At 60.9% G+C, this 56,370-nt stretch carries 55 protein-coding genes (1 of these 55 cut by a window edge); 29 read left to right on the top strand and 26 right to left on the bottom strand.

Annotated features, from left to right (window positions below; genetic code table 11):
- Positions 1 to 115: 115 nt before the first annotated feature.
- The 6 genes from ACYP2Q_RS15880 to kdpF all read right to left on the bottom strand — a co-directional run bounded on the left by ACYP2Q_RS15880 (position 116) and on the right by kdpF (position 8,109).
- A complete protein-coding gene (locus tag ACYP2Q_RS15880) occupies positions 116 to 814 on the bottom strand; it encodes a response regulator (protein WP_459731311.1) in 699 nt (232 codons plus the stop codon).
- Between the two features lie 48 nt (positions 815 to 862).
- Positions 863 to 3,514 carry a DUF4118 domain-containing protein gene (locus ACYP2Q_RS15875; protein WP_459731310.1) on the bottom strand — a complete coding sequence of 884 codons (2,652 nt, stop codon included), beginning with the start codon at positions 3,512 to 3,514 and terminating at the stop codon, positions 863 to 865.
- 46 nt (positions 3,515 to 3,560) lie between these two features.
- A complete protein-coding gene (gene kdpC, locus ACYP2Q_RS15870; protein WP_459731309.1) occupies positions 3,561 to 4,106 on the bottom strand; it encodes a potassium-transporting ATPase subunit KdpC in 546 nt (181 codons plus the stop codon).
- A 142-nt stretch (positions 4,107 to 4,248) separates the two neighbouring features.
- Positions 4,249 to 6,306, bottom strand: a complete 2,058-nt coding sequence (kdpB, locus tag ACYP2Q_RS15865; protein ID WP_459731308.1) for a potassium-transporting ATPase subunit KdpB — start codon at positions 6,304 to 6,306, stop codon at positions 4,249 to 4,251.
- A gap of 10 nt (positions 6,307 to 6,316) precedes the next feature.
- A complete protein-coding gene (kdpA, locus tag ACYP2Q_RS15860; protein ID WP_459731307.1) occupies positions 6,317 to 8,011 on the bottom strand; it encodes a potassium-transporting ATPase subunit KdpA in 1,695 nt (564 codons plus the stop codon).
- Between the two features lie 8 nt (positions 8,012 to 8,019).
- Positions 8,020 to 8,109 carry a K(+)-transporting ATPase subunit F gene (kdpF, locus tag ACYP2Q_RS15855; protein WP_007899818.1) on the bottom strand — a complete coding sequence of 30 codons (90 nt, stop codon included), beginning with the start codon at positions 8,107 to 8,109 and terminating at the stop codon, positions 8,020 to 8,022.
- 377 nt (positions 8,110 to 8,486) lie between these two features.
- On the opposite strand from kdpF, the gene ACYP2Q_RS15850 reads away from it, so the two are divergent.
- Positions 8,487 to 8,654 carry a DUF2897 family protein gene (locus ACYP2Q_RS15850; RefSeq protein ID WP_080943056.1) on the top strand — a complete coding sequence of 56 codons (168 nt, stop codon included), beginning with the start codon at positions 8,487 to 8,489 and terminating at the stop codon, positions 8,652 to 8,654.
- Positions 8,655 to 8,714: 60 nt separating this feature from the next.
- Here the strand turns inward: ACYP2Q_RS15850 and ACYP2Q_RS15845 are convergent, their stop codons facing one another.
- From ACYP2Q_RS15845 to ACYP2Q_RS15835, 3 genes are all read right to left on the bottom strand, one after another.
- Positions 8,715 to 9,719 (bottom strand): GNAT family N-acetyltransferase, encoded by a 1,005-nt coding sequence (locus tag ACYP2Q_RS15845; protein WP_459731305.1) that lies wholly within the window; start codon positions 9,717 to 9,719, stop codon positions 8,715 to 8,717.
- A gap of 97 nt (positions 9,720 to 9,816) precedes the next feature.
- Positions 9,817 to 10,611: a substrate-binding periplasmic protein gene (locus tag ACYP2Q_RS15840; RefSeq protein WP_459731304.1), complete on the bottom strand. Its 795-nt coding sequence runs from the start codon at positions 10,609 to 10,611 to the stop codon at positions 9,817 to 9,819.
- Positions 10,612 to 10,705: 94 nt separating this feature from the next.
- A complete protein-coding gene (locus ACYP2Q_RS15835; protein ID WP_459731303.1) occupies positions 10,706 to 11,329 on the bottom strand; it encodes a TetR/AcrR family transcriptional regulator in 624 nt (207 codons plus the stop codon).
- Between the two features lie 178 nt (positions 11,330 to 11,507).
- On the opposite strand from ACYP2Q_RS15835, the gene ACYP2Q_RS15830 reads away from it, so the two are divergent.
- The 8 genes from ACYP2Q_RS15830 to ppnP all read left to right on the top strand — a co-directional run bounded on the left by ACYP2Q_RS15830 (position 11,508) and on the right by ppnP (position 20,769).
- The gene (locus ACYP2Q_RS15830) at positions 11,508 to 13,310 is read left to right on the top strand and encodes an acyclic terpene utilization AtuA family protein (protein ID WP_459731302.1); all 1,803 of its coding nucleotides are present in this window, start codon (positions 11,508 to 11,510) and stop codon (positions 13,308 to 13,310) included.
- 12 nt (positions 13,311 to 13,322) lie between these two features.
- Positions 13,323 to 14,192 carry an SDR family oxidoreductase gene (locus ACYP2Q_RS15825; RefSeq protein ID WP_459731301.1) on the top strand — a complete coding sequence of 290 codons (870 nt, stop codon included), beginning with the start codon at positions 13,323 to 13,325 and terminating at the stop codon, positions 14,190 to 14,192.
- 3 nt (positions 14,193 to 14,195) lie between these two features.
- Positions 14,196 to 15,812: a geranyl-CoA carboxylase subunit beta gene (gene atuC / locus ACYP2Q_RS15820; RefSeq protein ID WP_459731300.1), complete on the top strand. Its 1,617-nt coding sequence runs from the start codon at positions 14,196 to 14,198 to the stop codon at positions 15,810 to 15,812.
- A gap of 17 nt (positions 15,813 to 15,829) precedes the next feature.
- Positions 15,830 to 16,987, top strand: coding sequence for a citronellyl-CoA dehydrogenase (gene atuD / locus ACYP2Q_RS15815; protein WP_459731299.1), 1,158 nt, complete (start codon positions 15,830 to 15,832; stop codon positions 16,985 to 16,987).
- Positions 16,984 to 17,781 carry an enoyl-CoA hydratase/isomerase family protein gene (locus tag ACYP2Q_RS15810; protein WP_459731298.1) on the top strand — a complete coding sequence of 266 codons (798 nt, stop codon included), beginning with the start codon at positions 16,984 to 16,986 and terminating at the stop codon, positions 17,779 to 17,781. Before atuD ends, ACYP2Q_RS15810 begins: the two co-directional genes overlap by 4 nt.
- A gap of 58 nt (positions 17,782 to 17,839) precedes the next feature.
- Complete coding sequence (locus ACYP2Q_RS15805; RefSeq protein ID WP_459731297.1) at positions 17,840 to 19,801, top strand: acetyl/propionyl/methylcrotonyl-CoA carboxylase subunit alpha; 1,962 nt, start codon at positions 17,840 to 17,842, stop codon at positions 19,799 to 19,801.
- A gap of 71 nt (positions 19,802 to 19,872) precedes the next feature.
- Positions 19,873 to 20,415: a 3'-5' exonuclease gene (locus ACYP2Q_RS15800; protein WP_459731296.1), complete on the top strand. Its 543-nt coding sequence runs from the start codon at positions 19,873 to 19,875 to the stop codon at positions 20,413 to 20,415.
- A 69-nt stretch (positions 20,416 to 20,484) separates the two neighbouring features.
- Entirely contained in the window at positions 20,485 to 20,769 is a 285-nt protein-coding gene (gene ppnP / locus ACYP2Q_RS15795; RefSeq protein ID WP_045058110.1) for a pyrimidine/purine nucleoside phosphorylase, read from the top strand.
- A 66-nt stretch (positions 20,770 to 20,835) separates the two neighbouring features.
- On the opposite strand, the gene ACYP2Q_RS15790 is transcribed toward ppnP, so the two are convergent.
- Positions 20,836 to 21,642: an MOSC domain-containing protein gene (locus ACYP2Q_RS15790; protein WP_459731295.1), complete on the bottom strand. Its 807-nt coding sequence runs from the start codon at positions 21,640 to 21,642 to the stop codon at positions 20,836 to 20,838.
- Positions 21,643 to 21,825: 183 nt separating this feature from the next.
- Positions 21,826 to 22,761, bottom strand: a complete 936-nt coding sequence (locus ACYP2Q_RS15785) for a chemotaxis protein CheV (RefSeq protein ID WP_459731294.1) — start codon at positions 22,759 to 22,761, stop codon at positions 21,826 to 21,828.
- A 451-nt stretch (positions 22,762 to 23,212) separates the two neighbouring features.
- On the opposite strand from ACYP2Q_RS15785, the gene ACYP2Q_RS15780 reads away from it, so the two are divergent.
- The 3 genes from ACYP2Q_RS15780 (at position 23,213) to ACYP2Q_RS15770 (ending at position 25,631) form a co-directional block, all read left to right on the top strand.
- Entirely contained in the window at positions 23,213 to 23,683 is a 471-nt protein-coding gene (locus ACYP2Q_RS15780) for a hypothetical protein (protein ID WP_459731293.1), read from the top strand.
- A gap of 398 nt (positions 23,684 to 24,081) precedes the next feature.
- Positions 24,082 to 24,975, top strand: coding sequence for a sensor histidine kinase (locus tag ACYP2Q_RS15775; RefSeq protein WP_459731435.1), 894 nt, complete (start codon positions 24,082 to 24,084; stop codon positions 24,973 to 24,975).
- Complete coding sequence (locus ACYP2Q_RS15770) at positions 24,972 to 25,631, top strand: response regulator (protein WP_459731292.1); 660 nt, start codon at positions 24,972 to 24,974, stop codon at positions 25,629 to 25,631. The genes ACYP2Q_RS15775 and ACYP2Q_RS15770 overlap by 4 nt, the downstream gene beginning before the upstream one ends.
- Here ACYP2Q_RS15770 and yegS read toward each other — a convergent pair.
- Positions 25,615 to 26,532: a lipid kinase YegS gene (yegS, locus tag ACYP2Q_RS15765; protein WP_459731291.1), complete on the bottom strand. Its 918-nt coding sequence runs from the start codon at positions 26,530 to 26,532 to the stop codon at positions 25,615 to 25,617. The genes ACYP2Q_RS15770 and yegS overlap by 17 nt on opposite strands.
- A 213-nt stretch (positions 26,533 to 26,745) precedes the next feature.
- Between yegS and ACYP2Q_RS15760 the strand changes: the two genes are divergently transcribed.
- The gene (locus ACYP2Q_RS15760) at positions 26,746 to 27,057 is read left to right on the top strand and encodes a hypothetical protein (protein WP_459731290.1); all 312 of its coding nucleotides are present in this window, start codon (positions 26,746 to 26,748) and stop codon (positions 27,055 to 27,057) included.
- A gap of 61 nt (positions 27,058 to 27,118) precedes the next feature.
- Here ACYP2Q_RS15760 and ACYP2Q_RS15755 read toward each other — a convergent pair whose 3' ends face one another.
- Positions 27,119 to 28,306 (bottom strand): molybdopterin molybdotransferase MoeA, encoded by a 1,188-nt coding sequence (locus tag ACYP2Q_RS15755; protein ID WP_459731434.1) that lies wholly within the window; start codon positions 28,304 to 28,306, stop codon positions 27,119 to 27,121.
- 22 nt (positions 28,307 to 28,328) lie between these two features.
- Positions 28,329 to 28,868 (bottom strand): molybdenum cofactor biosynthesis protein B, encoded by a 540-nt coding sequence (gene moaB / locus ACYP2Q_RS15750; protein WP_008055114.1) that lies wholly within the window; start codon positions 28,866 to 28,868, stop codon positions 28,329 to 28,331.
- Between the two features lie 81 nt (positions 28,869 to 28,949).
- On the opposite strand from moaB, the gene mobA reads away from it, so the two are divergent.
- Positions 28,950 to 29,552 carry a molybdenum cofactor guanylyltransferase MobA gene (gene mobA / locus ACYP2Q_RS15745; protein ID WP_459731289.1) on the top strand — a complete coding sequence of 201 codons (603 nt, stop codon included), beginning with the start codon at positions 28,950 to 28,952 and terminating at the stop codon, positions 29,550 to 29,552.
- 75 nt (positions 29,553 to 29,627) lie between these two features.
- Positions 29,628 to 29,849: a YgdI/YgdR family lipoprotein gene (locus tag ACYP2Q_RS15740; protein WP_046816110.1), complete on the top strand. Its 222-nt coding sequence runs from the start codon at positions 29,628 to 29,630 to the stop codon at positions 29,847 to 29,849.
- Between the two features lie 74 nt (positions 29,850 to 29,923).
- Here ACYP2Q_RS15740 and ACYP2Q_RS15735 read toward each other — a convergent pair whose 3' ends face one another.
- The 5 genes from ACYP2Q_RS15735 to ACYP2Q_RS15715 form a co-directional block, all read right to left on the bottom strand.
- Positions 29,924 to 30,202 carry a hypothetical protein gene (locus tag ACYP2Q_RS15735; protein WP_459731287.1) on the bottom strand — a complete coding sequence of 93 codons (279 nt, stop codon included), beginning with the start codon at positions 30,200 to 30,202 and terminating at the stop codon, positions 29,924 to 29,926.
- Positions 30,203 to 30,302: 100 nt separating this feature from the next.
- Positions 30,303 to 31,193: a pseudouridine synthase gene (locus ACYP2Q_RS15730; RefSeq protein WP_459731286.1), complete on the bottom strand. Its 891-nt coding sequence runs from the start codon at positions 31,191 to 31,193 to the stop codon at positions 30,303 to 30,305.
- Positions 31,194 to 31,264: 71 nt separating this feature from the next.
- On the bottom strand, positions 31,265 to 31,582 hold the full coding sequence (locus ACYP2Q_RS15725) for a transcriptional regulator (protein WP_459731285.1): 318 nt from the start codon (positions 31,580 to 31,582) through the stop codon (positions 31,265 to 31,267).
- Positions 31,583 to 31,750: 168 nt separating this feature from the next.
- Complete coding sequence (locus ACYP2Q_RS15720) at positions 31,751 to 31,987, bottom strand: glutaredoxin family protein (protein WP_459731284.1); 237 nt, start codon at positions 31,985 to 31,987, stop codon at positions 31,751 to 31,753.
- 72 nt (positions 31,988 to 32,059) lie between these two features.
- Complete coding sequence (locus tag ACYP2Q_RS15715; protein ID WP_459731283.1) at positions 32,060 to 33,268, bottom strand: ammonium transporter; 1,209 nt, start codon at positions 33,266 to 33,268, stop codon at positions 32,060 to 32,062.
- Between the two features lie 326 nt (positions 33,269 to 33,594).
- On the opposite strand from ACYP2Q_RS15715, the gene ACYP2Q_RS15710 reads away from it, so the two are divergent.
- The 9 genes from ACYP2Q_RS15710 to ACYP2Q_RS15670 all read left to right on the top strand — a co-directional run bounded on the left by ACYP2Q_RS15710 (position 33,595) and on the right by ACYP2Q_RS15670 (position 45,425).
- The gene (locus ACYP2Q_RS15710) at positions 33,595 to 33,909 is read left to right on the top strand and encodes an ElaB/YgaM/YqjD family protein (RefSeq protein ID WP_459731282.1); all 315 of its coding nucleotides are present in this window, start codon (positions 33,595 to 33,597) and stop codon (positions 33,907 to 33,909) included.
- Between the two features lie 2 nt (positions 33,910 to 33,911).
- Positions 33,912 to 34,301 (top strand): phage holin family protein, encoded by a 390-nt coding sequence (locus ACYP2Q_RS15705; protein WP_459731280.1) that lies wholly within the window; start codon positions 33,912 to 33,914, stop codon positions 34,299 to 34,301.
- On the top strand, positions 34,298 to 34,642 hold the full coding sequence (locus tag ACYP2Q_RS15700) for a hypothetical protein (RefSeq protein ID WP_459731279.1): 345 nt from the start codon (positions 34,298 to 34,300) through the stop codon (positions 34,640 to 34,642). The genes ACYP2Q_RS15705 and ACYP2Q_RS15700 overlap by 4 nt, the downstream gene beginning before the upstream one ends.
- Positions 34,643 to 34,771: 129 nt before the next feature.
- A complete protein-coding gene (locus tag ACYP2Q_RS15695; protein ID WP_459731277.1) occupies positions 34,772 to 35,935 on the top strand; it encodes an EAL domain-containing protein in 1,164 nt (387 codons plus the stop codon).
- A 68-nt stretch (positions 35,936 to 36,003) separates the two neighbouring features.
- The gene (locus ACYP2Q_RS15690) at positions 36,004 to 37,332 is read left to right on the top strand and encodes a deoxyguanosinetriphosphate triphosphohydrolase (protein WP_274073093.1); all 1,329 of its coding nucleotides are present in this window, start codon (positions 36,004 to 36,006) and stop codon (positions 37,330 to 37,332) included.
- 178 nt (positions 37,333 to 37,510) lie between these two features.
- A complete protein-coding gene (locus ACYP2Q_RS15685; RefSeq protein ID WP_459731276.1) occupies positions 37,511 to 37,921 on the top strand; it encodes a response regulator in 411 nt (136 codons plus the stop codon).
- Positions 37,922 to 38,139: 218 nt separating this feature from the next.
- The gene (locus ACYP2Q_RS15680; protein WP_459731274.1) at positions 38,140 to 38,766 is read left to right on the top strand and encodes a response regulator; all 627 of its coding nucleotides are present in this window, start codon (positions 38,140 to 38,142) and stop codon (positions 38,764 to 38,766) included.
- An 8-nt stretch (positions 38,767 to 38,774) separates the two neighbouring features.
- Positions 38,775 to 42,431, top strand: a complete 3,657-nt coding sequence (locus tag ACYP2Q_RS15675; protein WP_459731273.1) for a transporter substrate-binding domain-containing protein — start codon at positions 38,775 to 38,777, stop codon at positions 42,429 to 42,431.
- Between the two features lie 48 nt (positions 42,432 to 42,479).
- Positions 42,480 to 45,425, top strand: a complete 2,946-nt coding sequence (locus ACYP2Q_RS15670; protein WP_459731272.1) for an HD domain-containing phosphohydrolase — start codon at positions 42,480 to 42,482, stop codon at positions 45,423 to 45,425.
- On the opposite strand, the gene ACYP2Q_RS15665 is transcribed toward ACYP2Q_RS15670, so the two are convergent.
- Both ACYP2Q_RS15665 and ACYP2Q_RS15660 read right to left on the bottom strand, forming a co-directional pair.
- Positions 45,426 to 45,908 carry a GAF domain-containing protein gene (locus tag ACYP2Q_RS15665; RefSeq protein WP_459731271.1) on the bottom strand — a complete coding sequence of 161 codons (483 nt, stop codon included), beginning with the start codon at positions 45,906 to 45,908 and terminating at the stop codon, positions 45,426 to 45,428.
- A complete protein-coding gene (locus tag ACYP2Q_RS15660) occupies positions 45,905 to 46,795 on the bottom strand; it encodes an ATP-binding protein (RefSeq protein WP_459731270.1) in 891 nt (296 codons plus the stop codon). Before ACYP2Q_RS15660 ends, ACYP2Q_RS15665 begins: the two co-directional genes overlap by 4 nt.
- 117 nt (positions 46,796 to 46,912) lie before the next feature.
- Between ACYP2Q_RS15660 and ACYP2Q_RS15655 the strand changes: the two genes are divergently transcribed.
- Positions 46,913 to 49,276, top strand: a complete 2,364-nt coding sequence (locus ACYP2Q_RS15655; RefSeq protein ID WP_459731269.1) for a hybrid sensor histidine kinase/response regulator — start codon at positions 46,913 to 46,915, stop codon at positions 49,274 to 49,276.
- Here ACYP2Q_RS15655 and ACYP2Q_RS15650 read toward each other — a convergent pair.
- The 3 genes from ACYP2Q_RS15650 to msrB all read right to left on the bottom strand — a co-directional run bounded on the left by ACYP2Q_RS15650 (position 49,260) and on the right by msrB (position 50,774).
- Positions 49,260 to 49,721, bottom strand: a complete 462-nt coding sequence (locus ACYP2Q_RS15650) for a MarR family winged helix-turn-helix transcriptional regulator (protein WP_459731268.1) — start codon at positions 49,719 to 49,721, stop codon at positions 49,260 to 49,262. The genes ACYP2Q_RS15655 and ACYP2Q_RS15650 overlap by 17 nt on opposite strands.
- A complete protein-coding gene (locus tag ACYP2Q_RS15645) occupies positions 49,718 to 50,203 on the bottom strand; it encodes a glutathione peroxidase (protein ID WP_459731266.1) in 486 nt (161 codons plus the stop codon). The genes ACYP2Q_RS15650 and ACYP2Q_RS15645 overlap by 4 nt, the downstream gene beginning before the upstream one ends.
- Positions 50,204 to 50,378: 175 nt before the next feature.
- Positions 50,379 to 50,774: a peptide-methionine (R)-S-oxide reductase MsrB gene (msrB, locus tag ACYP2Q_RS15640; RefSeq protein ID WP_323607032.1), complete on the bottom strand. Its 396-nt coding sequence runs from the start codon at positions 50,772 to 50,774 to the stop codon at positions 50,379 to 50,381.
- A 226-nt stretch (positions 50,775 to 51,000) separates the two neighbouring features.
- Here msrB and ACYP2Q_RS15635 point away from each other — a divergent pair, with 226 nt between their 5' ends.
- Together ACYP2Q_RS15635 and htpX are read left to right on the top strand one after the other, a co-directional pair.
- Complete coding sequence (locus ACYP2Q_RS15635; protein ID WP_459731265.1) at positions 51,001 to 52,212, top strand: pyridoxal phosphate-dependent aminotransferase; 1,212 nt, start codon at positions 51,001 to 51,003, stop codon at positions 52,210 to 52,212.
- 315 nt (positions 52,213 to 52,527) lie between these two features.
- Entirely contained in the window at positions 52,528 to 53,418 is an 891-nt protein-coding gene (gene htpX, locus ACYP2Q_RS15630) for a protease HtpX (protein ID WP_008059113.1), read from the top strand.
- Between the two features lie 158 nt (positions 53,419 to 53,576).
- On the opposite strand, the gene ACYP2Q_RS15625 is transcribed toward htpX, so the two are convergent.
- A complete protein-coding gene (locus ACYP2Q_RS15625; RefSeq protein WP_459731264.1) occupies positions 53,577 to 54,233 on the bottom strand; it encodes a thiopurine S-methyltransferase in 657 nt (218 codons plus the stop codon).
- Positions 54,234 to 54,336: 103 nt separating this feature from the next.
- Here ACYP2Q_RS15625 and ACYP2Q_RS15620 point away from each other — a divergent pair, with 103 nt between their 5' ends.
- A complete protein-coding gene (locus ACYP2Q_RS15620; protein ID WP_459731263.1) occupies positions 54,337 to 55,104 on the top strand; it encodes a DODA-type extradiol aromatic ring-opening family dioxygenase in 768 nt (255 codons plus the stop codon).
- Positions 55,105 to 55,121: 17 nt separating this feature from the next.
- On the opposite strand, the gene phnR is transcribed toward ACYP2Q_RS15620, so the two are convergent.
- Positions 55,122 to 55,835, bottom strand: a complete 714-nt coding sequence (gene phnR / locus ACYP2Q_RS15615; protein ID WP_459731262.1) for a phosphonate utilization transcriptional regulator PhnR — start codon at positions 55,833 to 55,835, stop codon at positions 55,122 to 55,124.
- A gap of 351 nt (positions 55,836 to 56,186) precedes the next feature.
- Between phnR and ACYP2Q_RS15610 the strand changes: the two genes are divergently transcribed.
- Positions 56,187 to 56,370 carry the 5' portion of an ABC transporter substrate-binding protein gene (locus tag ACYP2Q_RS15610; protein ID WP_459731261.1) on the top strand. 881 nt of this gene lie beyond the right edge of the window, so the window shows 184 of its 1,065 coding nt (coding positions 1–184); its start codon is at positions 56,187 to 56,189; the stop codon falls past the right edge of the window.

Genomic DNA, 56,370 nt, shown 5'->3' with positions numbered 1-56,370 from the left:
GGTTCTCGATTGAATGTGCGGGCCCCTTCGCTGGCAAGCCAGCTCCTACAGAGGTTTCAGCGCTACCTGTAGGAGCTGGCTTGCCAGCGAAGAGGCCGGTCCAGACAATACATATCTAAAGACTGCCCTCACTCATCAACCGATACCCCACCCCCGCCTCGGTCACGATGAACCTGGGCTGCATCGGATCATCCGCCAGTTTCTGGCGCAAATGCCCGACCACGATCCGCAGGTAATGCGTGTCTTCGGTATGGGTCGGCCCCCAGATGTCCTTGAGCAGTTGCTGCTGGGTGATGACCCGTCCGGGATGTCGCGCCAGTTGCGCCAGCACCGCGTACTCCTTGCGGGTCAGCGCGACTTCGCTGCCATCGAGCAAGACCCGGCGATAGGCCAGGTCCACCTTCAGCGGGCCGAAGGTCAGGGCCGCTGGCTGGGCTTCGCCCACCGGGGCCTGGCGCAACAGCGCGCGAATCCGCGCCAGGAATTCCTGGATGCCGAATGGCTTGGTCACGTAGTCATTGGCACCGCCGTCCAGTGCCTCGACTTTCTGCCCTTCACCGGCACGCACCGAGAGCACCAGCACCGGCACCGTCGACCACTCGCGAAACTCGCGCAGCACCTGTTGGCCGTCCATGTCCGGCAGGCCGAGGTCGAGCACCAGCAAGTCCGGTTTATTCAACGCCGCCTGCGCCAGACCTTCGGTACCGGTGGCGGCCTCCAGCACTTTGTAGCCTTGGGAAGCGAGGCTGATGCGCAGGAATTTGCGGATCTGCGGTTCGTCGTCGATGACCAAAATGGTCGCGGTCTGGCTCATGGATTCACATCAACACAAAGAAGTGACAAGAGAGTAACGCAAGCGCGATCAGGCTTCACTTTCGTAGCCTGGTTGCGCCTGCAACGGCAAGTACAGGGTGATGCAGGTGCCGCGCCCCTCGATGCCATCGGCGACGCTGATCCGCCCGCCATGGGCGCCGACCATGCCCTGACAGATCGCCAGGCCCAGCCCGGTGCCCTGCCCGCCTCGGTCGCCACGGGCGGCGGTGTAGAACATGTCGAAAATCTTCTCCCGCTCGTCCTGCGCAATCCCCGGTCCTTCGTCACTCACCGAGAAACACAGCTCGGTGTCGTCCGCCCAGGCACGCAATTGCAGGCGGCCATGGACGGGCGAAAACCGCGCGGCGTTTTCCAGCACGTTGATCAGCGCCTGTTCGATCAGCGCCGCATGCACGAACAGCAGCGGCAGCTCCCCCGGCACTTCAGTGCTGACCTGCAACGGCGCCAGCACAGCGCGCAGGCGATTGAGCGCACTGCCGACGATGTCCGCCGGTGACACCCAGTCCCGCGCCAGCTTCAACGCGCCGTGCCCGAGGCGGGTCATGTCCAGCAGGTTCTGAATGTAGCGATCCAGGCGTTCGGCTTCATCGCGGGTGCCTTCCAGCAGCTCACGGCGATCCTCCAGTGGAATGGCCTCGCCGAGGGCCAGCAGGCTATCGATGCTGCCGCGCATGGAGGTCAGAGGCGTGCGCAGATCGTGGGACACCGACGCCAGCAAGGCACTGCGCAGCTGCTCGGTTTCGCCGTGCAACCGTGCGGCTTCCAGGTCGTCGGCTAATTGTGCACGAGCCAGTGCCTGGGCCAGGGGCTGGCTTAATGCGGTCAACAGACGCCGACGCTGGCCGCTCAAGGTCTGGCCCTCTTTCGCGCATACACCGAGCAGCGCCAGCGGACCGTCCTCCACCGACAAGGGCCACCACCACCAACGGCCGAACGGCAACGTCCCGGTGCCAGCGCCTGCCGGTTGATCGTGTTGCCAGGCCCAGTCGGCGGCGGCACGTTCGGCTTCGGTGAATTCCAGCGGGCCACCGGTTTCGACTTTCCAGCCGCTCTGGCCGTCGCGGTTGAGCAGGCACACTTGCACATCGCTCCAGCCGTTGAGGTGCTGGGCCGCCGCGCTGACCACGGCCTGACGGTCGGTGGCCGCGGTGAGTTTGCGCGACAGGTCGAGCAGTTCGCTGGTCTCTTCCTGGGTGTCACGCAGGGCCTGCAATTGCCGGCGCTGGCGTGCCGCGAGGTTGCCGGTGAGGGCCGCCATCAGCAGGAAGAACAGCAAGGTCAGGACGTCTTCTTCGCGCTGGATACTGAAGGAAAAATTCGGCGGGATGAACAAAAAATCGTAGGTCAGGAACGACAACGCCGCACAGGCCAGTGCCGGGCCCAGACTGCTGCGCACCGCCACCAGCAACACGGCGGCGAGGAACACCAGCGAGATGTTCGGCAACGGCAGCACGCTCGCCACCGCCCAGGCCAGGGCGCTGGCCAACAGCGTCGCCACCACGGCCAGGGCGTAGTCGAACCAGACCAGCGACTGCATCGAACGCTGGCGTGGCTGATGCTGTTCATGCTCGGTGTCGAGCACGTTGATTTCCAGGCCGCGGGCATTGCGCAGCAGGCGCGCCGCCAAGCCACCACCGAACAGGCGACGGCGCAGGCGCGGCCGCGACTGGCCGACCAGCACCAGGCTGGCGCGGCGTTCGGCGGCGTGCTGGATCAGGGTTTTCGCCACCTCCCCGGCTCGCAGCAGCACCACTTCACCGCCGAGGCGTTCGGCCAGTTGCTGGGCGCTTTGCAGGCGCAGCCGCGACTGCTCGTCACGCAGGCTGCCGTTATCCACATGCACCAGACTCCACGGCAGATGCCGACGCTGGGCGACCCGGCTGGCGTGACGCACCAGGCGCTCGGCCTGGGCATCGCCATCGACGCCGACCAACAAGCGACCACGCACCGTTGGCGCCGCTTGCCCCATCTGGCGATAACCCTGGGTCAGGTCGTTATCGACCTGGGCGGCGGCCGTTTGCATCGCCAGTTCGCGCAAGGCGGTGAGGTTGGTCTGGGAGAAAAACGCATCGATCGCCGCCCGAGCCTGCTCCGGCACGTAGACCTTGCCGTCGCGCAGACGCTCGAGCAACTCCCGTGGCGGCAAGTCGATCAGCAGCAGTTCGTAGGCTTCCTGCAACACCCAGTCCGGCAGGGTTTCGCGCACTTGCACGCCGGTGATGCCGCGCACCTGATCATTGAGGCTTTCCAGGTGCTGGACATTGACCGTGGTGTACACGTCGATGCCGGCGGCGAGCAGTTCCTGAATGTCCTGCCAGCGTTTTTCGTGACGGCTGCCAGGGGCGTTGGTGTGGGCCAGTTCGTCCACCAGCACCAGCCTCGGTTTGGCTGCGAGCAGACCGTCGAGGTCCATTTCCTCGAGCTCCACGCCACGGTATGACGAGCGCACCAATGGCAGTTGCGGCAAGCCGCTGAGCAACGCTTCGGTCTCGGCGCGGCCATGGGTTTCGACCACGCCAACGACGACTTTCACGCCTTGGCGCAGTTGGGTGTGGGCGGCTTGCAGCATGGCGTAGGTCTTGCCAACACCCGGCGCGGCGCCGAGAAAGACCTTGAGCCGGCCACGGCCATCGCGGGGCAGGTCTGCTAACAGCGCGTCGGCGCGGCCGGAGTCGCTCATTTGTCTTTGCCTTGTTCGACTTAAGATTTGGGTGCGAGCTTTTGATCTACAGCTTTTCCAGCGCCAGGTTCAACTCAAGCACATTCACCACGGGCGGGCCTACCAACGGCTGCTCGATATGCGCATCCAGCAGGTTCTGCAGGGTCGCAACCGGCAGATTGCGCGCCGCTGCAACACGCGCCAGTTGATAGGCAATCGCCGCCGGTGGCAAGTGCGGATCGAGGCCGCTGCCGGAGGTGGTGACCAGTGCCAATGGCACCGGCCCCTGCCCTGGCACCTGGAGTTTGTTGGCATCATCGATCACCCGGGTGGCCAGGGCCGGATTGCTCGGCGACAGGTTGCTGGCGCTGCTCGACACGGTGGCAAAGGCACCGGCCGATGGCCGTGGGTGGAACCAGGCGTCGCCGACGAAATCCTGGGCAATCAGTGATGAGCCGCGAACCTTGCCGTCAGCATCGCGTACCAGGCTGCCATTGGCTTGATCCGGGAAGGCGACCTGGGCTACACCGGTGACTACCAGGGGATAGGCGACACCGGTGATCAGGGTCATCAGGACCAGCAGGCTCAGGGCCGGGCGTATCATTGTGGACATTTCAAAATCCTCGAATTCACAGAAAAACCTGTAGGAGCGAGCTTGCTCGCGAAGAACCAGAGAGCACTGCGTTCATCCAGACAGAACGCGTTATCGTTAACGCTCATCGCTAGCAAGCTAGCTCCTACAGAGGGATGTTTGTTCAAACCAGATGCAACGCCGTCAACAGCATGTCGATCGCCTTGATCCCCACGAACGGCACGACAATCCCGCCCAGCCCATAGATCAGCAGGTTGCGTCGCAGCAACGCCGCCGCACTCGCCGCCTGCACTCGCACACCGCGCAATGCCAGCGGAATCAGCACCACGATGATCAGGGCGTTGAACACGATCGCCGAGAGAATCGCGCTTTGCGGGCTGTGCAGCTGCATGACGTTCAACACGCCCAGTTGCGGGTAGATCGCCGCAAACAGGGCCGGCAGGATGGCGAAATACTTGGCCACGTCGTTGGCGATGGAAAAGGTCGTCAGCGCGCCGCGGGTCACCAGCAGTTCCTTGCCGATCTGCACCACGTCCAGCAGCTTGGTTGGGTCGCTGTCGAGGTCGACCATGTTCGCCGCCTCGCGCGCCGCCTGGGTCCCGTCGTTCATCGCCATGCCCACGTCCGCCTGGGCCAGGGCCGGGGCGTCGTTGGCACCGTCGCCGCACATGGCCACCAGGCGTCCGTCGTTTTGCTCGTGGCGGATGCGCGCCAGCTTTTTCTCCGGCGTGGCTTCGGCCAACACGTCGTCAACGCCCGCTTCAGCGGCAATCGCCGCAGCGGTCAGCGGGTTGTCCCCGGTGACCATGACCGTGCGGATCCCCAGTTTGCGCAGCTCGGCGAAACGCTCGCGGATGCCCGGCTTGACCACGTCCTTGAGATGGATCGCGCCGAGCAATTTACCGTCGGCACAGACCAGCAACGGCGTGCCGCCGCTCTGGGCGATCTTGTCGATTTCACGGGACAGCGCCGCAGCCAGCTCAGCGCGTTTGAGGCCAACGAACGCCAGCAACGAATCCACCGCACCCTTGCGATACACGCGGCCCTGATAGTCGACACCGGACAAGCGGGTTTCGGCACTGAACGGCACGGCTGTCAGCAGTTCGGCGGACGGCTCGGGCTGTGGATGAATGCCGCGCAAGTACTCGACGATGGACTTGCCTTCGGCGGTGTCGTCGGCCAGGGAAGCGAACAACGCACCCTCGGCCAGTTCCTTGCTGCTCACACCCGGCGCGGCATACACCGCCGAGCAACGACGGTTACCGAAGGTGATGGTGCCGGTCTTGTCGAGCAGCAGGACGTGCACGTCCCCCGCCGCCTCCACGGCGCGACCGGACTTGGCGATCACGTTCAGGCGCACCAGGCGATCCATGCCGGCGATACCGATGGCCGACAGCAGGCCGCCGATGGTGGTCGGGATCAGCGTGACCAACAAGGCCACCAGGAACACCAGCGGCAGGCTGCCGTTAGCGAAGTGGGCGAACGGTTGCAGGGTCACGACCACCAGCAGGAAGATCAACGTCAAGCCGATCAGCAGGATGTCGAGTGCCACTTCGTTCGGGGTTTTCTGGCGCTTGGCGCCTTCGACCAGGGCGATCATGCGGTCCAGGGTCGACTCGCCGGGATTGGCGGTGATCTTCACCAACAGCCAGTCAGACACCAATCGTGTGTTGCCGGTAACGGCCGAGCGGTCACCACCGGATTCACGAATCACCGGCGCCGATTCACCGGTGATCGCCGCTTCGTTGACCGCCGCGATGCCTTCGATCACTTCGCCGTCACCGGGGATCATCTCCCCCGCTTCAACGCGAACCACATCGCCCTTGCGCAGGTTGGCGGCCGGCACTACCTCAAAGGTGCCGTTGCTGGTCTTGCGTCGGGCGCTCAAGCCTTCGCTACCGGCCTTGAGGCTGTCGGCGCGGGCCTTGCCGCGACCTTCGGCCAGGGCCTCGGCGAAGTTGGCGAACAGCACGGTAAACCACAGCCACAGGGCAATTTGCGCGGCGACGAAGGTCGGCACCGCCGTGTCGGGAATGAAGCACAACACGGTGGTCAGGATCGCCGTCAGTTCGACCACCAGCATTACCGGCGCGCGCTGCAATTGCCGTGGATCGAGCTTGACGAAGGCTTGCACCAGCGCCGGGCGCCAGAGGGCCGAGATCGCGGTTTTTGGTTGTTCCGGCGCCTTGATGACGGCGGTTTTGCTTACAGGCATATTCATGATGAATTCCTTAGAAGCCCATGCTCAGATGTTCAGCAATCGGACCCAACGCCAGCGTCGGCAGGAAGGTCAAACCACCCACCAGCAAAATGGTCACGGTCAGCAGGGTCACGAACAACGGGCCGTGGGTAGGGAAGCTGTTCTGGCCAATCGGTGCGGTCTTCTTCATCGCCAGGCTGCCGGCCAAAGCCAGCACCGGCAGGATGTAGCCGAAGCGACCGATCAACATGCCCAGCCCCAGCATCAGGTTGTGGAACGCCGTGTTGGCGCCGAAGCCACCGAACGCCGAACCGTTGTTGGCACTCGCCGAGGTGTAGGCGTAGAGCAATTGGCTGAAACCATGGGCACCGGGGTTGCTCACAGCGGCCACGGGGCCTGGCAGGCTGGCGGCAATCGAACCGAGGACCAGCACGCCGATCGGCATGACCAGCAGGGTCACCACCAACAGCTGCACCTCGCGGGCCTGCAGTTTCTTGCCGAGGTATTCCGGGGTCCGGCCGATCATCAGGCCGGCGAGGAACACCGCGATCAGTACGTTGAGCAACATGCCGTAGAGTCCGGCACCGACGCCGCCGAAGATCACTTCGCCGACCATCATGTTGACCAGCGCGACCATGCCGCTGAGCGGATTGAGGCTGTCATGCATGCCATTGACCGAACCGTTCGAGGCCGCCGTGGTGGTCACCGACCACAGCACTGTCGCCGTGGTACCGAAACGCGCCTCCTTGCCTTCCAGCGGTGCGGTCTGTTCGACGACGACGTTGGCCAGGCTCGGGTTGGGCTGGTACTCGGCCCACAGCGAGGTCGCGCCGCCGATGAGGAACAGGGCGAGAATGCAGGCAATGATCGCGCGGCTCTGCCGCAGGTCCTTGACGTAATGGCCGAAGGTGAACACCAGCGCCACGGGAATCAGGATGATCGACGCCACTTCGAACAGGTTGCTCCAGGCCGTCGGATTCTCGAACGGATGCGCCGAGTTGACGCCGAAGAAGCCACCCCCGTTGGTACCCAGTTGCTTGATCGCAATCTGGCTGGCAGCCGGCCCCAGCGGGATCACCTGGTCGACGCCCTGCATCGTCAGCGCATTCACGTACTGTGCGAAGGTTTGCGGCACGCCCTGCCAGACCAGGTACAGCGCCAGCAGCAGGCACAACGGCAGCAGGCCGTAGAGGGTGGCGCGCGTCATGTCGACCCAGAAATTGCCCAGCGATGCCGTGGATTTGCGACCGATACCACGACACAGGGCAACGAGCACCGCCAGGCCGGTGGCGGCGCTGACGAAGTTCTGCACGGTGAGGCCGACCATCTGGCTCAGGTAGCTCAGCGATGCTTCGCCGCTGTAGGCCTGCCAGTTGGTGTTGGTCATGAAGCTGACGGCGGTGTTGAACGCCAGCGTCCACTCCTGGCCTGGGAGGTTTTGCGGGTTCAGTGGCAGGTGGTCCTGGAACAGCAGGATCGCGAACAGCAACAGGAAACCGGCGAGGTTGAAGGCGAGCAAGGCCAGGGTGTACTTCTGCCAGCTCTGCTCGGCCTGCGGATCGACGCCGGCCAGGCGATAACAACCGCGTTCGACAGGGCCCAGGATCGGCGTCAGCCAGGTGCGCTGGCCTTCCATGACCCTGTAGTAGAAACGCCCCAGGAACGGTGCCGGGACCAATACCAACGCAAAAAACGCCAGGATCAGCCAATAGTCATAACTGTGCATAGCCGCTCCTAGTTCCGGTCCGCGCGCAACAGCGCAACCAACAGATAAATGAACAGTCCCACTGCCAGCAGCAGTGACACTCCGTCCAGAACGCTCATGGAAGTTCTCCGTGTTACGGCGTAGCGCCGCGTGTGGAGGTATTGTCGGCAGGGAGGCTGTAAAGGAACGAGACCGAGGGCGCGCGCGGGGCATAAAGAAAGCGTAAAGAGTGGGTTTACGCCTTGGTTACAGCGTTGTCCTGGTGGGCCTCTACGCGAGCAAGCCCGCTCCCACAGGGATATGCGTTCCCCCAGACACTGCAAGAACCTGTGGGAGCGGGCTTGCTCGCGAAGGGGGCATAACAGGCAACATCGCAGGGGTGATCGAAGCAGAACAGGCATAGAATGGAACCACTGCGAAATCCAATCGCTCAAAGTGGTATGCACGTTCGGCAGGCGAAAACCCTCGACCGCCGACCGGCTTTCAAGGAGGTCCCATGCCCTGGTATGCCTGGTTGATTCTGATAGTTGCCATTGGCTCTATCGTTGGCGGTCTGATGATGCTGCGCGACACCGCCAACAAGGTTGAGCTGACCGATGAACAGCGCAAACGCGTCGCCGAACGCAATGCGGAAATGGACGCCAAGGAAGCGCAGGACCGCTAGCGGCGAAATCGTCCGAATCCGTGCTTGGCGTTCGGACGATTTTTCTGCGGTTGCCCCGATTCAGGTCAACGAGCAACGATCGAAGAACCGCTCGCGCTCCAGCGCCATCAATGCTGCGCGCTTGTGTGGAAAGTCGAATTCCTTCTGGCAATAAAACCCCTGTCCCTGCATGTGGCCGATCATCTTCGCGTTGTCGGCACGGGGCTCGGCGACCACCCGCTGGGTTCGTGGATCATCGAGAAACAGGTAGTGCACCAGCGCCGATAGCCAGCTCGCCACCTTGTGCGGCCCCCGATGCTGTTCTTCCCCCACCAGCATATGAATGCCACGGTCGTGATCACCCGCGTCATAGAACGGCGCGATGCGGTCTTCCTTGGCCCAGTAGGCTTCGAAGTAGGCAAACGGCTGATCGTCGAAACACCCGATCAAGGTCAGGGTATGGGGATCGGCCTGGAGTTTGCCCAGGTACTCTCGATGCTGCTCGAGACTGCCCTGCTCCTGCCAGAAACTTGCGACTCGCGGGCTGTTCTGCCAGCGATTGAAACGCGCAAGATCCTTGTCGATGTCCACGGTGCGCAGGGAAATCCAGGCTCCCAGCCGGGCATCGAAACGCCGATACACCTCGCCCCCTGGCTTCGGCGGGCGCAACGGGTGACGCTTGCCGGTGCTGATGACCATCTGCTGCGGGTAACAGCCCGTCAGTGCGTCCCCCAGCCACGGCTGCGGCAACTGCCAGAACAGCGCGCGTTCGCTATGGTACTGGCCGGCCGTTTCGGTAGCGACCAACAATCCGCTGAGCAAGGCTTCAGGTGGCGCTTCATCCAGTTGCCAGACCAGATGCTTGCAGGCTGGGTCACGGGCGAACATCCAGTAGCAAGCGGCCCAGACGGCTCGGTTGTCGAGCAGTCGAGTGCCCTCGCGCAATTGCAACAGCACCTCGGGCTCGCAAGTCAGGTTCAGCTGGATCAGCGGCTGGCCTTCAAGACTCAGGCTCAGTCCGGTTTCGGTTTCATCGGCTACGAGACGGCTGCCGTTTGGTAAAGGCAGGACATTCGGATTGGACATGGGTCGGGCTCACGATTCGTCGACAGGTGATCGGTTGACGTGAGCCGAGCCGGGAAATTTAAGCGACAGCCTCCGATACGCGACCTGCGGTGCCCGCTCAGTTAGCTGGCGCCGGCAAGACTGCAATTTTATAGGGGTCGAAAATCTTCAGCATCTGGCCGTTGTCCCGCAACCCTTGCAGCAACTTGCCGAAGGCCTCGCCGCTGATCGGCGCGGCCGGGCGAAGAATGGCGTAGTGGTGATAGATCTGGTCGACGCGCTCGGACACCAGCAACTCCCTGGCGACTTGCTGGTTGCGCAGAAAGTAGTCGCTCAGGTAAGACCGTGTCACCAAGGCGACATCGGCGCGCCCACGCAGCACCATCAGCAGATTGCTGTCATGGGAGTAGGTCGATGTGGCGTTGTAGTGAGTGGCGAGATACTTGGGATCGGCATTGAAGTTGGCGAACTCGTAGTGGTACCCGCTGAACAACGCCAGGCGCTTGCCGCTGAGGTTGCTGAAGTAACTTTGCTGACGCTCCGGCAGGCGTTGCGCGACAAAAATTTCGGCATCTTCCAGGCCCATGTCAACGCTGGTATGGGGAATGTCCTTCCAGCCCCAGTCGGGGTTTTCGAAGATCGCCATGTCCACCCGGCCTTGCTTGAAGTCGCCGAAACGGCGGGGAATGGAGGTGGGTACCAACACGAACCGGTAGTCGCTTTGCAGGGTGTTGAGGGCCTCGACCAATTGCGGCAACAGCCCGGTGTCGGCCCCGGATTCCGGGCGCACCGTGTAGGGTGGAAAGTGTGCGGCACCGATGCGCACCAGTTGTGCGGCCTGGGTCGGCAGAACTGATAACGCCGCGACCACCGCCAATAAAAGTCGCGAAGCCGTCCGAATTGGCGAAGACATCAAAACAACCCACTCCCCGAAATACTGCATCAATGCATTCAAGCTAGGCGGTTTCGCCCAGTTAGCCAGTTTCCTGCCGACCCGCACACCCGCCCTACTTGCCCTCGAGTACCAGAATCAGGGCCTCCTCGGCCAGTTGATCGAGGCTCATGCTGCCACCGGCGCGAAACCAGGTGGTGGTCCAGGACAACGCCCCGGTCAGGAAGCGCCGGGTGATGAACACATCGCCGCGGATAAAACCGGCGCTCTTGGCTTCACCCAGCACCTGCAGCCAGATGTCCTCATAGATGTCGCGCAACGCCAGGACTTTGCCCTGCCCCTCCTCGGACAGCGATCGCCATTCGTAGACCAGCACGGCCATGGCCTCGCCACTGCCGCCCATGATCGACTGCAATTCGCAGCGGATCAGCGCCAGCACCCGCTCGCGCACGTCGCCCGCCTCGGCAATGGCGGCCCGCATCAACGCGGTGTTGTAGCGAATGGTCTCCTCCATCACCGCCCGCAGGATCTCGTCCTTGCTCTTGAAGTGATGAAAAATGCTCCCCGACTGGATGCCCACGGCACCGGCCAGATCCCGCACGGTCGTGCGTTCATAGCCTTTGTGGCGAAACAGGTGGGCCGCCACTTGCAGCAGCTTGCCACGGGCGCTGTCGGGGTCGGTCAATTGCCCGCTGTCGACCAACTCGCGCATGACGCTCAAGGCTTTTTGCTCATCCACCCGTTCTCTCCTACAGTCGATCAGTCCAATGCCACGCTCCCCGCGAAAACATTGGGGTTGCGCTGGCAATTTAAGCAACTGGCGACGACCAAGCAAGCGCTCGGGCAGAAGATAGTTCAGCCGTTTACAAACCAAGCGCTTGCTTGGTAGTCTCGAAGCACTGTTGCCGGAGGTGGTTATGGAGTTGACTGCGCCAAGAACGATTCGCATTGGTTGTGCCAGCGCCTTCTGGGGCGACACCTCGACCGCCGCCGCGCAACTGGTGGAAGGTGGGCACCTGGACTATCTGGTCTTCGACTACCTGGCCGAAATCACCCTGTCGATCATGGCGGGCGCACGGATGAAAGCCCCTGAGGCCGGGTACGCCACTGACTTCGTCGAAGTCCTTGCTCCACTGCTGCCCCAACTCACCGAACAAAAGATCCGCGTCATCAGCAATGCCGGCGGGGTCAATCCACAAGCCTGTGCCGCGGCCCTGCAAGCGGCCTGCGACAAGGCCGGCGTCGCCCTGAAGATCGCCGTCCTGCTGGGCGATGACCTGCAACCGCAGTTCAAGCAGCTGAGCAACCTTGGCATTCATGAAATGTTCAGTGGCGTCCCCCTGCCGCCGATGTGCGTCTCGACCAACGCCTACCTTGGCGCGCCCGGCATCGTCGAAGCCCTTCGCCTGGGCGCGGACATCGTGATCACCGGGCGCGTGGTTGACAGCGCCGTGGTCAGTGCCGCGCTGGTGCATGAGTTCGGATGGTCGTGGCACGACTACGACAAGCTGGCCCAGGCGGCGCTGGCCGGGCACATCATCGAATGCGGCGCGCAATGCACCGGCGGCAATTTCACCGATTGGCGCGATGTACCCGACTATGAGCACATTGGCTTTCCCATCGTTGAAGTCAGCGCCGACAGCCAGTTCATCGTCAGCAAGCCCGAAGGCAGCGGCGGACTGGTCTCGCCTCTGACCGTGGGCGAACAGATGCTTTATGAGATTGGCGACCCGCGGGCCTACCTGTTGCCCGACGTGGTCTGCGATTTCACCCAGGCCAGACTCGTGCAGCAAGGCCGCAACGCGGTCCGGGTGCATGGCGCAAAGGGCTTGCCGCCCACCGCCCAGTACAAGGTCAGTGCCACCTACCCGGACGGCTTCCGCTGCACCGCCAGTTGCCTGATCGCCGGGATTGATGCAATGGACAAGGCCCGGCGTGTCAGTGAAGCGATCATCAACAAGACCTCGCAGATGTTCAGCCAGCGCGGCTGGGCGCCCTACAGCGAGGTGAATATCGAGCTGCTCGGCAGTGAAGCCACCTACGGCCCCCACGGCCAGCGCCAGGACAGCCGCGAAGTGGTGATCAAGCTCGCCGTGCGCCATCCGCACAAACAGGCCTTGATCCTGTTCTCCCGGGAAATCGCCCAGGCCGCCACAGGCATGGCGCCGGGGCTGACCGGCATCGTCGGCGGACGGCCGACGGTGTATCCGCTGATCCGCTTGTTTTCGTTCCTGATCGACAAAAAAGCCTGCACGCTGGAAATTGATCTCATGGGCCAGCGCCACCCTTGCGCCCTGCCCGCCCTCGATGTGCTCGACAGCGCCGACTTGCCGGTGCCGTTCGAGCCACCCAGGCCTTCGGGCCCGGCCGACGCCAGCGTCGCCCTGGTCAAGCTCGCGGTCGCTCGCTCGGGTGACAAGGGCAACCACAGCAACATCGGCGTCATGGCCCGCGACCCGCAGTACCTGCCGTGGATCGCCGAGGCCCTGACCCCGGAGGTGATCGTCGACTGGATGAGCCACGTCCTCGACCCGATCCACGGGCGTGTCGAGCGTTGGTATTTGCCCGCCACCCACAGCCTGAATTTCCTCCTGGAAAACGCCTTGGGTGGCGGTGGCGTGGCCAGCCTGCGGATCGATCCGCAGGGCAAGGCGTTCGCCCAGCAGTTGCTGGAAATCCAGATTCCGGTGCCTCAGCGCATCGCCGACCAGGTCAACTAGAGGATTGCCGCCATGGCCTACGATTCGATTTTCAAAGCCGATGTGTTTGCCGGCCAGACCATCATCGTCACCGGTGGCGGCAGTGGCATCGGCCGTTGTACCGCTCATGAGCTGGCAGCCCTCGGCGCCCATGTGCTGCTGGTCGGGCGCAAGGCCGACAAGCTGAAAACCGTCGCCGCCGAAATTGCCGAAGATGGCGGCAGGGCTGACTGGAGCACCTGCGATATCCGTGAGGAAGAAGCGGTCACGCACCTGGTCAGTGAACTGATCCGCAAGCACGGCCCGATTCACGGCCTGGTCAACAACGCTGGCGGCCAGTACCCGTCGCCGCTGGCCTCGATCAACCAGAAGGGTTTCGAAACGGTGATGCGCACCAATCTGCTCGGCGGATTCCTGATGGCCCGGGAAGTGTTCAACCAGTCCATGAGCAAACACGGCGGCGCCATCGTCAACATGCTCGCCGACATGTGGGGCGGCATGCCCGGCATGGGCCACTCGGGCGCGGCGCGCTCGGGCATGGACAACCTGACCAAGACCGCGGCCTTCGAATGGGGTCATGCCGGGGTCCGGGTCAACGCCGTCGCGCCGGGCTGGATCGCGTCCAGCGGCATGGACACCTACGAAGGGGCGTTCAAGGCAGTGATTCCGACCTTGCGCGAACACGTGCCACTCAAGCGCATTGGTACGGAATCGGAAGTCAGCGCGGCGATCGTTTTCCTGCTCAGCCCGGCCGCGGCGTTCATCAGCGGCAGCACCCTGCGCATCGACGGCGCGGCCAGCCTCGGCGGGCGGGCCTGGCCGATCCACAAGGCGACCCACAGCGAGTCGTACAACGGCTTTCACCGCGCGTACATACCTGATGTCCTCAAGGACAAGGAATAACCCATGCCGGTGATTCAGTCGCAACTCGATCCCCACGGCGAACAATTTTCCCGCCACCGCGCGGCAATGCTGGACGCCGTCGAGCATCTGCGCCGCCTTGAACAGACCCTGCTGGACAAGGCGGCCGAGGCCAAACCCAAGTTCGAAAAACGCGCTCAATTGCTGCCCCGGGAACGCCTCAACCTGTTGCTCGACCCCGGCGCACCGTTTCTCGAACTGGCCAGCCTGGCCGGCTACAAGTTGCACGACGACAAGGACGGCAGCTCGGCCGGTGGCGGCTTGATCGCCGGGATCGGTTACGTGTCGGGGGTAAGGGTGCTGGTGGTGGCGAACAATAGTGCGATCAAGGGCGGCACCATTTCCCCCTCGGGACTGAAAAAGTCCCTGCGCCTGCAACAGATCGCCCTGGAAAACAAACTACCGGTGATTACCCTGGCCGAGAGCGGCGGCGCCAACCTCAATTACGCAGCGGAGATTTTCGTCGAAGGCGCGCGCAGCTTTGCCAACCAGGCGCGCATGTCGGCCATGGGCCTGCCACAGATTACCGTGGTCCACGGCTCGGCGACGGCAGGCGGCGCCTATCAACCGGGGCTGTCGGACTATGTGGTGGTGGTACGCGGCAAAGCCAAGCTGTTCCTGGCCGGCCCGCCACTGTTGAAAGCGGCCACCGGAGAAGTCGCCACTGACGAGGAGCTGGGTGGCGCCGAGATGCACGCGCAAATCGCCGGCACCGCCGAATACCTGGCCGAGAGCGATGCCGACGCAGTGCGCCTGGTGCGCGAGATCGTCAGCCTGCTGCCTTGGAATGCGCGCTTGCCGGTATTGCCTGCCAGGCAATGGCAGGAGCCGCTCTACCCCATCGACGAATTGCTGGGCCTGATCCCGGATGACCCGAAAAAACCTTACGACGTGCGCGAGATCGTCGCCCGTATCGCCGACGGCTCGAACTTCCTCGAATTCAAGGCCGAGTTCGATCAGCAGACTGTTTGCGGCCAACTGAACATCCAGGGGTACGCCTGCGGGTTCATCGGCAACAACGGTCCGATCACGCCCAAGGGCGCGAGCAAGGCGGCGCAATTCATTCAGCTGTGCGACCAGAGCCAGACGCCGCTGCTGTTTTTCCACAACACCACCGGGTTCATGGTCGGCACCGAATCGGAGCAGCAAGGGGTGATCAAGCACGGCGCCAAGATGATCCAGGCGGTGGCCAATGCCCGGGTGCCTAAACTGACCGTCGTGGTGGGTGGCTCCTATGGCGCCGGCAACTACGCGATGTGCGGCCGTGGCCTGGACCCGCGTTTCATCTTCGCCTGGCCTAACAGCCGCACCGCCGTGATGGGCGGCGCCCAGGCCGGCAAGGTGCTGCGCATCGTCACCGAGGCCAAGCAAGCCAAGGCCGGCCTGGTGCCCGACGCGAAAATGCTCGACATGCTCGAACAGGTCACCGCACAGAAACTCGACAGCCAGTCCACGGCGCTGTATGGCAGCGCCAATCTGTGGGACGACGGCCTGATCGATCCACGGGACACCCGGACCCTGCTCGGTTACTTGCTGGATATCTGTCACGAGGCCCAGGTGCGGCCGCTGCAAGCCAACAGTTTTGGTGTAGCCCGGTTCTAATCAGGAGAACAATAAGAATGATCTTCACCCAGGAACACGAAGCACTGCGTCGCACCGTTCGCCAATTCGTCGATCACGAGATCAACCCGCACGTCGAGGCATGGGAAAAGGCCGGGCGCTTTCCGATCCACGAGATCTTTCGCAAGGCCGGCGACCTCGGCCTGCTGGGCATTTCCAAACCGGAAAAATTCGGCGGCATGGGCCTGGACTACAGCTACTCGATCGTCGCCGCCGAAGAGTTCGGCACCATTCATTGCGGCGGGATTCCCATGTCGATCGGCGTGCAGACCGACATGTGCACCCCGGCCCTCGCCCGCTTCGGCTCCGATGAGTTGCGCGATGAGTTCCTGCGCCCGGCCATCAGCGGCGAGCAGGTCGGCTGTATCGGCGTCTCCGAAGTCGGCGCCGGCTCCGACGTGGCCGGCTTGAAAACCAACGCGCGCAAGGACGGCGACGACTACGTGATCAACGGCAGCAAGATGTGGATCACCAACTCGCCGAGCGCCGACTTCATCTGCCTGCTGGCCAACACTTCGGACGACAAGCCGCACATCAACAAATCGCTGATCATGGTGCCGATGAACAGCCCCGGCATCAGCCTCAGCTCGCACCTGGATAAACTGGGCATGCGTAGCTCGGAAACCGCCCAGGTGTTTTTCGACAACGTGCGGGTGCCACAGCGCAACCGCATCGGTCATGAAGGCGCGGGGTTCATGATGCAGATGCTGCAGTTCCAGGAGGAACGCCTGTTCGGTGCGGCCAACATGATCAAGGGCCTGGAGTATTGCGTCGACAGCACCATCGAGTACTGCAAGGAGCGCAAGACCTTCGGCAGTGCGCTGATCGACAACCAGGTCATTCACTTTCGCCTGGCCGAACTGCAAACCGAGATCGAATGTCTGCGGGCGTTGGTCTATCAAGCCACCGAGCAGTACATCAAGGGCAAGGACGTTACGCGCCTGGCGTCCATGGCCAAGCTCAAGGCCGGTCGCCTGGGCCGCGAGGTCAGCGACAGCTGCCTGCAGTACTGGGGCGGCATGGGCTTCATGTGGGACAACCCGGTGGCCCGCGCCTACCGCGATGTGCGCCTGGTATCGATAGGCGGCGGCGCGGACGAAATCATGCTGGGGATCATCTGCAAGCTCATGGGCATCCTGCCGGGGAAAAAACCATGAGCCCCCTGCCGGCTTGCCAGACCCTGCTGCTCGACCTGCACAACGCTGTGCTGCACATCACCCTCAATCGTCCGGACAGCCGTAACGCCATGAGTTTGCAAATGGTCAGCGAACTGCGTGCGGTGCTGGCGGCGGTGCACGCTGACCGGGGGGTTCGGGCCCTGGTGATCGGCGGTGCCGGCGGGCATTTCTGCGCCGGCGGCGACCTCAAGGACATGGCCAACGCGCGCGCCCAGGGCCCGAGCGCGCACCGCGATCTGAATCGACTGTTCGGTGCGTTGCTGCAGGAAGTGCAGCACGCGCCGCAGGTGGTGATCACCGTCTTGCAAGGCGCGGTGCTCGGTGGCGGCTTCGGTCTGGCCTGTGTCAGCGATATTGCCCTGGCCGATCACCAGGCGCAGTTCGGCCTGCCGGAAACCAGCCTCGGCCTGTTGCCGGCGCAGATCGCGCCGTTCGTGGTCCAGCGCATCGGCCTGACCCACGCGCGCCGCCTGGCCCTGACGGCGGCACGTTTCGACGGCACCCAGGCGCGGCGGATGGGATTGGTGCATTTTGTCGAGCACGATGCGCAGGCGTTGGCCGAGCGCCTCGATGAGGTGCTGGCCCATGTGCTGTGTTGTGCGCCTGGGTCGAATGCGGCAACCAAGAAACTGTTGCTGGCGAGTGTGGGGCAGCCTTCGGATGAGCTGCTGGATCAGGCGGCTGAGTGGTTCAGCGAAGCGGTGACGGGGGCTGAAGGCATCGAGGGCACCATGGCTTTTGTGCAAAAGCGCAAACCGGGGTGGGCCCTGTAGGAGCTGGCTTGCCAGCGAAGAGGCCCTGACATTCACCGCACACCAAAGGGAATGAAACATGCCCGGATTCAACAAAATCCTGATCGCCAACCGCGGTGAAATCGCCTGCCGCATCCAGCGCACCGCCCAGGCCTTGGGCTACCGCACCGTCGCCGTCTTCAGCGATGCCGACGCCGATGCCCTGCACGTGCACTTGGCCGACGAAGCGGTAAACATCGGCCCGGCCCCGGTACAGCAGTCCTTCCTGAACATCGAGGCAATCATCGAGGCGGCCCGACGTACCGGGGCCGACGCCATCCACCCGGGCTACGGCTTCCTCTCGGAAAACGCCGGTTTCTCCCGCGCCTGCCAAAACGCCGGCATCACCTTCATCGGCCCCAGCCCCGAAGCCATCGAACTGATGGGCAGCAAACGACTGTCGAAACTCACCATGCTCAACGCGGGTGTGCCCTGCATCGAGGGTTACCAGGGTGCCGAACAGGATGATGCGACCCTCATCCGCGAAGCCGACCGCATCGGCTTCCCAGTGATGATCAAGGCCAGCGCCGGCGGTGGCGGGCGCGGCATGCGCCTGGTGCACAACGCCGGCGAGTTGCTGGCACAGATCCGCACTGCACGCTCCGAAGCGCTGCATGGATTCGGCAGCGATGAACTGATCCTCGAACAGGCGTTGATCGACCCGCGTCACGTCGAGGTTCAACTGTTCGGCGACCAACAGGGCAACCTGATCTACCTCGGCGAGCGCGACTGCTCCATCCAGCGCCGCCATCAGAAAGTCATCGAGGAAGCACCCTGCCCGGTGATGACCGCCGAACTGCGCCAGGCCATGGGCGAAGCAGCGCTCAAGGCCGGTCGCGCAGTGAATTACGTCGGCGCCGGCACCGTGGAATTCCTGCTGGATGCGCGCGGGAAATTCTATTTCCTGGAAATGAATACCCGGTTGCAGGTGGAACACCCGGTCACCGAACTGATCACCGGGCTGGATCTGGTGGCCTGGCAACTGCACGTCGCCCAAGGGCTGCCGTTGCCGTTGCGCCAGGAGCAGGTGCAACTCAGCGGTCACGCCATGGAAGTGCGCTTGTACGCCGAAGACCCGGCCCAGGGCTTTGTCCCGCAAACCGGGCGCATCGCCTGCTGGGAACCGGCGCTGCAAAACGGCGTGCGCATCGACCATGGATTGATGGAAGGGCAACACGTCGGCCCCTTCTATGATTCGATGCTGGGCAAGATCATCGCCCACGGTGCGACCCGTGAAGAAGCCCGGCGCAAGTTGCTGAGGGCGGTGCAGGACAGCGTCCTGCTGGGCCTGCCGAGCAATCAGCGCTTGCTGGCCAACCTGCTGGAACATCCGCGGTTCATCAGTGGCGAATTCAGCACCGGGTTCATTGCGACGCATTTCGCCGACCATCCCTGCCTGCAGCCCCCTGAACCCAGTGCAGAAGAATTGGCGATTGCAGCGGCGTTGTTCTATCACGCCTGCGCACGGATTCATCCCGCCACGCTCGCCGGTTGGCGCAACAACGCCAGTGTGCCGCTGCACTACTGCATCGGCCTGGGGGATCAGGACTGGCCCGTGCAATTCACCGCGATGCCTGGGCAACCCTACCGGATACAAGTCGCCGCACAGGTGCTCAACCTGAACGTTATCCAGTGCGACGGTCGTTGGGCCACCCTGGAAATCGACGGTATCCGCCAGCGTCATGCCTACCGTCTGGAAGGCGGACAACTCTGGCTGTTCACCCGCCCCGGCAGCCTGCAGCTGCTGGATCGCACCCAAGCGCCGGCCTGCAGCCAGGTCAGCATCAGCTCCGGCACCCTCAAGGCGCCCATGGACGGTGCGGTCATCGACGTTCTGGTCAGTGAAGGCAGCCAGGTCAGCAAAGGCCAATTGCTGGTGGTGCTGGAAGCCATGAAAATGGAGCACCCGCTCAAGGCGGGCATCGACGGCGTGCTCAAGCGTTTGCAGGTGCAGGTCGGCGACCAGGTGAAAAACCGGCAAATTCTGCTGGAAGTCGAATAAGCGGCTAGGCGTGACCGCCGGGTTTGGCTACGCTCAAGCCCTATCAGCACGCGGATACCGGGAACCCTGCGATGCCTCACTGGTTGGTCATTGATCTGGAAGCCACCACCGATGAGGGTGGTTGGCCCATAACGGAAATGGAAATCATCGAAATCGGTGCCACCCTGGTGGATCGCAAAGGCCGCGAGCTGGATTTCTTCCAGCGTTTCGTGCGCCCGTTGCGCCGCCCCCTGTTGACGCCGTTTTGCCGGGAGCTTACGCACATCACCCAGGCCAACATCGATGCCGCACAGCCTTTGGGTGAGGTCTGGCCATCGTTCGAGCGCTGGTTGGGCCAACACCACTCGCGGCTTGAAGGCTGGGTCAGCTGGGGCGACTACGATCGCAAGCAGTTGCTCCAGGAATGGCAACGTATGCCCTTCGACAGCGCTTTGAGCAACGTGCCGCACATGAACCTCAAGCAGCGCTTTGCCAAGGCCCGGCGCCTGGAACGCCCTCTGGGGCTCAATGGCGCCCTGCAACTGGCGGGATTGCAGTTCACCGGCCAGCAACACCGGGCGCTGGAAGACGCGCGCAATACCGCACGCCTGTTGCCGCTTGTCCTGCCGCTCTAGAGAGGTGACTCGGCCTTGGGCCTTGTGCATACTGGCCGGCCCTTTTAAGCCCTTTTCGAGGAATCGCCCATGTTTAAAGTCAACGAGTACTTCGACGGCACCGTCAAGTCGATCGCCTTTGGCACTGCCGAAGGTCCAGCGACCATCGGCGTCATGGCCCCGGGCGAATACGAATTCGGCACCAGCCAGCGTGAAATCATGCACGTGGTCTCCGGCGCCCTGACCGTCAAGCTGCCGGATAGCACCGATTGGGAAACCTTCGCCGCTGGCAGCCAGTTCAACGTGCCTGCCAACAGCAAGTTCCAGCTCAAAGTGGCGGTCGACACTGCCTACCTGTGCGAATACCGCGGCTAAAACCCCGGGATCGCTGCAAAAAAATGCCCGCGTCCATCGACACGGGCATTTTTCATTGAAGGGCGTTCATTCGAGGACGGTGACCGGCATGCCGACTTCGAGCTGGCCATTAGCGTCGTTGACCAGATTCTGTCCAAACATCGCACCATCGGCTTCGGTACGGTATTTCTGCAAGGTGGCAAAGGGTTCGCGGTCAGCGCTACGCTCGCCGGTATGCGGATCGACGGTTGTCATGATGCAGCGTGAACAGGGCTTGACCACACGGAACTCGACATTGCCGATGCGCAGGCGCTTCCAACCATCCTCGGCATATGCCTCGCTGCCCTCGATCACCAGGTTGGGCCGGAAACGCAGCATCTCCAGCGGGCGGCCGACGCGTTGCGACAGGTCGTCCAGCGACGCCTGGCCAATCAACAACAGCGGGAAGCCATCGGCGAAGGCGACCTGGTCGTCGTCCTTGCCATAGCCGGAGGCGGTGGTCCGGGCGCGATCCAGTGGCACCTGGACCAGGCGCGTCGGCTTGCCGATGAACCGACTGACCCAGGCACCCGCCGCGTCGCCGGCATCGGGCACGCGCAAGCTGTCACGCCAGATGGTCACGCCGCGCAGTTGAGCGTCACTGGCGGGCAAGGCGACATCGATCGGCGAATGGCCGGGCGCACTGAGGGTCAAGCCACCTTCGGCATTCCACAACGCCGACAGCTGGCTCATTTGCGCAACCGCGCGCTGGGTCAGGAAGCGCCCGCTGGCTTCATCCACCAGCATCCAGCGTCGATCACCGCCCAGGCCCAGCTTGTCGAGGCCGACCTGTTGCAGGATCTCGCCTTTGCCGGATTTCAACGGATAACGATACAGCGCGCTCAGACGCAACATGGCCAGCTCCCTGACGGACAAAAACGCCACCCTATACGAGCTTGATCGGCGAATCAAAGGTCCCGCATCGCAGCGATGGCGGCCTGACAGCCGCAAGAGATTGGTCGTCTGTTGTACCGCCATCGCTGGCAAGCCAGCTCCTACAGTTTGACCGGGGTACATCTGCCGGGTACGGCCGTGGAGTCAGGCCGGCACCACATCCCGCATCAAACGCTCACGCACCACATCAACCAGTTTGTCCGGCTGGAACTTGGAAAGGAAGTTGTCGCACCCAACCTTCTTCACCATCGAGTCGTTGAAGCTGCCGGACAGGGACGTGTGCAGCACCACATAAAGGCCGCGCAGGCGCGGATCGTTGCGGATTTCGGTGGTCAGGCGATAGCCGTCCATTTCCGGCATTTCCGCATCGGTGAACACCATCAGCAACTTGTCGGTCATGTTGACGCCGGTATCCGCCCAGGCTTTGAGCATGTTCAGGGCCTTCAAGCCATCGCTGGCGATGTGCATCTTCACGCCCAGTTGCCCCAGGGTATCGCGCAATTGCGCCAGTGCCACATTCGAGTCATCCACCAGCAGCACCTCGCGGCCACGGGCGCGCTCCAGCACCGGATCCTCGAGTTTTTCCCGGGAGACCTTGGCGCTGTAAGGCACGATTTCGGCGAGGACTTTCTCGACGTCGATGATCTCCACCAACTGATCATCGACCTTGCTGATAGCGGTCAGGTAATGTTGCCGACCGGCGCTGCTGGGCGGCGGCAGGATCGCTTCCCAGTTCATGTTGACGATGCGGTCCACCCCACCGACCAGGAAGGCCTGGACCGAACGGTTATACTCCGTGACGATGATCGTGCTGCCAGGGCCTGGCACCAGCGGACGCATGCCGATGGCCTGTGACAGGTCGATGACCGGCAGGGTCTGGCCGCGCAGATTGACCACGCCGCACACGAACGGGTGCCGCTGGGGCATCAGGGTCAGCTTCGGCAGTTGCAGGACTTCCTGCACCTTAAACACGTTGATCGCGAACAATTGCCGTCCGGCAAGCCGGAACATGAGAATTTCCAGGCGATTCTCACCCACAAGTTGCGTACGTTGGTCTACCGTATCGAGAATGCCGGCCATCAATGACTCCTGGGCTTGTTCGGATGAATTCACTAGGTAGAGGGTTATCGGCTGTTGTCGCCGGACCTTGACCCCTTGGCAAATGCCACGCTCGGGCATTGATGTCACATTAACATCATGCTTTACTGACCTTGTAATTTCATCTGCTGCATACTTTTCGCCGCGACCATTGTTTGCGCGTTTGGTTCCGCGATGTAAGGGATTCCCCTAGCCACAATCAGGTGCAACCTGATATTCGCAATATCCAATAGCCATTAATGTGACGCCATTCTCAGTGCATGAATGGAGTCGGGCATTTGTCTGCGATCGCAAACCTTTGGCCAGCCGCCCTTTCAAGCATCAAGCCCGCACTTGAGCCCTCCAGCGCGCGAACTCAAGACTTCGGGTTTACATCGTCCTCGTCGACACATTCGACACCCTCCTCATTTGCCATGACGTTGTGGAGATAAGCATGCCGAACAATCGTAAAGAGTGGGCAAAGCGTATTCCGGAGTTTCTGGTCGAGGCTGAAACACTTCTGGCCAGGACCGAGGAATGCCTGAGTCATCTGCAATTGATCAGCAATGACCCGGACGCCATTGACTGCATGCTCAGCACCCTGCTCAAACTGGCCTGCAAGGCGGATGCCCTCGCCCTCGCAGCCGTCTCAGAGTTTTCTTTGCACATTCATGATCTGCTCAATCACGCCCACAACCACATGGACCTGCACGACGAGGCCCTGGATGCGCTCAAGAATTGCCTGACGCTGATCGCCTGGCAACTTGAACTGATCGACCAGAACACCGGGCAACTCAGCCTCGATGAAGCTGAACAGACCTCCCTGATCGAAGCCTTCGCGTTTCAGGTCGGCCAGAGTCAATTCAGTCCTGCGGTTAATTCCAGGCCGTTCACCCTCATTCCTTATTCACAGCACCAGGCTTAACTTTGCGCAAGTACGTCCAGCTGCGCATATTCATGTCGCGTTTGAATACCTCATATCTGCCAGCGACACCTCAATACAAGTAACTACTGCTTGTACAAGTGTTCGCCCTGCACGACGTCATCAACATTCCTGCCCGTTATTTCCTGATTTCCCGGGCATCTATCACAGACGCGACCAACGGTATCCGAAGTGGTATTATGCCGCCCATTAGTTGACGTCAATTAACGGCGACGTGGTTGCAGACACTGCAGTTAATAATTTCAGGCCTAATTCTTATACAAGCCCCTGGTTTTCTTATACAAGAACCGTTGAAGTCGAAAGCTGACATAAAAAATCATCGATCTGTCAGCGAACATGACCGATCGGCCCGCAGCGAACATCCATTGGCTCCATCCGCTATGTACGCCAGCCTCAAGTCACTTGCCAAATGGCCACCCTCGCGAGATAACGCACGCCGGTTCACGCTATTGCTGTGTGCCGGCTCGACGCTCGGCAGCCTGCTGGTCTACAGCCTGTCCACGCGATTGCCACTGGGTCTGCTGGTGCTTGATCTTGCCGCGCTGGCCTGCGTCTGGGCGCAATACCGACTGTCGCGCAAGTCGATCAAGTTCCAACCCCAGGAGCTGGCCGAGCGGTTGCTGCAAGTCCAGGAAAACGAACGTCACCGCCTCAGTCGGGAATTGCACGACGACATCGGCCAGTTGCTGACCGCGGCAAAACTTCAAAGTGACTGGCTCAAGCGCAGGATGCCCGAAGACCTGCAGGGGCAATGCTCGGTGCTGTGCGACACGCTGGAAGAAACCCTCGCCAAGGTTCGCGATGTCTCGGCCATCCTCAATCCCCGACAACTGGCCAGCCTGGGGCTGGAAGCCAGCCTGCGGGCGCATTTGCTCAAGACGCTGGGCAACACACCGGTGCACTGGAGCCTGGAGTGCCATCAACGACTGACCGGTATCCCGGAAGAGATGGCAGTGGCGGCCTTTCGTATCACCCAGGAGGCCGTCACCAACATGCTGCGCCATGCCGATGCGCAAAACCTGCTGGTCTGCCTGCAGCGTTTGCCCCAGGGCCTGGCATTGATGATCAGTGATGATGGCCAGGGTTTCGCGCCAGCCACCGACCCGGGGCGTGAAGGGCAACGCGGCATGGCAGGGATGTCGGAACGGATCAAACAACTGGGCGGCACGCTGACCGTGACCAGCGAGCCAGACAAAGGTACCCGGATCGAAGCCCTCTTCCCATGGGCGCCCCGTGAATTCGAACGGGCCAGTACGAATAAGGTTATGCATTGACTTGTAACTTGCTTCTGGTGGATGACCACTCGCTGATCAGGGCTGGCGTGCGCGCCCTGGTGCTGGACCTTCCTGGCTACGCGGTCGTCGGCGAGGCCAACGATGGCTCGCAGCTGCTGGAAATGGTCCAGCGACTGTCCCCGGATATCGTGCTGCTGGATATTTCCATGAAGCAGACCGGCGGCCTCGAAGCCTTGCAACAGCTCAAGCGGGTTCGCCCGCAGAGCAAGGTGCTGATCCTGTCGATGCACACCGACCCGGCGCTCATCATGCAAGCCCTGGAATCGGGGGCCCATGGCTATCTGCTCAAGGACACCACGGCCACCGAACTGGAACACGCGCTGCAAGCCTTGCGTAACAATGAGCGCTATCTGAGCCCCGCCATCGCCCACACCGTGATCACCCAGGCATTGACCCGAACCCAGAAACAGGAGGCGACCCCGGCACACTCGCACAACCTGACGGCCCGTCAGCTGGAAATCCTGCGGTTGATCGTGCGTGGCAAATCCACCCGGGAAATCGCCAACGGCCTGGGCCTGAGCGTCAAGACCATTGAAACCCATCGCTCGCAAGTCATGAAGCGCTTGCAGATCTTTGACGTGGCCGGCCTGGTATTGTTTGCCGTGCGCGAGCAGATCATCAGTCTGGACGACTGACAGCTCCAGCCCCGCTCAACAATGGTGACTGCTCGGGCAAGTGCACCCACAACGCCGCCGGCCGAGCCGTGAACCGCAGGCTGTCACCTTCGAGCGGCTCTCCATCGAGGTTTATGTATAGGCCCTCCGACGCCTTGATCTCCACCCATGGCAGACGAGCCCGGACGAACATGCTATCGATTCCGAAGCCATCGGCCAGCAGGTTTTTCAAGGTGCCAACCAGTTCCTGCGGTGCCGGCAGAATGCTGATGTCGAGCATCCCGTCGTCAGCCAGGGCCTCTGGGCAGAGCACATGCCCACCACCCGCCTGCCGGCCATTGCCAATCCCTAACGCCAGCAACTCGCCACTCCAGTGGAAATCAGGTCCCTGCAACTCACCGTACGCCGCGTGCAACTCGCTGAACCGAGTCAGGCCGGTGAACAGATACGCCGCACCACCGAGGACCTTCTTCAGTTCTTCGGAGGTATTGGCCGTGACCTGGCTGCCAAATCCACCGGTGGCCATATTCAGGAATACCTGCCCACCGACTTCCCCCAGGTCGATGGCGCTGGGTGCAACGTCCAGAAGCGCCAGTGCCTGATCCGGCTCGAGCGGCACACCGGCAGCCCGGGCAAAATCGTTGGCGGTGCCCAGCGGCATCAGCACCAGGCTGGCCTGTTCTGACTGCCCGGCCATGGCTTCGGCAATATCGCGCAAGGTGCCGTCGCCGCCACCGGCAATGATCCGCCGATAACCCGCCTCCAGCGCTTCGCCCACCAGCCGCTGCGCGTCCCCGGCTTCCCAGGTCAGCCGAACGGCAAGCTCCCAGCCTTGTTCACGCTTGCCTTCGACGGCGGCTCGAACCTCTTCGTTGAGCGCCTGCTTGCCATGCAAAATCAACAGCGCCTTGCGTTCGCTCATTGTCGTCACTCCCATCATTGAAGGCATATGGGACATGTGACCTTGCCACCCTCCTGAAAAGTCGCAAAAAACTGAATTATTTACAGTTGAGCGCAATAAGGAGAATTTTCTTACAAAACATGAGGAATCGGCTCAATTGACCAGGAATGGCGATTGGTACACTTTTGTGTCAGCGGTTTTCAGTCATCAGCAGGACAGACACAAGGATGTGCAATGCAACCTCATGACATCAGGTCACCGGTGATTCCGCTGGTGCCGCTCGCAACCATACGGGCCAATCATCAAGCTGAACTTGTCAGCAACGTAAAACCCAGCGGAGAAGTGGATATGCAACCTCGCGTCAATGAGCATGAGACACACCTCGAAACCCTGCGAAGCGATCTGCAAAAAATTCGCGATGACATCAAGTCCATCCGGCACCGGCTTGCTTATTCGGCAGGCGGAACAGCCGTTGTCCTTGGGTTGCTGGGCTGGATTGCCAATAGCCGTTTTGATCAGGTCATCTCACTGCTGCTGGCCCATTGACTCGCCATGAAGGCAAACCCGGCTCGATCGACCGGGCTTGCGTAACCGCGCGGCGGCCAGATCAGCCCAACACTTCGCTCAGCGGGATGAAGTAGACGCTTTCACCTTCCACCAGCGTTCGTTCTTCCATGACCTCGACCAGACCATCGGCCCAGGCGGCGCTGCGCAGCACACCGGAACTCTGATTGCGGTAGATGATGGCCCGGCCATTTTCCAGGCGACCGCGCAGGTACTCCCGTCGATTGCCAGCTTTATGCCAGTCGAACCCTGCCGGCACTTGCACCTTCAGCGGCTCCACGTCCATGACACCCACGCGCCGCAGCAGGTACGGCCTTGCCAGCAAGGCAAAGGTCACCAGGGTCGAGGCTGGGTTGCCCGGCAAGCCGATCACCGGCACGCCACGAAAGTGCCCGAAGGTCAGGGGTTTTCCGGGTTTGATGGCGAGTTTCCACAGCGCCAGCTCTCCCTCTTCTCTCAGGGCCATGCCCAGGAAGTCGGCCTCACCCACCGATACGCCACCGGTCGAGAGAATCAGGTCGACATCCCCTAATTCGCCCAGGCGCGCACGCGTGGTATCCAGGTTATCCGGCAGAATCCCGGCGTCGATCACCTCGCAACCCAGGCGCTGCAACCAGCTGCAGAGCAACACACGGTTGCTGTTGTAGATCTGCCCTGGCCCCAGCGGCTGTCCCGGCTCGATCAGCTCATCCCCGGTGGACAGAACCGCCACGCGAACCTTGCGGATCACTTCCAGCTCTGCACACCCCAGCGAGGCTGCAAGGCCTTGCTCGATCGGCCCCAGCCGTGTGCCCGCAGGCAGGATCAGTTCGCCAACGGTGGTTTCCTGTCCTTGTGGGCGAATGTTCTGCCCGATGACCAGGGTTTCTGTGAAACGTACACGTCCATCCCCCTGGACTTCGGCGTTCTCCTGCATCTCGACGCAATCGGCACCCGGCGGAACAGGTGCGCCGGTGAAGATTCGTGCACAGGTGCCCGGCGTCAACGCTTCAGGTGCCTGACCGGCAAACACTCGCTGACTGACCACCAGCGGTTCTGCGTTCCAGTCAGCCACGCGCAAGGCATAACCATCCATCGCGCTATTGGGCCACGGCGGCAGATCGAGGGTCGACAGCAGATCGTCGGCCAGCACCCGACCCTGGACCTGCGCCAACGGCAAACGCTCGCGCTCGACAATCCGTGACGCATCGGCCATTTCCAGCAAACGCGCCAGGGCCACCTCGACCGGCATCAGGGCACCGGTCTTGCCCGGCTTACCCGCGGGATTCACAGGGTGCCGCCTGTTTCAGGTGAGTCACGAAATTGCACGGGCGGTGACGCGAATCCAGCTGTTCGCCAAGAATGCCATCCCAGCCGGTGCGAACGGCATTGGTCGACCCCGGCAGGCAGCACACCAGCGTGCCGTTGGCGAGGCCGGCCAGGGCGCGGGACTGGACGGTCGATGTGCCGATGTCCGCCACCGATATCTGGCGGAACAATTCACCAAAACCATCGACTTGTTTGTCGAGCAGGCAGCTCACCGCTTCCGGCGTGCTGTCGCGACCGGTGAAACCGGTGCCGCCGGTGATCAGCACCACCTGTACGACCTCGTCGGCAATCCAGTTGGCAACTTGCGCGCGAATCTTGTAGAGGTCATCTTTGAGCAAGACCCGGCAGGCCAGGTTGTGTCCGGCAGCCGTCAGGCGGTCAACGAAGAGCTGGCCTGAGGTATCGGTTTCCAGGGTACGGGTATCGCTGACCGTCAGCACCGCGATGTTGAGCGGCGCGAAAGGTACATCAGCCTTGGCTTTCATAGGCTCGTCCAGTTGTAGGAGAAACAGCCCGGTGTTATATCACAGCGACCCCATTTTTCGCCGCCCCCATGGAGGCCTGCCATGACTTCCAACCCAGCGTTGCCACCCTGCTCCATTTTGCTCCTGGCAGGCGGCCGCGGCCAGCGCATGGGCGGCCAGGACAAGGGATTGCTGGAATGGCACGGCGAGCCGCTGATTGCGCATCTGCATCGCAAGACACGCGCGCTGAGTGATGACTTGATCGTCTCGTGCAACAGGAACCTGGAAAAATACGCGCCCTACGCCGATCAATTGGTCCATGACGACGAAGGCGACTTTCCGGGGCCCTTGGCGGGCATTCGTGCAGGTCTCAAAGCGGCCCGTCACAATCATCTGCTAGTCTTGCCTTGTGATGTCCCGCGCATTGACCAGGCACTGCTAAGCAGCATGCGCGAAGCCGCCAGCCAGCATCCAGACCAACCCTTGATGCTGCGCCATGACGGCCACTGGGAGCCGTTGCTGTGCATTATTCCAGTGGCACTGCGCGCTGAATTCGAAACGGCCTGGAAGGAGGGTGAACGTAGCCCGGGTCGACTGATGCGCCAGCTGGGTGCTACTGCGTTGCAGTGCCCCGACAATGATCCGCGCCTGGCAAACCTCAATACGCCCGAACTGTTAAGCACGCCAGACACTGTGTCAGACTGAATACCAAGGAACTTGCGCGCGCTGTTTACGTCTCAAGCCCAGCAACCAAAAGAATTTATTTACGGAGACACTTCCATGACTCAACGGACCCTGGCCACTTTCATGCTCGCACTGGGCCTCGCTACCCTCGCCGGTTGCGCATCGCCTACCGTGATCACCTTGAATGACGGTCGCGAAATCCAGGCCGTCGACACGCCAAACTACGACGACGAATCGGGCTTCTACGAATTCGAGCAACTAGATGGCAAGCAGACCCGCATCAACAAGGATCAGGTTCGTACCGTCAAAGAGTTGTAATCTTCGCGGCGACACCGGATACACGAAAATGCCCCGACTCGTCGGGGCATTTTTTTGCCTCTGGAAAACCCGCGCTAGGGGTTCGGCTCATTGTTCAGTTTATCCGCGCGGGCCAGTGCCTGCGTGGCTTCGGTGATGCATTTCTTGTCGTCGTTGGCGGCCCGCGCCGCTTCAGCGCTGGCCTGCATCCGCTTGATTTCCATGGTGGTGTTTTCGGACGTGGCGGGCAGGCTGGTGACCTTGTCCTTGAGTTCCTGGAGCTTGATGGTGCACAGGTCGTTGTCTGCGGCGAATACGGAAGAGGCCAACAGGGCGCTGCAAATCAACATTCCAGCGAAAACGGTACGTTTCATGAATATCTCCTTGCATGGGAGGTATCGAACGCCACGTGCGTGGCGCCTGATCAAAAGACTGCAAACCCGGGCATAAATTCGTTTTTTCTGCAGGCCCCGCTCACCACTGCAACGTGATTGCGCTCTCGAACTCCCGGCTCTCGCCGGACACCGGGTCCACGAATTTCAGCCCCTGGGCCAGCAATTTCAGCGGGTTGGCATAGTCATCCACCACGTCCTTGAGCACCTCGGGATAAAACGGGTCGTTGCAGATGCTGGCGCCCAACGCGGTCATGTGCACCCGCAACTGATGTTTCTTGCCCGTCACCGGATAAAGCCCATAACGCCAGAGCTCACCGTTCTTTTCCCGGACTTCGACAGCCGTCTCGGTGTTGCTCGCGCCCGGACCTTCCTGCATGCAGAAGAACGGCTCGCCTTCGATCAATCGGCTTTTATGGACCAATGGAAAATTCAGCTCGGGCAATGCCGGGGCAATGGCTTCGTAGCGCTTTTCGATCTGCCGCGAAGGAAACAGCGACTGATAGGCCGAACGACTCTGCGGGTTGGCGGAAAACAGCACCAACCCCGCCGTGTGCCGGTCAATCCGATGCAACGGCACCAGGTGAGGGTTATCCAGGCGACGGATAAGTCGGCGCAACAAGGTCTGTTCGACGTATTCGCCCGCCGGGGTCACGGGTAGAAAATGGGGTTTGTCCGCCACCACCAGATGCTCATCCGCGTACAGGATCGACTCGACCCCCGGGATCGGTTTTTCATCCGGCACTTCGCGAAAATAGTGAATCCGCAGGCCTTCCCTGTAAGGCAGGTCAAGGGCAATTGGCGCGCCTTGTCCATCGAGGACGCGACCGCGAGCGATTCTGTCCAGCCATTGTTCACGACTGATGGCGCTGAAGTGCTCGCACAGGCAATCGAAAACGGTCTGCCACGGGCCAGGCGGCAAGTACAGTGTGCTGGCCTGGCTGCGTGCAGCAGAAAATGATGAAGTGGACATACAAAAGCTCTTACCTTGAATGCAGAGCGGCATTATCCAACAGCGGCGCGAACGAACCTAGCGCAGAATCCTCACGCCGGTATTGGCGCGCGCCCGGCTGCCTCGGTGTATTCCTTGAGCCAGCGCAGCACGTCGACTGCCTCCCAGCGAACGGGGTCATAGAGCGCGTACAACAAACCCTGGTAACCCACGACATCCAGTTGGCGGTGATAGCCCGCGCGCTGGAACAAGGCTTCGATTTCGGCAAAACAGGTATTGAAATGCAGCTTGTTGAAGGGTGTTTTACCCTCCGTTACCAGGCCGTCCAGGCGCAACTCGGCGACGGCTTCGCGTACCACCTGCGCCGACATGCGATTAACGCTGCTCTTCAACTGTTCGACATTGACCACGACTCGTCCCTCTCACGCCCGGAACTGCCCCGCTCAAAGCCAAAAACAATGGCAGCAAGACAGCAACCCGAATAACTGTATGCGCATACAGTATCCGAATTGCGTCGATTAAGCCAAGGGGATCGCGCCTGAAGTTCGACGGGCGGACCCTGTCCGCCCGCACAATCGTCAGCGCAGGAAGGCAACCACGTCGTCGGCACTGAAGGGCCAACCCAGTTCCGCGCCGGTATCGACCCGACGCAACACCGGAATCCGCAGGCTGTAGGCTTCATACCATGTTTCGTCGTCAGCGATGTCCACCAGCTCCACCAGCAAGCCACGCTCGACAAACTCCATCAACATGGCTTCGGCCACTTCACAGAGATGACACCCGAGAGTGCCGAACAGCTGACATTCAGGAAGCATGAGCGCTCTACCAAAAATTTGAGTGCCTATTCTAGGCCTGCCCCGAAATGCCGTCGAGCCAATGAACCAAGGCTAATCCTGGCTGACGGCGCCGATCTTGTGCACCGACAAGTCCGCGCCGTAATACTCTTCTTCCTGGCTCAGGCGCAAACCATGGCACGCCTTGATCACGCCATACACCGTAAAGCCACCGGCCAGCGCCACCATCACTCCCAGTGCCGTGCCGATCAACTGGCTGACGATGCTCACGCCGCCCAAGCCGCCCAGTGCCGACTGGCCGAAGACGCCGCACGCTATCCCGCCCCAGGCGCCACACAAACCGTGCAGCGGCCAGACGCCCAGCACGTCATCGATGTGCCATTTGCCTTGCGCGGCCGTAAAGCACCAGACAAACAGCGCCCCGGCGATGGCACCGGTGACCAGCGCACCCACCGGGTGCATCAGGTCGGAGCCGGCACAGATCGCCACCAGGCCGGCCAGCGGCCCGTTGTGTAGAAAGCCCGGGTCTTTGCGCCCGACGATCAGCGCCGCCATCGTGCCGCCAACCATGGCCATCAGCGAGTTCACCGCTACCAGCCCACTGACCCCTTGCAGGGTTTGCGCACTCATCACGTTGAAGCCGAACCAGCCGACGATGAGAATCCACGAGCCCAACGCCAGGAACGGAATGCTCGAAGGCGCGAATGCCACCAGCCGCCCTTCGCGATATCGCCCATTGCGTGGCCCAAGCAACAGCACCGCCGCCAGCGCCAGCCATCCGCCCATGGCGTGAACGACAACTGAACCGGCGAAGTCATGGAAGCTGGCGCCAAAGCGCTCCAGCAGCCAGGCCTGCAGCCCCAGGTTGCCGTTCCAGATCATGCCCTCGAAGAAGGGATAGATGAACGCCACGATCAACGCTGTCGCGCACAATTGCGGAACGAACCGGGCGCGCTCGGCGATGCCACCGGAAATGATCGCCGGGATCGCCGCGGCAAAGGTCAGCAGGAAGAAGAATTTCACCAGGCCATAGCCGTGATCGGCGTTGATCACGGCCGCCGGTTGCATAAAGGTGACCCCGTAGGAAATCCAATAGCCTATAAAGAAGTAAGCCAGGGTCGAAACGGCGAAGTCGCTGAGGATTTTCGACAAGGCGTTTACCTGGTTTTTTTGCCGGACCGTCCCGACTTCCAGGAAGGCGAAGCCGGCGTGCATGGCCAGCACCATGACCGCACCGATCAGGATAAACAACGTGTTGGAGCTATGGACCAGGGTGTCCACAGCGCTTTGCAGATTTTCCATGGATTTGGCAGACCTTAAGGCTGAAAAAAGCACCAAAGCAGTTCGCGCGGGCAATCCATGCACCAAGTTGAGACTTGTCGATGCGAGCAGGTCTCTCCCGATGAACCGTTTTGACGCACAGGGTTCATCAAGGCCAATCACGACCGGGACATTTGCGCGGGTTTTGATTGTTTGAGTTAAGGTTTTACTGGAATCTTGCCCAGCAACAGCGCAACGGCGCGGGCAGACGCACCACGACATAGCAAAAGTTGTACCAGTCATTTGTACTGAACCTTCGCACAAGGCTCATACTCGAACGATTCAGACGCCACTTATGGAGATCACCAATGGCCAGCATCAAGGCAAAGACTGCTCAAGAAATCCTGATGAGCGATTTTCAGACACTGGTCATCGATACCGAACGGTTGCTGGAACACACCGCGTCCCTGGCCGGTGACCAGGCCGATGAATTGCGCGACCAGATCCACGACAGTCTGCTGCGTGCACGGGAAACCCTGAAATTGACTGAAGACTCCCTGCGTGAACGCGGCAAGGCTGCCGTGACCGCCACCGAGGACTATGTCCAGGCCAACCCATGGCAATCGGTGGGTATTGCTGCTGGTGTGGGTTTCCTCATTGGCTTGCTGGCAACCCGGCGCTGATCATGGCGATCGATGAAATCGGCACGTCCGAGCCGGGCGCAGGTACCTCGTCGCGACGCCTGGGCGCCGCGGTTCTCGGGTTGCTGCACAGTCACGTCGAACTGTTCGGCATCGAATTGCAGGAGCAAAAAGCCCGCACCGTAAGCCTGTTGCTGTTTGCGGGCCTGGCGCTGGTGTTCGCGTTATTGCTGTTGGTGGGATTGTCGACGCTGGTATTGATCGTGTTCTGGGACACCTATCGCCTGCCCGCCATCATCTCGCTCTGCGTGTTCTACACCCTTGCGTGCGTGTTCTGCGGGATACGCCTGAGAGCGGCAATCTTCGATGAGTCCTCGCCCTTCCATGGCACTTTGGAAGAACTGGCCAATGATCGGGAGCGCCTGCTGCCATGAACCTGCCTGAACTGCCACGAAACAGCTCACGCACGGAAATGCGCAAGGCACTGATCCGCCTGCGCATGGAAATGCATCGCCAGGAAATCCGCCACGAATCCCGGCAGCTGCTGCAACCCCTGCATCGGCTGCGTGGCATGAGCCAGAACTTGCACGAAGGGTTCGGCATCAAGCATGCACCGCTGTGGGGCGTGGCGGCCGTCACCCTGCTGGGTTTCCTGACCGGCAAGGGCACCAGGAGCGGCGCAGGCCTGGGCAGCCTGACCCGACTGATCCGCCTGGGCACCACCCTGGGGCCTCTGGTCAAGCTGGTGTTGCAAGGCTCTTCGCGTAAACCCTGACCCTGTCAGTATCTGGCTACATTCTTGCAGTACACAAGGGATTGAACCTCTCCATCGAGCGGTTCAATCCTGCGTGCCTACCCGGTGACCAGGCTTTATCCAAAAACAAGATCCATCCAAGGAGGCCTTGTGATCGACGGGCAACCGCTCGCCTGCTTTCAGCCGTTCATCGATACCGCCACCGGCCGTATCGCCGGCGTCGAAGCCCTGGGTCGACTGCGTCGGGCCGACGGCCAACTCGCTTCGGTGGGGCCGCTGTTCGCCGATCCCCGCACCAACGCCATTGCCCTGCGCCGCCTGGACCGTCAGCTGCGTGATAACGCGCTGGGTCGCTTGCATGAAGCGCCGGATGACTGGTTTCTCAGCCTGAACATTTCCCCACGCTGGATCAGCCGCTTGCGCCCGGATCAACCGTTACCGAGCCTCGGACAGCTGCAAAAGCACGGTGTAGACCCGCAGCGCATCGTTTTCGAGATTACTGAACTGGGTGGCGACATCCAGCGCCTGGCACAAGTGGTGACGCGTTACCGGCAAGCCGGCGCACGGATTGCCATCGATGATTTCGGCGCCGGCTATTCCCAGCTCGATAGGGTGCTGGCGCTGCAACCGGACATCCTCAAACTCGACATGCGCCTGTTCCAGGCAGCGGCGCTGGGCGGGCCCAGCAGTGACGTGGTCAAGGCCCTGGCACAGATGGCGGAAAAGACCGGATGCTGGATCATTGCCGAAGGCGTGGAAACCGATGCGCAACTGAATTTTGCCCTGGAGTGCGGTTCACGTTATGTCCAGGGTTTTCTGTTTGCCGGGGCACACGCGGATTTCTTTGCCGCTGACGCCTTCGTCGAGCGTTTTGCCCAGCTGCGTCAGCGCTATGTGCAGCAAAAGCTGGCCGAGCGCGGACGGCTGATGATCATGCGCCAGCAACTGGGCGAACTGATGGCGATCCTGCAGACCTGGGCACAGGCTTGCGCGCCCCTGAGTGCCCTGCCACAACTGGATGCCTTTCCATGGCTGCTGCGTTTCTATCAGTGCGACCGTCACGGCACGCAGTTGACGCCCAACCTGGAATGGCGCAATAACGGCTGGGTCGCCGATAACCGCTACCTGGGCCATAACTGGTCGTGGCGGCCGTATTTTTATCACCTGCTGGCCCAGGGTTGGGAAGAGCCGCAGCTGACCCTGTCCACTACCTATCGCGACGCCACCAGCAATCAGTACTGCCTCACCGCCGGGCAATTTTTCGACAACGGCGAACGCCTGCTGCTCATCGATATCGATGCGGTCGGGCTGTAGTGACACTTGCAGGTACCGTTGCGAACCGGGAAGCTAGTCAATCAGTCACCTGACGGAGCGACCCAGCCTTGGATTGGCCTACCCTGCTTACCCGCGAACGCCTTGGAAAGCCCCTGCACAGCCCGGAAGAACTCGGCCGCAGCCCTTTTCACAAAGACCATGACCGAATCATTTTCTCCGGGGCGTTCCGGCGTCTGGGGCGCAAGACCCAAGTTCATCCCGTGCACAGCAACGACCATATCCACACGCGCCTGACCCATTCGCTGGAAGTCAGTTGCGTCGGCCGCTCATTGGGTATGCGCGTCGGCGAAACCATTCGCAGCGCCCTGCCCGACTGGTGTGATCCCAGTGACCTGGGGATGGTGGTGCAATCGGCCTGCCTGGCCCATGACATTGGCAATCCACCTTTCGGCCATTCCGGCGAAGACGCGATTCGGCACTGGTTCCAGCAAGCCGCGGGACGGGGCTGGCTGGACGCGATGAGCGAAGCGCAACGCAATGACTTCCTCAACTTCGAAGGCAACGCCCAAGGCTTTCGGGTACTGACCCAGCTTGAATATCACCAGTTCGACGGTGGTACCCGGCTGACCTATGCCACCCTGGGCACTTACCTGAAGTATCCATGGACCGCCCGGCACGCCGACTCGCTGGGGTACAAGAAACACAAATTCGGTTGTTACCAGAGCGAACTGCCGCTGCTCGAGCAGATAGCGCAGAAACTCGGCTTGCCGCAGCTTGAGGAGCAGCGCTGGGCGCGCCATCCGCTGGTGTACCTGATGGAGGCCGCCGATGACATCTGCTACGCATTGATTGACCTGGAAGACGGCCTGGAAATGGATTTGCTGGAGTATGCCGAAGTCGAGTCACTGTTACTGGACCTGGTGGGCGACGATCTGCCGCAAACCTATCGCCTGCTCGGCCCGCAGGATTCGCGGCGGCGCAAACTGGCGATCCTGCGCGGCAAGGCCATCGAACACCTGACCAATGCCGCGGCCCGCGCCTTTGTCGAGCAACAGGACGCGCTGTTGGCCGGCACCCTTGCTGGCGACCTGGTGGAGCACATGCACGGCCCGGCCAAACGCTGCGTCCTCAACGCAAAGGACATGGCGCGGCAGAAAATCTTCCAGGACAAGCGCAAGACCCTGCATGAGATCGGTGCCTATACCACCCTGGAAATTCTGCTCAACGCTTTCTGCGGTGCCGCACTGGAGCAACACAACGGACGAACGCCATCCTTCAAGAGCCGGCGGGTTCTCGACCTGCTGGGCAACAATGCACCTGATCCGAATGGTCCTCTGCACAACTCGTTCCTGCGCATGATCGATTTCATCGCCGGCATGACCGACAGCTATGCCAGCCACATGGCCCTGGAAATGACCGGTCGCTCCAGTCACTGACGACAGTCGGTTGATCAGCCATTACCCCCTCGGTAATGGCCGATCAGTCCTGAAAGTCCAAAAACATTCAAGCAACGCCGAATCCCCCTACAGCACCTGTCGAGTGCACTGATCGAACGCGCGCAGTAGCTGGGAAACAATCACGCCTATCGGTTCCGACAGAAGAAGCGTGAACAATATGAACAACGACAATCTGCGCATCATGTTGGTGGAAGACCATCCGTTTCAGCTCAGGGCCACTCAATGTCTACTTGAAAGTTACGGCTTCACTGATTTGTCCACCAGCGACTGTGCCAGAGAGGCCTTGCAACACATGGTCAGGGCAGAGCAACCCTTCGATATCCTGTTATGCGACCAATGCCTGCCCGAAATTTCTGGTATTGAGTTGATAAAAATTGCCAGTCACCAGGGGATGATCAGGCAAGCAATACTCTTAAGTAGCCTGACACCCCTTGAATTGGGCGAACTTGAAAACCTGGCAACTCTCAACGGACTGCCATTACTTGGCTATTTAATAAAACCCTTAAAACAGTGTGAGCTGAGACAGTTATTGAAATTGATTCCACCCCCTGCAACCGAGCGCCTGTAAAAAGTCTGCAACCCACCTGTCACTACCCTGCGCCATACAACTAAACAGCAACACTATTTGTGGCAACTTACCCAAAAACACCGGTTGACACGTAATCCATTTCCTTTTCGCATGTAGGAACATTCCTATATTGCCATGGCAGCCCCGTCAGTTCATACGGCGCCTCAACTATCTGAGCTAAGGTGCGCGCTTTATCTGAGCTCGCATGGGATTTGATTATGAACTCCGTTTTTATCGTCGACGATCACCCTGTCATCCGGCTTGCGGTTCGTATGTTGCTTGAACACGAGGGCTACAAAGTCGTCGGTGAAACCGATAATGGTGTCGATGCCATGCAAATGGTTCGTGAATGCATGCCCGACCTGGTCATTCTCGATATCAGTATTCCCAAACTGGATGGCCTGGAAGTGCTTGCCCGTTTCAACGCAATGCATACGCCATTGAGAACCTTGGTGTTAACTGCACAATGCCCGACGCTGTTCGGGATACGCTGCATGCAATCCGGGGCCTCGGGATATGTTTGCAAACAGGAAGAGTTGAGCGAACTGGTAAGCGCCATCAAAGCGGTACTCTCAGGTTACAACTATTTCCCCAGTGAAGCCTTGAACCCGGCTCGTGGTGACGAAGCGCGGTGCGCCGAGCTTGAATTGTTCAAATCAGTCAATGACAGGGAACTCATGGTATTGCAACTTTTTGCACAAGGACGCAATAACAAGGAAATTGCCAAGGGTATGTTCCTGAGCAACAAAACGGTCAGCACTTATAAAAAACGACTCATGCAGAAACTCAAGGCCAAATCACTGGTTGAACTCATCGAGATGGCAAAACGTAACGCGTTAGTGTGAGACACAAGATGCCCAGCCGCTTGAAGGACTATCTGCTGCTCATGACAGGCTTGTGCCTGTGCACCTCGTTGCACGCCGCGCAGGCACCTGAACAATACACCTTGCTCAGTCGTTCATCGCCCCTGTACCTGGAAGTCCAGCTGGAGCAATCACAACGACGTTGGGTCGAGGGTAAACGTGAACTGATCCTGGGTACTTCAGCGCCAGACTATCCCCCCTTCGACCTGACCAGCAGCGGCCAAGACTACGAAGGATTTACCGCCGATTACGCGGGCATACTTGGCAAGGCCCTTGGCCTGCCCATCAAGGTTCAGCGCTTCGCCTCCCGGGGAGCTGCCATCGAAGCGCTCGAAAACGGCGAAGTAGACCTGCTGGGCACCGCCAACGGATTCGAGGCAAGCAACGACGACATCGCGCTATCGAGGCCCTACGCGGTAGATCAACCGGTCCTGGTGACACGTGAAGGCGAGACCCGGCCGCTCAATGATGGCCTGGCTGGTTTGCGGCTCAGCATGGTGTACCACTATTTGCCCCTGGAGGAGGTCAAGGCGCTTTATCCGAAGGCAATCATCACATCCTATCCGTCCTACCAGAACGCGATCAATGCCGTTGCTTTCGGTCAGGCCGATGTTTTTCTCGGCGACACCATTTCCACCCATTACATGATCAACAAGGGCTATCTGAACAACATTCGCATGGCCAGTTTCGGCAAGCACGAAGCCCATGGTTTCAGCTTTGCAGTGCACAAGAACAATCCCCAACTGCTCGAGATCATCAACACGACGCTCATGGCTATCCCCGCCAGCGAACGGGAAAACATCGCCAAACGCTGGAGCGCCGGGAGCGATATCCTGCTCACCGATCAAAAACTGCAGCTCAGTCACAATGAGGAACGCTGGCTGGCGCAACATCCAGTGGTCCGGGTGGTCGTCAATGAAGCCTACGCGCCGCTAACGTTTTTCGACAGTGCCGGCAACTTTCGCGGGATTGCCGCGGATTTGCTCGAGCTGATCAGATTGCGCACCGGCCTGCGCTTCGACATTCAGCGTAGCCGCAGCGACAGCGACATGATCGAGCGCATCAAAACCGATCAGGCCGACCTGATCGCCGCACTGCTCCCTAGTGCGCGACGCGATACCTTGCTGAACTTTACCCGCCCGTACCTGCAAAACTCCTACGTCCTGCTGACACGCAAGGCCCACGACAGTCCGACCAATCTCGAACAGCTTCAAGGCAAGAGCCTGGCCATTGCCCGTGGCAACCCCCTGATGGATTACCTCGGCAGCGAGTTCCCGCAGATCCGGTTGATCAAGACCCCGGACACCTTCAGCGCCGTGGAAATGCTTGCCGAAGGCCGAGTGGAAGGGGCGGTGAACTCGCTGGTGATCGCCAACTATTTCATCGCCTCGCAACTGTTCGAAACCGATCTGCAAATCAGCACCACCATAGGCACCCAGCAGGCGGCGTTCTCCCTGGCAACCGATCGCGGGGCAAAGGAACTCAATGACATCCTCAACAAGGCACTGTTGAGCATCGCGCCGCACGAGCTGGGCGTGATCAACAGTCGTTGGCGCGGCTATTCGGCCTCCTCGCAAAACACCTGGCGCAAATATCAGCGGGTGTTCTATCAGATCGTCATCGGTGCCGGATTGCTGTTGCTGATCTCCGTGACCTGGAACGCTTACATGCGCCGCCAGATCAATCAACGCAAGGCGGCCGAGCGGGCGCTGAACGATCAATTCGAGTTCATGCGCTCACTGGTCAATGGCACGCCTCACCCGATCTATGTGCGCGATCGCCAAGGACTGCTGCAAAGTTGCAACGACAGTTACCTTCAAGCCTTCAGCGCGAAACGCGAAGACGTGATCGGCAAAAGCGTGATCCAGGGCACCATGAGCAACGCCTTCGAAGCGCGGGAGTACCTGGCCGATTACCAGCGTGTGGTGGCCGAGGGCACGCCGATGATCCTTGACCGTGCGCTGCACATTGGTGGCCGCCGATTGACCATCTATCACTGGATTCTTCCCTACCGCGACTCGAGTGGGGAGGTGCAAGGCATCATCGGTGGCTGGATCGACATCAGCGAACGGCGGCAGTTGTTCGATGACCTGCGTTGCGCCAAAGAGCGTGCCGACGAAGCCAACCGGGCCAAGAGCACGTTCCTGGCAACCATGAGTCATGAAATCCGCACCCCGATGAATGCCGTCATCGGCATGCTCGAACTGACGCTCAAGCGCATCGAGCAGCAGCACCCGGATCGTCCCGCCATAGATGTGGCGTACCACTCGGCAAAGGACCTGCTGGAACTGATCGGGGACATTCTCGATATTGCCCGCATCGAGTCCGGCCACCTGAGCCTGAACCCGGAACGGGTCGATCCAGAGGAAATCGTGGCATCGGTGGCGCGTATCTTCGATGGGCTGGCCCGGCAGAAGGGGCTTGCGCTGCAATTGGAATTCAACCCGGCCAATCCGATTATCGACGTGTTGCTCGATCCCCTGCGCTTCAAGCAGGTGTTGTCGAACCTGGTCAGCAATGCCATCAAGTTTACCGAACATGGCCAGGTGAGGATTGTTGTCGCCATGCACCTGACCAGCGAGGCCAACCAGGTCCAAATGTTGCTGCTGATCGAGGACAGTGGCCCGGGGATCAGCCATGAGGATCAGCAACGCCTGTTCGAACCTTTCGCTCAAGCCGATAATACCGGACAGTCGGCCCGGGGCGGTGCCGGGCTTGGACTGGTGATCAGTCGCAGCCTGTGCGAAATGATGAACGGCAGCCTGCAGTTGAGCAGCCAACCGGGTGTGGGTACCCGGGTAAGGATTTCGTTGCCGTTACCCACACTGCCTCGCGAATCCAGGGAACAAATAGCTGCCCCCCCCATCCACTGCGCCACAGTCCCGTTGAATGTGCTGGTGGTCGACGACCACGCGGCCAATCGTTTGCTGATGTGCCAGCAGCTGGAGTTCCTGGGCCATCGATTCAGCGTCGCGGCAGATGGCCAGGCAGGATTTGCGGCATGGAAATCCGACGTTTTCGACCTGGTGATCGCCGATTGCAACATGCCGGTCATGAATGGATACGAACTGGCCCAAGCCATTCGTCGACATGAACAGCACACGCATCAGCCGCGCTGCACCCTCCTGGGCTTTACCGCCAACGCCCAGCCGGAAGAAATTCAACGCTGTAAACAAGCCGGGATGGACGACTGTCTGTTCAAGCCCTTGTCCCTGGTCGCCTTGAGTCAATGGGTCATGGGTATCAGGGGAATAAAGGAGATCAAACCAACTGTCGTCACCCCGGCCTTCAGCCTGCAAGGCTTGCATGCGCTGACGGGGGGCAACCCGGCGTCGAACCTGCGCCTGCTGACCGAACTGTTGAACAGCAATCGACTGGATCGACAGGAACTGCTGGCGCTGTCCTACACACCGGACCCGCAGCCATTTCTCGACATTGCCCATAAAATCAAGGGTGCCGCCCGAATCGTACAGGCCACTCGATTGGTCGATAGCTGCGAGGTGCTCGAAGCCACCTGTCATGAACGGTTTTCACCCGAAAAAGTGAGCGAATGCTGCAACGCCGTGGAGCGCGCCCTGCTCGAACTGGAGCAGGCATTGCTGCAACAAATCGGACAAAACGACCAAGGCACAATACCTGAGCCTTAACTATGCTTGGACCCGGAGCAGTGTGTTAACCATCACGGAGTGACCTGCATGCCCAGCCCACTGCGCCCGGATCAACGGCGATTTCCGCTGCACGTTCATATCAGCGTAATGTTCACTTTCCTGCTGTTGCTGACCGGGGTCGTGCTGGGCATCTTCCACTACCGGCAAACCACTCAGATCATTCTTTCGAGCAGTGAGAAACTATTCAGTAGAATCGAGCAGGATGTGCGCCTGGACCTGCACGCCACCTATGAGCCGATTCGACATCTGCTGAGCCTGTTGCGGCACAACCCCGCAGCCCTGGCTTCCGATTTGCAACAGCGCCTGGCCTTGCTCCAACCCTTCCGCCAGGCGCTCGAAGACAACCTCGACCTGGCGTCGCTATACGTGGGATACGACAGCGGTGACTTTTTCATGGTGCGTCCACTGCGCACGCCAGATCTGAAATCAATGCTAAAGGCCCCGGATAACGCGGCCTATCAGGTATGGAGCATCGAGCGAAACAGCAGTGGCCAGGCGCATTCACAATCCTTGTTTTTCGATCAGGACCTGACGCTCCTCAGCCGTCAGGACAATCTCGACGAAACTTATGATCCACGAAGCCGCGCCTGGTTTACCAGCGCCAGCCAGGACGTTGACCAGATCACCACCGAGCCCTACGTTTTTTTCTCCACCCACAACGTCGGCACCACCCTGGCGCGGCGCAGCGGCGAGCATGCCGTGATCGCTGCCGACCTGACCCTGGCCGAGCTCTCGGCCACACTGGCCAAACACCTGGTGACGCCGGCGACCGAGATCGTACTGTTCGATGCCCAGGGCAATGCCATCGCTTATCCCGACAGTCGTCGCCTGATCGTCGACGATCAAACCGCCCGCCTGGCCAAGGCCGCCGACCTGAGTCCCGCACTGGCAGCGCTGCTCGACAACCCCGGGCAGGGCAAGCGCCTGACGGCCATGGGGCGTGACTGGATCGTTGCCCGCAGCAGCATGCAGGAAGGCGGTCCCCAGGGGCTGCAACTGGCGATGCTGGTACCGGAAGATGAATTACTGGTCGACGCCTACCGCATGCGCTGGCAAGGCGCGCTGATTACCCTGGCGACCCTGCTGTTGTGCGTGCCGCTGGGATGGCTGACCTCCAGGGTCCTGGTCAAACCCCTGCGCGCCCTGGTGCAGGAGGCGGATGCCATTCGCAGCTTCGATTTCAACTTTCCGGCCGCGCGCCGCTCTCCGGTGCTCGAGGTCGATCAATTGAGCGTGTCCATGGCGCGCATGAAAGACACCCTGGCGAGCTTCTTCCAGATCACCGACAGCCTGAGCGCCGAGACCCGGTTTGCCCCTTTGCTGCAGCGGGTGCTGTCTGAAACGGTCAGGATTGGCCAGGCCCAGGCCGGTCTGATCTACCTGCGTGAAGGGGATGGCGATCGCATGGAACCCCAGGGCCTGGTGATCAACGACACGGCACAAGCCCTGACTTCCTTCGACCTCTGCACACACGGTTTTCAGGATGCGCGCAGCCCCGCCTGGCTGCAGCAGTTATCGACCGCTGATAACGTCGTCTGCCACCTGGGCTTCGAACAGGCGGGGGATTTGCAGAAAGTCCTGCTGGCCATGGCCTGTCCCCGGGTTCACCTGATCGGCATCCGCTTGCACAATCGTCACAACGAAACCGTCGGCCTGCTGGTGTTTCTGCTGGCCGACAGCGGCAACCAGAGCGACCTGGACAAACTACGTCCCGACCGCATCGCGTTCCTGCAGGCAGTGTCCGGTGCGGCCGCCGTGAGTATCGAAAGCCAGCGCCTGCAAGACCGGCAAAAACAGCTGCTGGACGCTTTCATCAAACTGCTGGCCGGTGCGATCGATGCCAAGAGCCCCTACACCGGTGGCCATTGCCAGCGGGTCCCGGCCCTGACGCTGATGCTTGCCCAGGCCGCGGCCGCCAGCCAGGACCCGGCCTTACGCGACTATCAGCCCACGGACGATGAGTGGGAGGCGCTGCACATCGCCGCCTGGCTGCACGACTGCGGAAAGGTGACGACCCCGGAATACGTCGTCGACAAAGCCACGAAACTTGAAACCCTGAACGACCGCATCCACGAAATACGCACCCGCTTCGAAGTGCTCAAGCGCGATGCCTGGATCGACTATTGGCAAGCCATTGCCCAAGGCGGCGACGAACAACCGCTGGCGCAACAGCGAGATGCCAGCCTGAAGGCGCTCGATGACGATTTCACCTTCATCGCCCGCTGCAACCTCGGCGGCGAGGCCATGGCCGACGCCGACCTGCAGCGCCTGCGCAGCATCGCGCAACGCACCTGGACGCGAACCCTGGATGACCGGCTGGGTGTTTCCTGGGAAGAAAACCAGCGCCAGGCGCGCACGCCTGCACCGACGCTGCCGGTGCGCGAGGCGTTGCTGGCGGACCGGCCCGAACATCTGTTCGAGCGCGCCGAAGCCGAATTGATGGCCCCGGACAATCCCTGGGGCTTCAAGCTCGATGTCCCGCGCTACAAATACAACCGCGGCGAGCTCTACAACCTGAGCATTACCCGAGGCACCTTGACCTTTGAGGAGCGCTACATCATCAACCATCACATGGTGCAGACGATCCTGATGCTCAGCCAACTGCCCTTCCCCGAGCACCTGGGCAACGTCGCGGAGATTGCCGGCGGTCATCACGAAAAAATGGACGGCACCGGGTATCCGAAACGCTTGAGGCGTGAACAGATGAGCCTGCCGGCGCGGATGATGGCGATTGCCGATATCTTCGAAGCGCTGACCGCCGCCGACCGCCCCTACAAGAAAGCCAAGACCCTGAGCGAAGCGCTGGGCATCATGGCCAACATGTGCCGGGACGCGCACATCGACCCGCAGTTGTTCGAGCTGTTCATCAATGCACAGATCTATCTGCAGTACGCCCGGCGCTTCCTCGAGCCTGGGCAGATCGATGCAGTGGACACTTCAAGCCTGCTGATCAAGGCAGGCTTGAAAGGCTGATCAGCAGTCGGTCAGGCGCAGGAAAATAGCCGCCAGTTGCTCGATACCGGCCTGATCCTGCTCGGTGAAACGCGCCAGTTGCGGGCTGTCGAGGTCTAGAACGCCGATCAGGCGACCGTCCTTGACCAAGGGCACCACCAGTTCGCTGTTCGACGCACTGTCGCAGGCGATATGCCCGGCAAACGCGTGCACGTCTTCGATCCGCTGGGTCTGCAAAGTGGCCGCCGCCGTTCCGCACACACCCCGACCAAACGGAATCCGGACGCAGGCGATCTGGCCTTGAAACGGGCCCAGCACCAGCTCTTCGTTACGATTGAGGTAGAACCCGGCCCAGTTCAAGCCCTCGAGCTGATTGAACAGGAACGCCGAAAACTGCGCGGCGTTGGCAATGAAATCGCGCTCGTCCGCCAGTAAGGATTCCAGCTGCGCGTGCAGCATGCCGTAGCCTTCGAGGCCCTGGCCGCTCTTTTGTAAATCGATCATGCCTTGTGCTCCAACAGTTTGAGCCCCACCCAATAGCGGGCAAATTGATACGCGCAACGTCCGTTACGATTGCCCCGCCCTGTGGCCCAACGCACCGCGAGGATATCCAGCTCTTCGGTGCGTTGCCACGGCAGGCCGGCCTTGGCGGCCAACTGGCCGATCCAGTGTTCGACCACGTCGAGGAAGTGCTCCTGGGTGAATGGATAGAACGACAGCCACAGGCCGAAACGGTCCGACAGGGCGATCTTGTCTTCCACCGCCTCGCTGGGGTGCAATTCGCCATCGACCCGTTTCCAGTTTTCGTTATCGCTTTCCTTTTCCGGCACCAGGTGGCGACGGTTGGAGGTGGCGTACAGCAACACGTTGTCCGGGGCCTGTTCGAGGGAACCGTCGAGAACGCTTTTGAGCACGCGATAATCGCCCTCGCCCGACTCGAACGACAGGTCATCGCAGAACAGCACGAAACGCTGCGGTAGCTTGGCGATCTGCTCGACTACTCGCGGCAAGTCCGCCAAGTGGTCACGCTCGATTTCGATCAGGCGCAAACCGGCCTGGGCGTGCTCGGCCAGCAAGGCGCGCACCAGCGACGATTTGCCAGTGCCGCGCGAACCCCAGAGCAGCGCATGGTTAGCCGGCATGCCATCGAGGAACTGACGGGTATTACGCCCCAGTTGCTCCACTTGGCGATCGACGCCGATCAGGTCGCTCAGGCGCATGTCCAGGCTGACCTGCAGCGGCAGCAGAAAACCGCTGCGCCCCTCACGCTGCCAGCGCGCAGCGAGGCAATGATTCCAGTCGATGGCTTGCCGAGGGGTGGGCAGCAGCGGTTCGATACGGGCCAGAACGGCATCGGCACGTTCAAGAAAAGCATTCAATCGGGAATCCACGTCTTCTCCTCGGGCACGTTCACAGTAATGATGGCGATACAGACACGACATAAAGCGTTCGATGAACGGTCAACCGCCCTGAAGCAGGGCTCACGGGAACACCCTGCATGATCGACTATGCTTGAGCAGCGAAGGAAAACGGAAGTGATTCAACACCCCATGGATATCAAGTTCACCAACCGCCTGTCTTACAAACAAGCGCGGCTCACCGTGCTGGTCGGTTTCGTTCTGGGTATGCTGCTCAGTGTGCTGCAAATAGGCATTGATTATGCCAGTGAAGACGCCTCCATCAACCGCGAAATAACGTCTTTGCTCGAAATCAGCCACAACCCTGCCTCGCGCATCGCCTACAACATCGACGCCGAACTCGCCCAGGAACTGACCTTGGGCCTGCTGCGCTCACCGGCGATCATCGGTGCGAAACTGACCGACAACAACGGCAATATCCTGGCCGACGTCAAGCGTCCTGGCCTGCAAAGCGGCTATCGGGTATTGAGTGACCTTCTTTTCGGGGCCAATCGGCAGTTCGAAGACCGCCTGTACCTGAATCATTTGCCCGGCGAATCCCTGGGCACCCTGCAACTGGACGTCGACACTTACTCATTCGGCTATCGCTTCCTGCGGCGGGCCGAGGTGACCCTGATCAACGGTTTCGCCCGCAGCCTGCTGCTGAGCGGCATCCTCCTGGCGCTGTTCTACGTGATGCTGACCAAGCCGTTGGTACGGGTCATCCGCGAACTCAGCGGCCGCGATCCGCGCAGTGCGCAGCCGACATCGCTGGAGTGCCCGGCGGGACACGCCCATGATGAAATCGGCGTGCTGGTGAAAGTCGCCAACCAGCAATTCGAAAACATCGCCACCGAAATCCAGCAGCGACGCAACGCCGAAAACCGCCTGACCGACTATCTTGCCCAGCTGGAAAACATCGTTTCGGCACGCACGACAGAACTCAAGGCGATCAATGCCCGGCTCAGTCAATCCAATCAGGAGCTGGAAGTCGCTCGCAGCACCGCCCTGGACATGGCCGAAGCGCGCTCGGTGTTCCTGGCCAACATGAGCCACGAAATCCGCACGCCGCTCAATGGCCTGCTGGGCATGATCGCGCTGTCGCTGGACGGCCCACTGAGTGCCGAGCAACAACAACAGCTGGCCATCGCCCATGACTCGGGCAAAGTGCTGGTGGAGTTGCTCAACGATATTCTCGACCTGTCGAAATTCGATGCCGGCCAGCTTGAGCTCGAGCACATACCGTTCGACCTGGGCTCGCTGGTCGAGGACACCGCCAACCTGCTGTCGCAGAACGCCGCGCCGAGTGTCGAACTGACCTGCCTGATCGATCCGGACTTTCCAGCGCTGGTGCTCGGCGATCCGACGCGGGTCCGGCAGATCGTCAGCAACCTGCTGTCCAATGCGCTCAAGTTCACCCGTTTCGGTCGGGTCGATGTGCGTCTATCGAACTATCAGGACGGCGTCAGCATTGAAGTCTGCGACACAGGCATCGGCATCCCTCGGGAGGCTCAGGTCAAGATCTTCCAGCCCTTCACCCAGGCCGGCGCCGGGATCACCCGACAATTCGGCGGTACCGGGTTGGGCCTGGCCCTGACCTACAACCTGTGCGAAGCCATGCACGGTCGCCTGACCATCAGTTCTGAAGCCGGTTTCGGCAGCCAGTTCTGCGCACAACTGCCGCTGCCCAGTCATACCCGGGCCCTGGCCCCGACGCCCCTGCAGGGCAAGGTCGTGGCGATTACCGCCGCCGCCAGCGGTCTGGCGGAACTGCTGGGCAGTGTCTTGCCCGGTTGGGGGCTCGATTATCAACAGCGGTCGATGGATGACTCGTTGCTCGGCCTGGACCCCGATGTACTGATCACCGATTGCCCCGAGTGCCTGTTCAACCTGCGACCCACCATCTGCGCGCCGATCCTGCTGGTGACCGCTTACGGCAGCTTCCTGCCCAGCGAAGAAGCCAGCGCCCTTTCCCCCCTGCAGCAGCAGGCACGTCCCCTGGCACGCAATGCGCTGCATCAGACGTTGCGGCGAATCCTGCAGAGGCAAACCGACATCCCCCACGATATCCGGGTCGATGCTACCCTCACGCAGCGCCGGGCGCGGGTGCTGCTGGTCGAGGACAACCCGGTCAACCAGCTGGTGGCCAAGGGCATGCTGGGTAAACTCGGTTGCGACGTGGTCGTCGCCGCGCATGGTGCCGAGGCGCTGGACCAATTGGAGAGCCGCGACTTCGATCTGGTGCTGATGGACTGCAACATGCCGGTGATGGACGGCTATGAAGCCAGTCGGCAAATCCGTCGCAGCGGTCGCTGGCCGCAGTTGCCCATCGTCGCCCTGACCGCCAACGCCATGTCCGAAGAACGCGAACGCTGCCGTGCGGCGGGCATGAGCGACTACCTGGCCAAGCCTTTCCGTCGCGAAGAACTGGCCGCCCTGCTGGAGGTGTGGATACCGGCTACGACAGCGCCTTGATTTGCCCCAACAAGTGATCCAGGCCGTCGCGCAACTCATTCAGGCGATCCAGGTCCACGCCGCTGTCGCACAACAGGCGGGCCTTTAGCGGGCCGACCTGATCACGCAGCGCCATGCCCTGGGGCGACAGGCTCAGGTGCACCTCCCGCTCATCGCGCGCCGAGCGCTGGCGCTGAACCAGTTGCAGTTGCTCAAGACGCTTGAGCAACGGCGTCAGCGTGCCGGAATCCAGCGCCAGGCGTTCGCCCAGCGCCTTGACCGTGGGCTGTTCCGGGGCTGCTTCCTGCCATTCCCACAACACCAGCATCGCCAGGTACTGCGGGTAAGTCAGGCCCAGTTGTTCGAGCATCGGCTTGTAGGCCCGAATCACCGCCCGGGACGCGGCATACAGTTTGAAGCAGAGCTGGCTGTCGAGGCTCAGTGAATCGACGGACAAGGTGTTCATTTGAGCAGGGCTTCGATCTCGCGGCTCAAGTCCTGCGGCTTGGTCGCCGGCGCGAAGCGCTTGACCAACTGGCCGTCCTTGCCGATCAGGAACTTGGTGAAGTTCCACTTGATGCCCTGGGAACCGAGCACACCCGGTGCACGCTTTTTCAACTGCACAAACAATGGGTGGGCGCCGTCACCATTGACTTCGATTTTTTTGAACAGCGGGAAACTGACACCGTAGTTCATCTCGCAAAACTCGCTGATTGCCCCTTCGTTACCCGGCTCCTGCTTGCCGAACTGATTGCAGGGAAAGCCCAGCACCACCAGGCCCTGGTCCTTGTAGGTCTGCCACAGCTCTTCGAGACCTTTGTATTGCGGGGTGAAACCGCATTTGCTGGCGGTGTTGACCACCAGAACGGCTTTGCCGGCGTAATCCGCCAGGGTTTTCTGTTCACCCTTGATGGTGGTGCAAGGGATGCTCAGGAGGTTGTCGCTCATGATTGAGGTGCTCGAGATGGGTTGATTCGACAAAGATAGCGAGCAATTGAATTGCGTGCAATGTAATTAATCGAGCCCTCAACCTGTAGGAGCTTGCTGGCGATCGGCACGCCGCGGTGTGTCAAATCCACCGCTATCGCCAGCAAGCCGGCTCCTACAGAGAATCGAGGTGATCTTATTCGCGTGGCACCAGGTCCAGGCACACGGAGTTGATGCAATAACGCAATCCGGTCGGCGGCGGACCATCGGGGAATACGTGACCCAGGTGCGCGTCACATTTGGCGCAGACCACTTCGGTGCGGATCATGCCGTGACTGACATCGCGGATCTCGACCATGGCACTGTCGCCGATCGGCGCGTAGAAACTCGGCCAGCCGCAGCCGGAATCGAACTTGGTGGCGGAGTCGAACAACGGCTCGTTGCAGCAGATGCAATGATAGACACCATCGGTCTTGGTGCCGTTGTACTTGCCGGAAAACGGGCGCTCGGTGCCCTTGAGCCGGCAAACGTTGTATTGCTCCGGATCGAGCATGGCCTTCCATTCTTCCAGGGATTTTTCCAACTTTTCCATCATCACACCTCAGCAGTTGAAAAAGCCCGATCTGTACCTTTTCCACGGATCGGTCGGCACGTATGATTGCGCCTCGTCAAACGCCAGTCTGGCAGCCAGACCACGCGCATTCAAACGGATTTATGGGTGCTGCCTCTCAAGGCGCCAGGCCTGTGTGATAACGCAGGTTTCCCAGCACGGTTGTCCACACGCCGCCTGGATCGTTCATTTTCGGGAACACATCGCCATGCAGGTCAGCAAATCGAACAAGCTCGCCAACGTCTGCTATGACATTCGCGGCCCAGTGCTCAAGCACGCCAAACGCCTGGAAGAGGAAGGCCATCGCATCCTCAAGCTGAACATCGGCAACCCGGCGCCCTTTGGTTTCGAAGCGCCGGACGAAATCCTCCAGGACGTGATCCGCAACCTGCCGACCGCCCAGGGCTACAGCGACTCCAAGGGCCTGTTCAGCGCGCGCAAGGCCGTCATGCAGTACTACCAGCAAAAGCAGGTGGAAGGCGTCGGCATCGAGGACATCTACCTGGGCAACGGCGTTTCCGAGCTGATCGTGATGTCGATGCAGGCCCTGCTCAACAACGGCGACGAAGTGCTGGTGCCGGCTCCCGACTATCCGTTGTGGACCGCCGCGGTGAGCCTGTCGGGCGGTAACCCGGTGCATTACCTGTGCGACGAACAGGCCAACTGGTGGCCGGACCTGGCCGACATCAAGGCCAAGATCACCCCCAACACCAAGGCGCTGGTCATCATCAACCCGAACAACCCGACCGGTGCGGTGTATTCCAAAGAAGTGCTGCTGGGCATGCTGGAACTGGCCCGCCAGCACAACCTGGTGGTGTTCTCCGACGAGATCTACGACAAGATCCTCTACGACGATGCCGTGCACATCTGCACCGCCTCGCTGGCGCCGGACCTGCTGTGCCTGACCTTCAACGGCCTGTCCAAGTCCTATCGCGTGGCCGGTTTCCGCTCCGGCTGGATCGCCATTTCCGGTCCGAAACAGCACGCCCAGAGCTACATCGAAGGCATCGACATGCTGGCCAACATGCGCCTGTGCGCCAACGTGCCGAGCCAGCACGCGATCCAGACCGCGCTGGGTGGCTATCAGAGCATCAACGATCTGGTGCTGCCGCAAGGGCGCCTGCTGGAACAGCGTAACCGCACCTGGGAACTGCTCAACGACATTCCCGGGGTGAGCTGCGTCAAACCGATGGGCGCGCTATATGCCTTCCCGCGGATCGACCCGAAGATCTGCCCGATCCACAACGACGAAAAATTCGTCCTCGACCTGCTGCTCTCCGAGAAGCTGCTGGTGGTGCAAGGCACGGCCTTCAACTGGCCATGGCCCGACCACTTCCGCGTCGTGACCCTGCCGCGCGTCGATGACCTGGACATGGCTATCGGACGCATCGGCAATTTCCTCAAGTCCTACCGCCAGTAACGCCTTGTCTCCGTGCGATGGCAGAAACATCGCACGGTGATTCATTCTGCAACACATGTTTACGTCCTACCCATGACGGCTGCCTCGATGCCTGTGCAATGACACATTGCCTGGTCACGTCGAGTAACCATGGGCACCCAGCCGCCGGTGACCTGACAAACAACTTCGCCGTCCCACGTCGGAAATGCCCTGCAACCAGCTACGCTTTTGCTGTAGGACACAGTTTGAAATAGTCACTTGGTTGAATACCCCGGTGCAGCACCTTATATACCCCGCAGTACGCTACATCTTTAGCATGAGGAGATTTCTACAACCATGATGCGCATCCTGCTGTTCTTGGCCACTAACCTGGCGGTCGTGCTGATTGCCAGCATCACCCTGAGCCTTTTCGGCTTCAACGGGTTCATGGCGGCCAATGGGGTTGATCTCAACCTCAATCAGCTGCTGATTTTCTGTGCGGTCTTCGGTTTCGCTGGTTCCCTGTTCTCACTGTTCATCTCCAAGTGGATGGCGAAGATGAGCACCAGCACGCAAATCATCAGCCAGCCGCGCACGCGTCACGAGCAATGGCTGCTGCAAACGGTCGAGCAACTGTCCCGCGAAGCCGGGATCAAGATGCCCGAAGTCGGGATCTTCCCGGCCTATGAGGCGAACGCCTTTGCCACCGGCTGGAACAAGAACGATGCACTGGTCGCCGTCAGCCAGGGCCTGCTCGAACGTTTCTCGCCGGATGAAGTGAAAGCCGTCCTGGCCCACGAAATCGGCCACGTGGCCAATGGCGACATGGTCACCCTGGCCTTGATCCAGGGCGTGGTGAACACCTTCGTGATGTTTTTCGCGCGGATCATCGGCAACTTTGTCGACAAGGTGATCTTCAAGAACGAAGAAGGCCAGGGCATTGCCTACTACGTGGCGACCATCTTCGCCGAACTGGTCCTGGGTATCCTGGCCAGCGCCATCGTCATGTGGTTCTCGCGCAAACGCGAATTCCGCGCCGACGAAGCCGGTGCAAACCTGGCCGGCACCGCCGCGATGATTGGTGCACTGCAACGCCTGCGTGCGGAACAGGGCCTGCCGGTGCACATGCCTGACACCCTGAACGCCTTCGGCATCAACGGTGGCATCAAACAGGGCTTTGCCCGCATGTTCATGAGCCACCCGCCGCTGGAAGAGCGCATCGACGCACTGGCCCGACGTCGGGGCTGAGAGGTTCTGAAGTAAACAAGAAGGCCCGCAGAGACGCGGGCCTTTTTTTCTACTGGATGGTTATGGTGTTTTTCATGGCCCCATCGCCAGCAGGCTGGCTCCCACAGTAGATGTGGGAGCCAGCCTGCTGGCGATGGGGCCCGGTAAACCAACACCTTTTACTGAGTGGAAACCCGATACACCCGCTCCTCAAGCCGCGTGACACCCGCCTCCAGAAACTTCCCGCTCTCGCTCAGCACATCCTGGTCTTCGAGGATCTTCAGCGTCCACGAAGCACCGAACAACCGTTGCACTTCTTCGTCGAGCACGGCGAACGGCGGCCCGGCCATCTGCGCCTGGTCGTAATCCAGCGTGATCAACAACCCAAGCGCATCCTTCGGCACGATCCGCGCCAGATGCGCGGCGTATTGCTCACGCATGGGCGACGGCAGCGCAATCAGCGCGGCGCGGTCGTAAAGCGCGGCGCAATCGGCCACATCACCGGCCGTCAAATCGAAAAAATCACCACACCACAGCTCGATCGAGCCTGCGCGATAGACCTTGAACGGGCCCTGCTCACTGACATCAGGGTCGAACTGGTGCTCATTGAAGAAATCCTCGATGGCTTTCTCCGACAGTTCGATGCCCAGTACCTCATGGCCTTCCCGTGCGAGCCACAACAAATCCAGGCTCTTGCCGCACAACGGCACCAGCACGCGAGCGCCGTCCTCCACACCCAACTGCGGCCAAAACCGTTGCAGATAAGGATTCACTTGCGGCAAGTGAAAGCCGATCTGATTCGACGCCCACTTCTTGTGCCAAAACTCCGGCTGCATAAATAACCCCGAAAATTCGATCAAAACACCCTAAAACTTATATTAGATTTAGATCAATGATCTGACAGAAGATGGGCCTATCTTAACTCTCAGGAGCTCATCCATGTTCCCCAGCCTGTACATATCCCATGGCTCGCCGATGCTGGCCCTGGAACCGGGCGCCAGCGGACCGGCCCTCGCTCGCCTGGCGGCAGAGATGCCCAGGCCAGACGCCATCGTGATAGTCTCAGCGCACTGGGAAAGCGATGAACTGCTGGTCGGCGGCAACCCGCAGCCGGATACCTGGCATGACTTCGGCGGTTTTCCAAAAGCGTTGTTCGAGGTGCAATATCCAGCTCCCGGTAACCCCGGGCTGGCCGCACAGGTGGTCAATCTGTTGCGCGCCAGTGCCCTTCCCGCCCGCATTGACAGCACACGACCGTTCGACCATGGCGTCTGGGTGCCGCTGTCGTTGATGTATCCGCAGGCCGACATCCCGATTGTCCAGGTTTCACTGCCGACCCGCGGCGGGCCGGCCCTGCAGGCCCGCGTGGGCCAGGCATTGGCCGGCTTGCGCGAACAGGGCGTGCTGTTGATCGGTTCCGGCAGCATCACCCACAACCTGCGAGAGCTGGACTGGCATGCCGGCCCCGAAAGCGTGGAACCCTGGGCCCGGGAATTTCGCGACTGGATGATCGACAAGCTCGCGGCAAAGGATGAAGCCGCCCTGCACGACTATCGCCGGCAGGCACCGAACGCCGTGCGTAACCATCCCAGCGATGAACATCTGTTGCCGTTGTACTTCGCCCGCAGTGCCGGGGGCGAGTTCAGCATTGCCCACCAGGGGTTCACCCTGGGCGCGCTGGGCATGGACATCTACCGTTTCGGATAGGCCCGCAGTGGCCTGGGTCAGACCACGTCGACCCCGACATGAATCGCATCGTGGCGCCAAAACTCCAGGTCACAATCGATCAACCGCCCGAGCTGATCGTAATTGACCCGGGCGATGCGCAATCCGGGGCTACCCACCGACACCCGCAAGGCGGCCGCCGCGTCCGCTGACAGCGCCGTCGGCACGATCTCGAAGCGTACCCGCCCGTAGTGCAGGTCGTAGTGCCGCGCGTACAGCTCGGTGATCGACTGGTTCAGGTCGAAATCCAGAATCCCCGGAAAATACTGCGGGTTCAGATAGTGCTCCACGTACAGCACCAGCCGCCCATCGATACGTCGCGAACGACAGACCTGAATCACGCTCGACAACGCCGGCAACTGTAACCAGGCACAGATCGCCGCCGATGCCGGCTGCAATCGCGCCGAAATGACTTCGGTGGACGGCACCCGCCCCTGGGCGCTGACCATGGCGTGGAAGTGGCTGCGCTGCATGAGGTTGTAGGCCAGGCGCGGCGGTGACACGAACCAGCCACGACGCTCTTCGCGATAGATCTGGCCCTGGGCTTCAAGCTGCAGCAATGCCTCGCGCACGGTAATGCGCGTGGTCCCAAACAACTCACTGAGCTTGCGCTCGGCTGGCAACTTGCTCCCGGGCGCCAGCAGCCCGTGATCGAGCTGCTCCTGAAGCACCTGGCCAATGGCTGTTACCGCTTTTGTTGCTTCATCGCGCATCAACGTTACCTATCTGGACTAGACCAGCACTCTTTCGGGGCAGAACCGCTGGGTAAATCAGCAGTTTCAAGACACTGCAAGCGTAGGCAATGCAGATGACCGACAGATGACAAAGCCGCCCGACGGTCACCCCAAGAACCTGCAAGACGTCGGCCAGGTGCCTTGTGTAATGCGACTTCGCCCATGGTCTACGCTTACTTGGCACCCGCCCAAACTGGGCAAATCAACCTCCATCGGGGCGACGAACGACATCAAAGTGTCATCGAGCCGCCTTAGATTGGCTCAGGTATTGCTGACCTAGACCAACACAATCGCAATCGCAGCGTTGAAAACGCCCATAGGAGCTTCGGAATGAAACAGCTTTTCCTGGCATCACTGTTAGGCTCGACCATTGCCATGTGCACCGCCGCCATGGCGGCTGATGATTTGAAAACCCTTGAAGCCGCTGCGAAAGCGGAAGGCGCGGTGAACAGCGTCGGCATGCCCGATGACTGGGCCAACTGGAAAGGCACCTGGGAAGACCTGGCCAAGAAAT

Source organism: Pseudomonas sp. MHK4 (genome assembly GCF_054600775.1).
The sequence above is the reverse complement of the archived record's forward strand: the minus strand, read 5'-3'. Positions and strand labels throughout refer to the sequence as shown.

Bases quoted from the DNA above. Each gene is read 5' to 3' on its own strand.
- ACYP2Q_RS15880 (WP_459731311.1), bottom strand. From the start codon at position 814: ATGAGCCAGACCGCGACCATTTTGGTCATCGACGACGAACCGCAGATC.
- ACYP2Q_RS15875 (WP_459731310.1), bottom strand. From the start codon at position 3,514: ATGAGCGACTCCGGCCGCGCCGACGCGCTGTTAGCAGACCTGCCCCGC.
- kdpC (WP_459731309.1), bottom strand. From the start codon at position 4,106: ATGTCCACAATGATACGCCCGGCCCTGAGCCTGCTGGTCCTGATGACC.
- kdpB (WP_459731308.1), bottom strand. From the start codon at position 6,306: ATGAATATGCCTGTAAGCAAAACCGCCGTCATCAAGGCGCCGGAACAA.
- kdpA (WP_459731307.1), bottom strand. From the start codon at position 8,011: ATGCACAGTTATGACTATTGGCTGATCCTGGCGTTTTTTGCGTTGGTA.
- kdpF (WP_007899818.1), bottom strand. From the start codon at position 8,109: ATGAGCGTTCTGGACGGAGTGTCACTGCTGCTGGCAGTGGGACTGTTC.
- ACYP2Q_RS15850 (WP_080943056.1), top strand. From the start codon at position 8,487: ATGCCCTGGTATGCCTGGTTGATTCTGATAGTTGCCATTGGCTCTATC.
- ACYP2Q_RS15845 (WP_459731305.1), bottom strand. From the start codon at position 9,719: ATGTCCAATCCGAATGTCCTGCCTTTACCAAACGGCAGCCGTCTCGTA.
- ACYP2Q_RS15840 (WP_459731304.1), bottom strand. From the start codon at position 10,611: ATGTCTTCGCCAATTCGGACGGCTTCGCGACTTTTATTGGCGGTGGTC.
- ACYP2Q_RS15830 (WP_459731302.1), top strand. From the start codon at position 11,508: ATGGAGTTGACTGCGCCAAGAACGATTCGCATTGGTTGTGCCAGCGCC.
- ACYP2Q_RS15825 (WP_459731301.1), top strand. From the start codon at position 13,323: ATGGCCTACGATTCGATTTTCAAAGCCGATGTGTTTGCCGGCCAGACC.
- atuC (WP_459731300.1), top strand. From the start codon at position 14,196: ATGCCGGTGATTCAGTCGCAACTCGATCCCCACGGCGAACAATTTTCC.
- atuD (WP_459731299.1), top strand. From the start codon at position 15,830: ATGATCTTCACCCAGGAACACGAAGCACTGCGTCGCACCGTTCGCCAA.
- ACYP2Q_RS15810 (WP_459731298.1), top strand. From the start codon at position 16,984: ATGAGCCCCCTGCCGGCTTGCCAGACCCTGCTGCTCGACCTGCACAAC.
- ACYP2Q_RS15805 (WP_459731297.1), top strand. From the start codon at position 17,840: ATGCCCGGATTCAACAAAATCCTGATCGCCAACCGCGGTGAAATCGCC.
- ACYP2Q_RS15800 (WP_459731296.1), top strand. From the start codon at position 19,873: ATGCCTCACTGGTTGGTCATTGATCTGGAAGCCACCACCGATGAGGGT.
- ppnP (WP_045058110.1), top strand. From the start codon at position 20,485: ATGTTTAAAGTCAACGAGTACTTCGACGGCACCGTCAAGTCGATCGCC.
- ACYP2Q_RS15790 (WP_459731295.1), bottom strand. From the start codon at position 21,642: ATGTTGCGTCTGAGCGCGCTGTATCGTTATCCGTTGAAATCCGGCAAA.
- ACYP2Q_RS15785 (WP_459731294.1), bottom strand. From the start codon at position 22,761: ATGGCCGGCATTCTCGATACGGTAGACCAACGTACGCAACTTGTGGGT.
- ACYP2Q_RS15780 (WP_459731293.1), top strand. From the start codon at position 23,213: ATGCCGAACAATCGTAAAGAGTGGGCAAAGCGTATTCCGGAGTTTCTG.
- ACYP2Q_RS15775 (WP_459731435.1), top strand. From the start codon at position 24,082: ATGTACGCCAGCCTCAAGTCACTTGCCAAATGGCCACCCTCGCGAGAT.
- yegS (WP_459731291.1), bottom strand. From the start codon at position 26,532: ATGAGCGAACGCAAGGCGCTGTTGATTTTGCATGGCAAGCAGGCGCTC.
- ACYP2Q_RS15760 (WP_459731290.1), top strand. From the start codon at position 26,746: ATGCAACCTCATGACATCAGGTCACCGGTGATTCCGCTGGTGCCGCTC.
- ACYP2Q_RS15755 (WP_459731434.1), bottom strand. From the start codon at position 28,306: ATGCCGGTCGAGGTGGCCCTGGCGCGTTTGCTGGAAATGGCCGATGCG.
- moaB (WP_008055114.1), bottom strand. From the start codon at position 28,868: ATGAAAGCCAAGGCTGATGTACCTTTCGCGCCGCTCAACATCGCGGTG.
- mobA (WP_459731289.1), top strand. From the start codon at position 28,950: ATGACTTCCAACCCAGCGTTGCCACCCTGCTCCATTTTGCTCCTGGCA.
- ACYP2Q_RS15740 (WP_046816110.1), top strand. From the start codon at position 29,628: ATGACTCAACGGACCCTGGCCACTTTCATGCTCGCACTGGGCCTCGCT.
- ACYP2Q_RS15735 (WP_459731287.1), bottom strand. From the start codon at position 30,202: ATGAAACGTACCGTTTTCGCTGGAATGTTGATTTGCAGCGCCCTGTTG.
- ACYP2Q_RS15730 (WP_459731286.1), bottom strand. From the start codon at position 31,193: ATGTCCACTTCATCATTTTCTGCTGCACGCAGCCAGGCCAGCACACTG.
- ACYP2Q_RS15720 (WP_459731284.1), bottom strand. From the start codon at position 31,987: ATGCTTCCTGAATGTCAGCTGTTCGGCACTCTCGGGTGTCATCTCTGT.
- ACYP2Q_RS15715 (WP_459731283.1), bottom strand. From the start codon at position 33,268: ATGGAAAATCTGCAAAGCGCTGTGGACACCCTGGTCCATAGCTCCAAC.
- ACYP2Q_RS15710 (WP_459731282.1), top strand. From the start codon at position 33,595: ATGGCCAGCATCAAGGCAAAGACTGCTCAAGAAATCCTGATGAGCGAT.
- ACYP2Q_RS15705 (WP_459731280.1), top strand. From the start codon at position 33,912: ATGGCGATCGATGAAATCGGCACGTCCGAGCCGGGCGCAGGTACCTCG.
- ACYP2Q_RS15700 (WP_459731279.1), top strand. From the start codon at position 34,298: ATGAACCTGCCTGAACTGCCACGAAACAGCTCACGCACGGAAATGCGC.
- ACYP2Q_RS15685 (WP_459731276.1), top strand. From the start codon at position 37,511: ATGAACAACGACAATCTGCGCATCATGTTGGTGGAAGACCATCCGTTT.
- ACYP2Q_RS15680 (WP_459731274.1), top strand. From the start codon at position 38,140: ATGAACTCCGTTTTTATCGTCGACGATCACCCTGTCATCCGGCTTGCG.
- ACYP2Q_RS15675 (WP_459731273.1), top strand. From the start codon at position 38,775: ATGCCCAGCCGCTTGAAGGACTATCTGCTGCTCATGACAGGCTTGTGC.
- ACYP2Q_RS15670 (WP_459731272.1), top strand. From the start codon at position 42,480: ATGCCCAGCCCACTGCGCCCGGATCAACGGCGATTTCCGCTGCACGTT.
- ACYP2Q_RS15665 (WP_459731271.1), bottom strand. From the start codon at position 45,908: ATGATCGATTTACAAAAGAGCGGCCAGGGCCTCGAAGGCTACGGCATG.
- ACYP2Q_RS15655 (WP_459731269.1), top strand. From the start codon at position 46,913: ATGCTTGAGCAGCGAAGGAAAACGGAAGTGATTCAACACCCCATGGAT.
- ACYP2Q_RS15650 (WP_459731268.1), bottom strand. From the start codon at position 49,721: ATGAACACCTTGTCCGTCGATTCACTGAGCCTCGACAGCCAGCTCTGC.
- ACYP2Q_RS15645 (WP_459731266.1), bottom strand. From the start codon at position 50,203: ATGAGCGACAACCTCCTGAGCATCCCTTGCACCACCATCAAGGGTGAA.
- msrB (WP_323607032.1), bottom strand. From the start codon at position 50,774: ATGGAAAAGTTGGAAAAATCCCTGGAAGAATGGAAGGCCATGCTCGAT.
- ACYP2Q_RS15635 (WP_459731265.1), top strand. From the start codon at position 51,001: ATGCAGGTCAGCAAATCGAACAAGCTCGCCAACGTCTGCTATGACATT.
- htpX (WP_008059113.1), top strand. From the start codon at position 52,528: ATGATGCGCATCCTGCTGTTCTTGGCCACTAACCTGGCGGTCGTGCTG.
- ACYP2Q_RS15625 (WP_459731264.1), bottom strand. From the start codon at position 54,233: ATGCAGCCGGAGTTTTGGCACAAGAAGTGGGCGTCGAATCAGATCGGC.
- ACYP2Q_RS15620 (WP_459731263.1), top strand. From the start codon at position 54,337: ATGTTCCCCAGCCTGTACATATCCCATGGCTCGCCGATGCTGGCCCTG.
- phnR (WP_459731262.1), bottom strand. From the start codon at position 55,835: ATGCGCGATGAAGCAACAAAAGCGGTAACAGCCATTGGCCAGGTGCTT.